The following is a 56547-nucleotide window of genomic DNA, read 5'->3' as shown; positions in this document are numbered from 1 at the left end:
AGCTGCTCGCCCGGGTCCATCGCGAGCGCGGCGACACCACACCCACCCGGCTTGAGAAGGCACCGGACACCGGGACGCCGCGCAGCCCGCTCCCGGCGCGGCTCACCGCCGACGGGGCCCGGTTGCTGACCGGTGGCGCCGATGGCGGGATGCGCCTGTGGGACCTGCCCGGGGGCCGCATGCTGGCCCGGCTGACGGCGCCCGGTGCCGCACCCGTCCACAGCCTCGATCTGAGCGCCGACGCGCGTTTCGCGCTCAGCGCGCACGAGGACAACTCTCTCGGCCACTGGGATCTGACCCGGCGCCGCCGCATGCACACCATCGAGGCGCAGGCCGCCGAGCCGCGCCTGACGCCCGACGGCGCGGTCGCGGTCTGGACCCGCCCCGAGGGCACGATTCGCATGTGGGACACCGAGAGCGGGACGCTCACCGATTCGGCCGAGGGCCACGCCGAGGGCGCCGACCGGCTGGAGCCGAGCCCGCTCGGCCGCTCCGCCCTCAGCAGTGGCTGGGAGCGGACGGGGACGGCGGTGCGGCTGTGGGATCTGCGCACCCTCGACTGCCTCGGCGTCTTCGCCGAGCACCGGCTGTCGGTGACCGCGATGGCCTTCGCCCCCGATGGGCGGACGGCGGCGATCGCGCGCACCGACGGGACCGTCGAGCTCTGGGATCCCTGGCGGCGCACGCTGATCCGGGTCCTGCGCGAGGCGGCCCTGCCGCACCTGGCCTTCGATCCCACCGGGGGCCACCTGCTGACCGGGAGCGAGGCCGGGACCGTCCAGCTGTGGCACCTGCACACCGGGCGGCTGCTGCGCACGTTCACCGGCGTCGCCGAGCAGGTGGGCGGCCTGCATGTGAGCGCCGGGGCCCGCGCGGTCTACGCGGTCTCGGCCAGGCACGGCAAGGACGTGGAGGTGCGCGTCCTGGAGCCGGGGCTGGGGTATCGCAGCCGTCCGGTCCTGAGCCGCCCGCGCGGGCACGTCGAGCTGGCCGCGCTCGACGCCCGCACCCGCGACCTGGTCGCCGACGCCCGTGACGCCATGGCCACCGGCGGCCACGGCGAGGCTCTGGCGCTGCTGCGGCGAGCCCGCGCGATCCCCGGCCACAGCCGCGACCCGCTGGTCCTGGACGCCTGGCGCGACCTCGGGCGCCGGATCACGCGCACCGGGCTGCGCGGCGGCTGGCGCGCCCGATCGCTGACCGGGCCGCGATCGGCGGTCTCGGCGCTCGACGTGTCGCCCGACGGGCGGATCGTGGCCGCCGGTGACCACGACGGTGTCGTCCACGTCTGGAATTGTGTTGATGGCAGCCTCGCGCATCGATGGGAGGCCCACGGGCCGCACCTGGTCGCCGCGGTGCGCGTGAGCCCCGACGGCACCAGGGTCCTGACCGCCGCACGCGGCGCGGTGCGCGTGTGGTGCGCTGAGACCGGCGAGTGCCTGCGGGTGCTGCCCGCCTTCGCCCTGCACGATCTCATCCCCCTCGCGGTCACCGCCGACGGCACTCGCGCCCTCGTCGGCGGCGGTGACGGCCGCATCCACATGTGGGACATGGACTCCCCCACCGGCCCCCGCATCCTGGCCGGGCATGACGGCCCGGTCCGGGACCTCACCGTCGGCGCGGCCGGGCGGCTGGCGGTCTCGGCCGGCGCCGACCGGACCGTGCGGGTCTGGGACCTGGGGAGCGGCGAGTGTGTGAGCGTCCTGGAGGGACACCGCGACGAGGTCCACTCGGTCGGCCTGAGCCCCGACGCCCGCAGTGTGCTCAGCTATGCCGGGCGCTTCGGCGACGAGATCCGCGCCTGGGACCTCGCCTCGAACGGCTTCACCGAGTACGCCACGCCACCCAGGCGCACCCTCGGCGTCCGGCTGGTCGACGCGGGCCGATTCGCCCTCTCCGTCGACCGGCTGTCCACACTGTCCATATGGGACACCGCGAGCCGCGCGATCACCGGCACGGTCACCACCGGGCCCTCCACCGCCTTCGCCACCGACGCCGAAGGCGACATCGCCGTCACCGGCGACACCGACGGCACCGTCCGCATCTGGCACCTCGACTGGGAACTGGGCGATCTGCGGCCCGGGTGATCAGAGCTCGCCGTCACCGCCGTCCAGGACGTGCAGATCCGCAGGCGTGAGCGTGGCGGCCCGCAGCAGCGCCTGGATCAGGTTGTGGTTGAGGGTATTGCCCACCGGCTCCCCCACCCCGTCCTCACGCAGAATGCCCGGGACCGGGTGGGCGCCCTGCGCCAGCCGCTCCCGGACCGTCGCGACCCGATGCGCCACACCACTCGCCGTCCACGACCGCTCCGGAAACGCCCGGCACAGGTCGTCGGCCACCTGATTCCACGACACCGGCTGCGGATAGCGCTCCCCGCGCAGATACCGCTGGGCCAGCGCCGTCAGCACCAGACGCTCCACCGGATTGAGGTCATAGACCTCCGGGGCCTTCGTCTGCGAATGCACGCCGACGGCCGCACCCGAGGCGCCCACACCGACGACGTAGAGCTCGATCAGGTGCGACTTGTTCCGCGAGGAGCCCAGGAACACCGGCGTGTAACCCGGGTCCAGCGGAATCGAGTAGCCCGAGAGCAGCATCGCCTCGCCGGGCAGCTGGATGGGCAGCCGGCCGTCATTGCGCAGCCACCACTCGTGGCCGCCGCAGATGAGCTTGCCGTGCTGGCGGCTGATGTAGGGATCGTTCACGCCCACCGGGACGTGCACGTCCTCGCGCTCGCGTCCGAAGTGGATGGTGAACCTGCGCGGCGGCGAGGTGAATCCCCCACCGGCGGCCAGCGCGAAGATCGTGCCCGGCGGGGCGGGCGGCACCTCATCGGCCAGGCTCCGCATCGTCGACGGCAGGAACCCTTGCCGATAGTCCTCAATCGACATCCGGCGTTCCCTTCCTCGGCCTCGGTTCCCGCCACGCTACGCGGCAGGTGCCGGGACCCGTCCCGGCCGCGTCGTGGTCTCGTGGCGCCACACTGACGACGGGAAGGTCCACATGCCGATCACCGATCACACCTGCGCTCGGGTGGGATGAGTCGTGGCCCGTTTCGCCGACAGCGTCGAGCTGGTCCTGGGCATCGCCCGGCTGGAGGCCCTGGCCGGGCGGACCGGTGAGATCGGGACCGGTCACCTGCTGCTGGGCGTGAGCAAGCTGTGCCGGCCGGACCTCGACGAGCGGCTCCACCAGGTCCTGGAACCCGGAGCGCGCGAGACCGTGAGCGCCGATGCGGCCGCGATCAGGCGGCTCTTCGCCCGCGCCGGAGTCGACCCGGTCGCCTTCCGCCGCAGCCTGCGCGGCGTCCTGACCGGCGACGGCCCGGTGGGCGACGGGCCACCGCACCGAGGCCACGCGGCACGAGAGGCGTTGGCTCGGGCCGCCGCCGTGGCGTCCGGCGAGCCCGTCGGGCCCGGCGACCTGCTGCGGGCGATCCTGGAGTCCCTCACCCCTGAGTGCCGGGCGGTCTTCGCCGACATGGGCGTGCACGACCCGCTCGGCGCGTTCTTCCCCGCCGAGCCGAAGATCGGGCTGGACCAGTGCCTGCGCTACGGCCGCGACCTGACCGCCCTGGCCGAGGCGGGACGCCTGCCCGCGCTCATCGGACGAGCCGAGGAACTGCGCCACCTGGCCCGCACACTGGTCAAGCAGCGCAAGGCCAACGCCGTCCTGGTCGGTCACGCCGGGGTCGGCAAGACCTGCATCGTGGAGGGGCTCGCCGCGCTGCTGGCCACACCGGAGGCGCCCGCGGCCCTGGCCGGAACCCGCGTCATCGAGCTGTCGATGACCGCGCTGCTGGCCGGAACCAAGTACCGCGGCGAGTTCGAGGAACGCGTCAACGCCGTCCTGGCCGAAGCGCGCGCCCATCCCGAGCTGGTGGTGTTCATCGACGAGCTGCACACCGTGCTCGGCGCCACCGCCGACATCCTCAAACCCGCCCTGGCCCGCGGCGAACTGCGCTGCATCGGAGCGACGACACCGGGCGAGTACCGCCGCCACATCGAGGAGGATCCGGCGCTGCGACGCCGCTTCGAGGCGATCTGGATCGAGGAATCGAGCCCGGCCGAGACGGTGACGATCCTGCGGAGACTGTGCCCGGAATTCGAGGCGCACCACGGGGTGCGGATCGGGGCGGACGTGCCGGAGGTCGCCGTCGACCTCGCCGTTCGGTACCTGCCCGACCTGCTGCTGCCCGACAAGGCCATCGACCTGCTCGACCAGGCCTGCGCCGCCGCCCGCGTCCCGGCACTCGACCCGGACCCGGCCGCGAGCGTCCACATCGGATGCGACGAGCTCGCCGCCGCGGTGGCCCGCCGCGTCCGGCTGCCCATCGAGCGCGTCCAGTCCGGCCACGCGGGGCCGCTGCTGGACCTGGCGTCCGGCCTGCGCCGCCGCGTCTTCGGCCAGGACCACGCCATCACCGCGGTCACCGACAAGCTCCATGCTGCGGCTGCGGGCCTGGGCCACCCGAGCCGGCCGCTCGGCGCGTTCCTGCTCGCCGGGCCGCCCGGGACGGGAAAGACCGAGCTCGCCAAGGCCCTCGCCGAGTGCCTCTTCGGCGACGAGCGGCGGCTCATCCGCATCGACATGTCCGAGTACCAGGAACGCCACTCGGTGTCCCGGCTGCTCGGCGCGCCACCCGGATACCTCGGGCACGACCGCGAAGGCCAGCTCAGCGGCCCCCTGCGCGACCACCCGCACAGCGTCGTCCTCTTCGACGAGATCGAGAAGGCCCACCCGGAGGTCCTCGACCTGTTCATGCAGATCCTCGACGAGGGACGGCTGACCGACGCCCGCGGGCACCGCGTCCCCTTCACCGGCGCCATCGTCGTCCTCACCTCCAACCTCGGCTCGCAGACCGCCGGAAAGGCACCGCTCGGCTTCACCACCGCGACCGAGGCGTCCGGGGCGTCACCGGTCCTGGCCGCGCTCCGCGAACACCTGCGGCCGGAACTATTGAGCCGCATCGGATCGCCCGTCGTCTTCTCACCTCTGACCGGTGGTGCGCGCCGCCGGGTGCTCGGCAAGCTCATCGACGAGCTCCGCGAGCGCCTCGCCGACCGGCGGATCACCCTCACCGTCACCGATGACGCCCGCGAGCTGCTGCTCCGCCACGGCGAGGCCACCCCACCCGACGCCCGCGCGCTGGAACGCGCCGTCGACCGGCTCCTCGTCGCGCCACTGAGCCGCGCGCTGCTCACCGGCCGCTTCCCCGACGGCACGCCGATACTGGTCGAGACGTCCGGGGCCACACTGGCCTTGCGCGTCTGCGAGAGTCCCGGCGACGGATAGGACACCGACCCGATGGCCGCCAAGGCAACCGTCACGCTCACCCTCCTCAAAGGACACGGCGTGGGCTCGGTACGCACCTTCGACGAGCGGACCACCTGCGTCCTGGGCCGCTCCAGCGACTGCGACCCCCGCCTGCCCGACGACGACGCCCACCGCACGGTCTCCCGCCACCACTGCCTCATCGACATCAACCCGCCCGAGGCGCGCATCCGCGACTTCGGCAGCCTCAACGGCACCTACGTCAACGGCGTCAAAGTCGGCCAGCGCCAGGCCCACCAGACCCCGCAGGAGGCGGCGGCCCTGTCCTATCCCGAGCACGACCTGTCCGACGGCGACGAGATCCGCGTCGGCGACACCGTCTTCCGCGTCGGCGTCCACGTCCCGCACCCTTTGGGGACCCTGTCGCTGTCGCGATGCGTCCGATGCGACCGCGAGGTCGGCAGCCGACTCGGCGCCGAACCCGCCGACTACATCTGCGCCGCCTGCCAGGACGAGCCGGCCGCCGTCCTCGGCCTCATGCTCGACCTCGCCCAATCCGGACGGCACGACCTGGCACCCATCGCCGGATACACGATGCTGCGCGAACTCGGCCGCGGCGGCATGGGCGCGGTGTATCTGGCCCGCCATGAGGAGAGCGGTCGCGAGGTCGCGCTGAAGCTGATGCTGCCCCGGGTCGCCGCCAGCCGGGAGGCCCGCGCCCGCTTCCTGCGCGAGGCCGAGCTCACCCGCACTCTGCGGCACCCCAACATCGTCGCCCTCCACGAGACCGGAACGGCCGAGGGCGCGTTCTTCTTCACCTCCGAGTACTGCCCCGGCGGCAGCCTCGACCGGCTGCTGGACCGCGCGGGCGGCAGGCTTCCGGTCGATGAGGCCGTCCGTCTGGCCCGCCAGGCCCTCGACGGGCTGGCCCACGCCCACGAGCGCGGCATCGTCCACCGCGATCTGAGCCCCCACAACATCCTGCTCGACCACGCGTCGGACGGAACGACGGTCGCCAAGATCGCCGACTTCGGGCTCGCCAAGGCCTTCGACCAAGCCGGGCTCAGTGGGCTGACCCGGACGGGCACGGCGGCCGGAAAGCCCTGGTACATGCCGCGCCAGCAGGTCCTGAACTTCCGCAACGCCTCACCGGCGGTGGACGTGTGGGCTCTGGCCGCCTGTCTCTACCAGGCGATTTCGGGTGCGCTGCCGCGCGATTTCGCCCGTGGCAGGGATCCTTGGCAGACGGTTCTGCAGTCCAAGCCGGTGCCGATCCGGGATCGTGAGCCGAGCGTGCCGCCCGCGCTGGCCGAGGTCATCGACGAGGCACTGCGGGAGCACTCGGGCAACGTGTACGGAGATGCCGCCGCGATGGGGCGGGCCTTGGCGGCGGTGAGCTAGCGGACGCAGAAACCCCCGGCCGTGACACTGGCCGGGGGCGGGGTGCTCTAGTGCTTGGCGATGGCTAGGAAGCCCTGCCAGTCAGCCTTGCTGACGGTCAGGATCGGGCTCTCGCTCAGCTTCGAGTCGCGGAGCTGGAACCGTCCCTCGTCCGTCCGTGCCTCGACGCACTGGCCCTGGTTGGCGCTGCGAGTGCTCTTCTTCCACGGGGACGTGCCCACCTTCTACCACTCCTCTATCGGTCTCGCCTCTTCGAAAGACGACCGGAACACCCGATCATAGGCTTCGATCGTCGCAGGTTTCACGTCGTATCGACTGCCCTCCAGGCCCTCGGTGTAGACGCAGTCCGGGTCTTCGGGGTCAGCGAACCGAAGGATGGTGAAGGGTCCCCGCAGGGACGGATACGGTCCCTGGTCGTGCGGCAGCACCCGGATGGCGAACGTGGGATGTGCCGCCAGCTCCTTCAGCCGGTCGCGCTGCCCCTGGTCGCAGGCACCCATGAGCGCGGCCTCTCCCATGAGGAGCTTGAACTCCGGTCGCGGGTCGCGGCCGAGGAAGACGTCTTGTCGCTTCATCCTGACGGCGAGCGAGCGGAGGATGACCTCCTCTCCCAGCGAGGGGTCGCGCTCGTGGGCGGCGCGGGCGTACTGCTCGGTTTGAGCCAGCCCTGTGATCAGGTTCGGTTCGTAGATGTGCAGGGAGGAGGCGTACGCCTCCATGTCGATCAGGCCGTGAAAATCACGGATCACCGCGCCGACGAAGTCCTCGCCCCAGGACCTGTCCGCGTTCTTGTACTTCTCGACCATGATCGCGGTCAGCTCAGGCGGTGCCCCGTACAGCTCACACAGCTCTCGAATGGCCGGATAGGTGAGCGACACCCGTGTCCCGGCTTCGAGCCGTTCGAGGGTCTTCGTCGAGCCGAGGATCTTGGTCGCCACGACCTTCCGCAGGCTCATTCCGGCCTGCTGTCTGAGTGAGAAGAGCCTGCGTCCCACCTGGCGCAGAGTCAGGTTCGGTTCGGTCATCCGTCCACTGTGCCCGTGTCACTGCGACACGTCAAACTGACACACGCCGTAATGGTGTGGCGAATCTTGTCTTGCCGCACTACGCCTCGTAGCGTCCGATGTGTACCGGCGCTCCTGGTGGGAGCAGCGGGGGTAGCAGACCGTAGCTAGTGACACCCCCTGCTGTGAGGCACCCGAGGGTGGGGCTCGGGCCGGTGCACAGGGATCTCGGCCCTCGCTGGATGCCACCGCGTTTCAGCCTGGCGGGGGTCGAGCCCTCCAATCGGAATTGGTGGGGAACATGCGCACGGGACTCCTTCTCCGAGCCGCCTTCGTCGGCACCCTCCTTGGCGGCCTCGTCTTCACTGGCTGGATCTACGCCGGGGACGGCCATGGCGTCCTGTGGCTCGGCTGCGGCGCGCTGCTGTCGGCGACGGCCGCCGCCCTGGCCGGCGGCATCGTGCTCGTGTTCCACACCCCCAGCGACAGGAGCGAGCCGTGACGAGTGGCGGGCCATCGACGCACTACGAGATCTCCCGGGCACTGCTGGCACACCGCCCACAACCATCGGGCGAAAAATGCAAGACCTGCGCCAAGACCTGGCCGTGCCAGGACTACCTGTACAGCGACGCCGCACTGAGGCGGCTGGGCCAATGACATCGGTCCACACCCGGGAGCGGACGCCCTACGACGGCATCCACGCCCCCGACGGCCACACGCACGAATGCTGCGTCGCCTGCACCATCAAGAACTCCACGAACCGCTCCAACAACACCGTCTTGTGGCCCTGCCCGGAAGTGAAGGCACTGCGCCGGAAAGCGGGGCTGCGAGAGTGAACGAGCATGTCGACATCAACACGCCCGGCGCGATCGGCTGCTGGCTGATCTGCGAGCGCGTCAAGGACGGACCGCCGAAGGCGGTCGGGCACCGGGGCGACACCACCGGATACGGGGACTGGTGCGTCTCGTGGACCTACACCGGACTGCGGCCGGACAACCGCGCCGAAGCCGAGACGATGGTGCGTGAGCTGGGCGTGCTCTTGCCGTATCTGGAGCACGTGCTGCGGCCGATGGCGCTGACCCTCACCGTGGAGCGCCTGTTCCCCCACATTGACCTGCGGCATCGCGAACTCATGCACCTGGAGGAGCGGCCGAGCATCGGACGCACGCTCACCTCCTTCCTCGTCGCCGAGGATCCCGGCGAGAACGAGAGGCTGCTCCGGCAGTTCACGCGCGCCGAGGACGTGCAGCGCTTCCTGCTCGACCTTGAGGACCGCGGCATCGTCCCGCCTCTGTCGAAGGGCTTGCAGTGGACGGTTGGGCCGCGCCGGGAGCAGGGCGCCGACTTCGACTGGCTGGTGTGGGTTCCCGACCGGGTGGTCCCTCCGAATCCGCTGGAGGTGAAGTCCGATGCCGAGAAGCGCGGTGGAGGCCATTGGCCGGGTCGAAGCCGCCTGCACTAGCGATGCGCTGCGCGACGGTGAGGTGTGGCTCCAGGCCGCGCTCGCACAGTCCCGGCCCGGCCCGGCCACTCTCCGGACCATCCCCGAGCGCGTCACGGATGGTCCGCCGCCGCGGGGATTGGCGTCCCGGCGGCACCCCTGCCGGGGTCCGGTGAGAGGCCCCGGCAGGGCCAACGCTTCGCAGTGACGGCGTCGCTCATGTGGGGTCTTCGGAGTGGGTGAGGCCGGTGAAAGGGATGGGGCAGCGGGGATCGGCCGCACATGCCGCCAGGTCCTCGCACCCGGAGGCGATGGCGGTGCGCAAGGTGGCGGCGATGGTCTCCAGGTCGCTGATGCGGCTCTCGACCTCGGCGAGCTTGAGTTCGGCGCGGGCCTTGAGGCCCGGCGCGTGCGCGTGGCGTCTGCGCCCGAGGTCCAGCAGGTCGGCGACCTCGTCGAGGGTGAATCCCAAGCCTTGCGCGGTCTTGATGATCCGCAGTGTGGCCACGGTGCCAGGTGGGTAGAGGCGGTGCCCGCCGAGGCTGCGGCCGGGTTCTTCGAGCAGCCCGCGGCGTTCGTAGTAGCGCAGGGTCTGCGGGTTCACCCCCGCCGCCTCGGCGACCTCCCCGCTGCGCAGGCCCTCGCTCACGCCGATGCCTTGACGGCTTCAGCCCGCCGCACCAACGCGGCCAGGACGCTCGCGTGCGCGGCTGGGACCTCGATCCCGAGCTCGGCGCCGACCTCGGTGGCGGTGGTGGTGAAGGCGAAGAACGAACAGCACGACGACTCCCGCTCCGCCAGATCGGCCACCCGCTCGGCGAGTCCGGGGCCGCCGGTCAGGACCAGGCGGGCCCGGGTCGGGGCGTCCAGGGCCGCGGTGGCGAGGTGGGCGGCGAAGAGGGCGTCGAACTCCGCCAGCCGCAACGGCTGCTCGGCGGTGGGCAGCGTGCAGGCCCGCGGGACCCAGTCCAGCTCAGGACGGTCATCGATGCTCATGGAAGTGACGGTAACCCCGTACCCGGGTACAGGATGCAACGTCGATCCGATGCCGGATTTACGGCCGCACCGTAACTTTCGCCCCCACCGCTTCCGTACTACTCCCCATAGGCGCGCTCCGGCGCCGCGATCGAGGAAGGGGAACGCGTGACGGCATCGACCACGGTGGACGATCCTTTGCTGTCCTATGAGGAGTTCATGGAGAAGTTGCGCCGCCTGACCATCACGGCCAAGTCGCCCGACCACTCGGTGACGGTGAACTACGGGTACACCGGAACGCGGGTCGAGCTGGGTTCGCGGGGGACCCAAGGGCACACCGAGGAGTCGCTGGCCGGGCAGATCAGCGCGGCCTTGGAGGCCAGCCAGCACGGCTACCAGCGGGCCATCGCGCTGCTGATCGAGCAGGCCCGGGGTGCGAAGGCGCCGGACGAGGAGCCCGAGGCCGGCTCGGTCGGCTCGCGGTACCGGACGTCGGTCGGCGAGATCACCGTCGAGACGGTCTCCCCGCGTGGCCTGGTGAAGGTCGGGCGGCGGGGTGCCACCGCCATCAAGCTGATCATCCGCCCGCGCACGCTGGCGCTGGGGACGGTGTCCGACGAGGAGCTGATGGACGAGGTGAACGCCGCGGTGCGCGGCGGGGAGCAGGAGTACTCGCGCAAGTTCGAGAGCGCGATGGTGAACTCACTGGGAGACGAGGTCCGATGAGCGGAGAACTGGTCGCGCCGACCGAACAGCTGCGAGAAGTCGGTTACCGCCTGCTGCCGGAGGCCGCCGGTGAGGCGGCGAAACTCACCGGCTTCTTCGCGGGCGCGCCCGCGAACGGGCCGGCGAAGGTGGCCGCCGAGCTGGCCGACTTCGCCTACCGGGTCTACGCGGAGAGCGCCGACCGCATCGGCGACGCCGCCATCGCCGTCTGCAAGATCGCCAATGGCTACCAGCTCACCGACGAGTTGAACGCCGGCCAGATGCCGAAGCTTCCGGACGTGGCCTCGCAGCCGACGCCGAACCCCCGCGCGGATCGGACCTGAGGGCGGACATGCACACCTACTCCGATGTCACAGCGGAGATCGGCAAGACCAAGACCGCACTGTACAAGTGCTGGCTGGAGCTGACCAGCACCATCAACGGTCAGCAGAACGCGGCGCCGTCCTGGATGATCGGGCACTTCATCGAGACCGAGTACAACAAGATCGACCTGGCCTTCGGGTGGGTCTTCGAAGTGCCCGAACCGGGCTTCTTCACCGACATGCACAACCGGGCGCATCAGGCCGTCAACTTCGTCCAGAGATCCACCTACGCCTCGGCGGCCGGGATGATCGGCGACAAGGTCGGTCACTGGAAGGGTGCGGCCGCCGCGAACTTCCACGGCCAGTTCATCAAATCGATGGAGAACTCGGTGGATCGGCAGAAGGCGCTGACGGCGGCGGTGGCCAACGCCTACGGCTGCGTCCAGGGCGTCTGCCAGCTGGGCCTGGAATCGGCGATCAACACCGCCAAGGTGGCTCAGCAGGCCTATCAGGCCGCATCGCGCCAGGGCGGCGGGATGAGCTCCGACGGCATCAAGATGTTCTGGAACGTCACCGCCGTCGCCACGGGCATCGCCGCCGCCGCGGTGACCGGAGGCGGGACGCTGGGGATGTGGCTGGAGGGAGCGACGGCCGTCTCGGGCTTCTTCGCCAACCTGGTCGAGGACTCCGCGCCCGAGAAGAAGCTCGCTATCCAAGGGGGAGACCCCATCGCCGTCACCGACAGCTTCGTGACGGCGATGGGGAAGGCCCGCACCAACTACCTGCAAGCCGTGCAGAAGTGGGAGGAGGAGGCGCGGAAGGACATGGCGAAGGCGACCGAGCAGTATCAGGAGCGGCTCCTGCCGCTCCGGCCGACCATCGCCCCGGCCTGACTCCCGTCTGCCGGAACCCCGGCCGGGAGGAGCACGGCTCCTCCCGGCCCAGCCCCACCGGGGCGCTTCTCGTCGATCATCTGCGCACCCCACGGGCCGCCCCCGGGTGCTGCGGGCGAAGCATGGTCGGGCGTGGGCGGTTACACCTGCTGCGGCGCGCGGAGTGCCTCGCCGTCGAGGCCGACCGCCGGGGACGCGGCGCGGCGCGGCCACGTCCAGGCGGAGCGCAGGATGAAGACGTGGATCAGCAGCTCAAGCCCGATGGAGAGAGCGTAGAAGTAGGCGTACTTCCATGGCTCCCCCGCCATGTTGAACACCGTGACGGGGATGTAGAGCGCCGCCACGACGAGGTTGACGACGCGGTTGACACGGGCGGGCAGCGTCATGGAGAGCAGGATCATGAGAGTCGGGACGCTCATGAGCGTGAGCGACGCGGCGACAAAGGTCGGTCCGGCGTCGAACTCGTGGACGGTGCCGCCCCGGAGGGTGTCGATGAACCCGGGCTTGTACAGGGCGAGGTAGTCGACGTAGATGTAGAGGAACATGAGGCTGGCCCATGCCGCCGCGAGCTTGGCCTTCACCGGCATGCGCGGATCCTCCAGCGTGCTCCGGGACGACGGATTCTCCCGCGCGGTCCGGGATCGAGGCGTACTCATCACAGTGCTCCTTGGCTTGATTCGTGGCTGCCTCCACCATCACGGATTCCGGCGGCGGGCACATTGGCCCGCAGAACCTGATCCGGCCTGGCCGATGGCACAGCCGAACTCTTGTACTTTCGGCGAATACGCCGGGCACGCGGGCTGCCTAGGCTGATCAAATGGCCACCAACGCACTCCGCTCGCTATGGGCCGAACCCCGGCCGGCGAATGCCCCGGGCCGGAGCCTGCGCGACTGGGCCCTGGTCGCGGTTCTCATCTGCGGAACCGTGCTGGAGACGGTGTTCCGCGAGGACATGGCGCCGCTGCCGCTGACGCTCATCGCCGCGCTCGCGGTCATCGCCGCCCTTCTGTGGCGACGGACGCACCCGCTCCTGGCGACCATGGCGGCCTTCGGCACGGTGACGGTGGTGGACACGATCCGGGTTCTCACCGGATCGCACGGCACCCTGCCCACGAGCGTCTCGGCCACCCTGGTCATCGCCTACGCCCTGTTCCGGTGGGGCTCGGGCAGGGAGGCCGCAGGAGGCCTCGGCGTCATCCTGGTCTGGCTGGCCGTCATCTGCACCGCCGAACGGAGCAGCGCGGCCGAGACCGTCGCCGGCTACGCGTTCTTCCTGTTCGCCGCCACGCTCGGCGCCGCGATCCGCTATCGCGCGAAGGTCCGCGTCCGCGACATCGACCAGGCCAGGGCCCGCGAGCGCGAGCTGCTCGCCCGTGAACTCCACGACATCGTCGCCCACCACGTCTCGGGCATCGCCATCCAGGCCCAGGCGGGACGTGCCATCGCCGCCTCCCACCCCGAGCGTGTCGTCGAGGCCCTGGCCATCATCGAGGACGCGGCGAGCCGCACCCTCACCGAGCTGCGCGCCATCGTCGGCGTCCTCCGCGCGCCCCAGAACACCGGGCTGGCGCCGCAGCCCGGCGTGGCCGAGGTCGAACGGCTGGCCACCGACGGCCGGACGCGTCCCCGCGTTGGGGTGACGCTGTCCGGCGAGCTCGACGATCTCAGCCCGGCGGTCGGGGCCGCGATCTACCGCCTCGCCCAGGAGTCGGTCACCAACGCCCGGCGCCACGCCCGCCACGCCACCCAGGTCACCGTCGCCGTCACCGGCGACGCCGACCGGGTCCGGCTGACCATCGACGACGACGGCTCCGCCACCGGCGGCCGCGCCCCGGCCGGCTACGGCCTGGTGGGCATGCGGGAACGCGCCTCGCTGCTCGGTGGCACCTTCCACGCGGGCCCCGCCGCCGAGCGCGGCTGGCGGGTGGAGGCGGTCCTCCCCCGCACCGGGACGCCGCGATGAGCATCAGGGTCCTCATCGCCGACGATCAGCCCATCGTGCGCACCGGGCTGACGATGCTGCTCGACGCCCAGCCCGGCATCGAGGTGGTCGGCGCGGCCGCCGACGGGCGCGAGGCGGTCCGCCTGGCGCTCCAGCTGCGCCCCGACGTCGGCCTCTTCGACGTCCGCATGCCGCTGATGGACGGCATCGAGGCCACCCGGCGCCTCGCCGGTCCCGACGTCGCCGATCCCCTGCCGATCGTGGTCATCACGACCTTCGACCTGGACGAGTACGTCCACGGGGCGCTCAAAGCAGGCGCCCGCGGGTTCCTGCTCAAGGACGCCGGACCGGCCCTGCTGACCCAGGCCATCCACGCCGCCGACGACGGAAACGCCCTGATCGCCCCCAGCGTCACCGTCCGTCTGCTCGCTGCCTTCGCCAACACGCAGACCGCACCACCGAGGCAGCCGATAGAGCGGCTCACCGCCCGCGAGGAGGAAGTCCTCGTGCCGGTGGCCCAGGGCCGCACCAACAACGAGATCGCCGGCGAGCTCTACATCACCCCGAGCACCGTCAAGGCCCACGTCGCCAGCCTTATGCGAAAGCTCGGTGCCCGCAACCGCGTCGAGATCGCCATGTGGGCCCACGAGACCGGTCGCGTCTGACGTCGCGAGTCGTCGGTGATGGGCTGGGTGCGCGTGACGCCTCGGCGGGCCGGAGCGCGGTGATGGCGGAGAAGGGAATCCGTCGTGCCATGTCGGCGTGTGCGACTTGACGCTCCGTCGAAGTCGAGCGTCCATGGACCCCCGCAACGCAGCCGCCCCGATAGGTCCTGACAAACCCGGGACGGCTGCAGACAAGAAAGTGGGTCCTTTCGTGTCTCTTCCGATGCTAGCCGTCTCCGCCCTGGCTGGCCTGGCCGTGCTCACCCTGATCGGCCTGGGTGCTGTGGCCGTGTCCGCCATCCACTCCCGCGACCTCACCGTCGCGCAGTTCTGCTCCTGCTGGACCTGCCTGCTGGCCGAGCGACTCGACCTTCACCACGGCCGCCACCGACTCGAAGACCTCCCCTACGACGTCTTCGGGCCACTGTCATGACCACCGAGAACCAGGCCACCACCCGAGAGGCACTACGGCACGCGGGAAGCCTGGCCACCGCACTCCTCCACGCCGTCTCCCGGCACCGGATGCAAGCCGCCACCGGATACCTCGACGCGTTCCTCATGGTCCTGAAGAGCCTCGACGTCCGCCCCACGACCGCGAAGGTGTCGGTGAGCGCGGGTGACTCGGGCCTGTCGGAGCGGGAACTGGAGGTCCTGGCCGGGTTGAGCCAAGGCCACAGCAACGCCCAGATCGCCGCACGCCTGTTCATCTCCGAGGACACCGTCAAAACCCACACCCGACGCCTCTACCGCAAACTCGGCGCCAGCGACCGCGCACACGCGGTCGCGACGGCCTTCCGGGCGGGCCTGCTGACCTGACCGGGATGGGCGGGGCGGTCGTTCTGTTCACTATTTGAGGATGGAATGTGACAAGTCGGTCACGTCGGCTCGTACTCTGGGGTCGTCCACAAGGGACCAACTCATTGGAGGATCTCGTGAGGATCGTCAACGCTTTGGCCGACCGTCTACTCGGTCGGGTCGTCCCACTCGCCACCGCCAGGGCCGACAACTGCTCTTGCTACTGCAACTCCGAGAAGTGCCGCTGGTGCTGTGAACGTCCCAACGGCGACACCACCTGCTACTACAACGGCTGCTAGCGAGTGCCGTTCCGGTAGAGGGCGAGGCATGTGAAACCCGGTACGTCTCGCCCGGCGCCCTCCGCGTTCACGCGGAGGGCGCGTCCGTCGGCAGGGGCGCGGTCAGGTATCGCTGGACCGTCGGCCCGACCATCGCCGCGTTCTCACACCCAGCGCCGTCAGTACAACCGCCGCAACCTCGGCCACAGCGTCGACCACGGCTCCACCGGCCCCGAGCACAGCTCGATCGTGGCGTGCTGTTCCTCGTTGTCCACGTCCTGCCCGTTCTCCACGGTCGCCACGACGCGGCAGTCGGTGAAGTACCCGGTGGTGGGGCGCGAGTCGCGTTGCCGGACGAGCAGGACCGGGCCGGTCGCGGTGTCCGGCGGCGGTCCCCAGTCGGCGTAGCTCATGTGGCCTGAGTACGCGCCGGGCAGGCCGTGGTCGGGGCCGTACTGGTCGATGGCACCAGCCTGGCCGTAGTTCTGGGTGAAGATCACCGCCGTCGGGCGCTGCGCGGGTGGGATCTTCTCCCAGCCCTGCGCTGCGGCCGAGGCCAGTTGCGGCCAGCCGACCTGTTCGCCGAGCTCGGGGTTGACGCCGTTGACGGCGTTGAGGGCCGTGGGCGGCAGGACGGGCAGGGTGGTCAGTGCCGAGGACGCCGCGACGAGCACCGTCGCGAGCACCGGAACCCAGCGGGGACGGCGGCGCAGCCACGCCAGCGTCGGGGTGGCTCCAGCGGCGGTCAGGGCCAGCAGGATCGGCAGGACGTAGTAGCTCTTGCCGCCGCCGATCAGCACCGCCAGGCACATCACCGGGTAGGCCAGCGCCACCGACCGTCCCCAGCGCAGGGCCGGGTCGCGCCAGAGGCGCAGGCCGCCGACGATCCACACCGGCACCAGAAGCGGTGACAGGTACATCAGCTGGAGGGGGATGAACATGACGCGGTTCTCGACGCCGTCGTCGGCGCTGATGCCGCCCGCCACCGCCAGCTGCGGCCAGCCGTGCGCGGCCTGCCACAACAGGTTCGGGGCGGCGATCACCAGGGCCACCGCCGCTGCGGCCAGCAGCCACCAGGTGCGCAGGCGGGCGCGCGGGCCGACGGCCAGGACCGCGGCCAGCAGCACCACCACGAGCAGGCCGATGAGGTACTTGTTCTGGACGCCGATGCCGATGAGGACGCCGGCGGGCAGCAGCCGGCGCGAGTCGCCGGTGCGCAGGACCCGCAGCACGACCCAGATCAGCGACAGCCACAGCAGCAGGTCGAAGGTGCTGGTGCCGACCATGTGCCCGACGGCCAGGACGAACCCCGACAGGCCCGCGGCGATCGCGGCCAGGACCTGGGCTCCCTTGGCGGCACCGAACTCGCGGGCGATGAGCGCGACCACCACGACCGTGAGCACACAGGCCACAGTGGACACCACGCGCAGCCCCATCGGGGTCTCGCCGAACACGAAGACCGAGGCGCGGGCCAGCAGCGGGGTCAGCGGCGGCTGGTCGATGTAGCCCCAGTCGGGGTGCTTCCCGGCGGCCAGGAAGTACAGCTCGTCGCGGTGGAAGCCGTAGCGGCCCGATAAAGCGGTGAGGACGGTGGCGAGCACGGCGGACACGGCCGCGACCGGTCCGGCGGGGAAGGCGGCGAGCGGTGCGGGTGGTGCAGTGGTACCGGCCATCCCGGTCCTTCCCCGTGAGAGCCCTCAATGGACCCCGGACCGGCTCACCCTAACCGGATCCGGCCATCTCGTGGGGGCGGCCGCGGGCTCACCTCCAGCGCCAGCAGACGGTGTAGGAGTACTCGCCGCGCCTGCCGTGCCGCCAGGTGAACCAGCCGTGGCCGTCGCAGAAGGCGGTGTCGTTGTAACGGCCGGTGCGGCCGGTGACGTAGGCGTTGCCGTGGTCGCAGTCGGCGAGCTCGCCCTCGACGGCGGTGCCCGAGCCGGTGACGTAGAGGCAGTTGTTCCGGCGGACGTGGAGGAGCTCGCCGGGTGACTTCATCGACAGGCAGAGGCGCACGTTGAGGTAGTCGGCGCCGGTGACGCGGAAGTACATCGACTCGTCCAGCAGGGCGGGGTATCTGGTGCAGTCGTCGTGGGTGCTGGGGCCGGTGAGGCGTTCCAGGACGGAGAGGGTGCCGATGTCGCAGTCGTAGGCCGACCAGGTGGATCCGGCCTCGGCGTCGCCGTAGACGCAGCCGCCGGGGTCGGTGTTGTAGGCGGTTCCGCCGTAGGTGTGCTGGTAGCGCAGGCAGAGGACGAGGTCGTAGGCGCGGTAGGTGAGGCGCCAGGCGGGTGTGGCGCAGCCGTCGGGGTCGGTGGTGCCGTGGAGGACGTCGGCGACCTTGAAGGTGCCGTTGCCGCAGGTGGTGCGGACGAGCTTGAAGGCGTCCTCGGTGCCGTCGTTGTCGAAGCAGTCGCCGGTTTCGGCCTCCTCGATGTCGTTTCTGGTGGGGGTCGGGCGGGTGGTGGTCCTGGGCGGGTCCTGGGTGTAGGTGTGCTCGGGGGGCGCGACCTGCTCGGTCGGGGTGCGGGTCGGGTCTGCGGTGTGGTCGTCGTCGCCGCCGCTGCCGTCGGCGAGGGAGGGGACGACACCGGCGATGAGCACGGCGAGGACGACGAGCCCCGCGATCAGGGCACCGAAGTACCGCTGCCACCAGGGAGTCCCACCGGTGGTGGTGACCGTCGAGAGTGGAGGGATGCCGGTGTTGACCGTGGCGCGCGGCGGATCGGCGGGCACGGCTCTAGAGGACGGCACGGTCTTCAGCGGTGGGGTGACCGTCGAAGGTGGAGTGGTCTTCGGTGGCCGGGTGACCTTCGGCGGCGGTGTGGATCGCCGAGGTCCCAGGACGACCGTCGGCCCGCTGGGCCAGACCCTCGTGTCGCCCTTGAGGTACCCGCCGATCTCGACGCGCAGGCGCTCGGTCATCGCGGTGACGGCCGGAGGCCAGGACGTCTCCGGGTGATGCCCGATGGTGGCCAGCAGCCCGCCGGGCGTCGGGCGCGCCCTGGGGTTGTGCGCCAGGCAGGCGGCGGCGATCGCGCGCAGGCGCGGCGGCAGCCCGGACAGGTCCGGTGTGGTGTGCACGATGTTGTAGAGGGTCTGCGGGACGCCGCGCCCCTCGAAGGGGTTCACGCCGGTGTAGGCCGTGGTCAGGACGGTGCCCAGCGAGAACACGTCGCTCGACGGCGCGACGTCACCGCTCTCGGCCTGCTCGGGCGACATGTAGCCGGGCGCGCCGATGAGCATCCCGGAGTGGGTGAGCGCCGTCCCGTGGTCCTCCAGGGCTTTCGCGATGCCGAAGTCGACGACCTTGGGGCCGTCGGCGGCCAGGATGATGTTGGCCGGTTTGAGGTCGCGGTGCACCAGGCGGGCCCGGTGGACGGCCTGCAGCGCGCGGGCGAGCCCGGCGGCCAGGCGCAGGACCGCGTGCTCGGGGAGGGGCCCGGCGGCGATGACCTCGTGCAGGGGCGGGCCGAGGACGAACTCGGTGGCCAGCCAGGGATCAGCGGCATCGGGGTCGGCGTCGATGACGGCGGCCACATGCGGTCCCGACACCTCGCGGGCGGCGGCGACCTCCTTGCCGAAGCGCTCACGGAATCCCTCGGCGCGCAGCAGGTGCGGGTGCACCAGCTTGACCGCGACGAGCCCGGACGGTCCGGTCGCCAGGTAGACGCGTCCCATGCCGCCCTCGGCGACGCGGGCGAGCAGGCGGTGCTTCCCGGCGGTGCGCGTCTCGCCGTCGAGAGGGTCCATCCCGTCTCCCCTCGTGGTGGCGCCGGATCAGGTGCCGCCACGGTAGAAGGCCGCGATGGAATTTCGATGGAACGCTACGGCTCACACCGGTCGAGACCGTCGCGGGCGGCCGCGCGGCGCTCGGGGAAGGACCCGTCGACGGTCAGGTCGAGGATCCGCGCGTACTCCGCCCGCGCCTGATCAATGCGTCCCATGGTGTGCAGGGCCGCGCCGAGCCGCTCGCGGATCTCGATCTCGGTCTCCACACTGGACTGTTCGGTGACCAGGCCCAGGGCCCGACGGTGGGCGTCGATCGCCTCATCGAGGCGGCCTAGGCCCTGCTCGGCCGAGCCCAGGCGGGTCAGCGCGAAGGCGAGCAGCGCCTGGTCCCCGGCGCGCTCGGCCAGCCCGGCCGCCCGGCGCGACTGCGCGGCGGCCTCGGCGTGGTGGCCGAGTTCGAGGTGCAGTCCGGCGGTGTAGCAGAGGGACTTGCCGATGACGCGGGGCGCGCCGACGCGCTCGGCGAGGGCGACGGCGTCGTTGAAGCAATCGAGGGCCGCCTGCGTGGCGCCGCGCCCTTGATGGACGGCGCCGAGGTTGCACAGGGCCATGCCGCGCAGCCAGTCGTCGTCGAGGCGCCCGGCCAGGTCGAGGACCTCGGTGAGGTGGGTGACGGCCTCCTCATCGCGCCCCAGCGAGCGGGTGACGGTGCCGAGCGCACCCAACGCGCGGGCCTGCTCGCGCGGCTCACCCGTACTCCTCGCGAGGACCAGGCCGCGGCGCAGCCAGTCTTCGGACTCGCCGTAGCGGCCCTGCATGCCCAGCGCGATGCCCATGCGAATCGGCAGCGCCGGGACCATCCGCGCGTCGGTGGCGCGGCCGACGACGGCCAGCGCGGTCGACAGCACGGTCCGGGCCTCGTGGAACGCGCCGCTCCTGGTGAAGTGGTCGAGGAGGGCCTCGGCGATCCAGCAGACGTGGTCGGGATGGGCGGCCAGCGCCGGATGAGCGATGGCCTCGACGATGACACCGGACATGGTGGACAGCCACGCGTCGGCGGCGTCGATGTCGGCGAAGGCGTCCGGGAGCCCCTCGGGTCCGGTCGGGAAGGCCGCCGGTCCCTCGTCGCTGGCACGGCGGGCGGCGGACAGGTACAGCGACAGCGCCCGGGCCCGCGCGGCCTCGACGCCGGCGGGCTCGGGAAGCCGCCCGGCGTAGGCGGCGACGAGGTCGTGCATGCGGTAGCGCCCACTGGCCGGCTGCCGCAGCAGGTTGGCGTCGACGAGGTTCTCCAGCACGCGCTCGGTCTCCCGTGCCGGGCGCCCGAGCAGGGCCGCGGCGACTAACACATCGAGTTCGGCGGCCGGGAACCAGCCGAAGGCCCCGAACGCGGTCCGCTCCTCTACCGGCAGCTGCCGGTAGGACAGGCCGAGGGCGGCGGCCACGCTGCGGTTCCCGGCACGCAGCTCACCCAGCCGGGAGCGGTCGTCGGCGAGCCGCTCAACGAACTCCGCCACCGTCCACATCGGACGACTCTGGAGCCGGGCGGCGGCCAGCCGCACCGCCAGCGGCAGATGGTCGCACAGCGCCGCCAGGCGGGCCACCGCCTCAGGCTCACTCCCCGAGCGGGCCTCACCGATCACGGCGGTGAGCAACGCGGCGGCATCCCCTGGCGCGAGCGGCTCCAGGCTCACCCGCACCGGCACGTCCAGGCCGAGCAGGCGAGCGCGGCCGCTGACCAGCACGTGACTACCAGGCCCCGAGGGCAGCAGTGGCCGCACCTGCTCGGCGTCGGCGGCGTTGTCCAGCACGAGGACGATGCGCCGCGCGCCACCGGCACTGCGCCACGTGGCGGCCAGTTCGTCGATGTCATCGGGGATCCCGGCGTCATCGGCGCCGATCGCGCGCAGCAGCCTGCGCAGCACCGTCCTCGCATCGGCCGGATCGCGTCCCTCGGTATAGCCGTGCAGGTCGACGAACAGACAGTGGTCGGGCCCGATCGCCTCCCGCAGGGATCGCGCCGCCTGCACCACCAGGGCGGTCTTACCGACACCGGCCACACCGTCCACGGCCCGCACCGTCACCACATCGGGACGCCCCGGCGCGGCCAGCACGGCCAGCTCCCGCTCGCGCCCGACGAGGTCGCCGTGGTCGGCGGGCAGCTCATCGCGCGGCGGCGCCTGCCGCTCCACGGCCGTCAGCAGCTCCCGGTAGGCGCGCTGCGCCTCCCCACCCGGCTCGACACCCAGCTCCTCCGACAGCCGCTGGCGCAGGCGGGTGAAGACGGCCATGGCCTCGGCGCGTCCACCACCGGCGTGCAGAGCCCGCATCAGCAGGACGGCGAGCACCTCGCTGAAGGGCTGCTCCTCGACGAGCTCGGCCAGCTCCTCGGCGGCCTCCACGTGGCGGCCGAGCCCCAGCTGGCACTCCAGCTTCTCCCGCCGCGCCCGCAGCCGCACGTCAGTGAGCCGCGCACGCTGCGCCTCGGCGAACGGGCCGGGCACCCCCGCCAGCGGCTCACCGGCGAACAGCCCGATCGCCTCGCCGTACGCACCAACGGCCGCCTCAAGGTCCCCGGCATCACGCGACGCCCTCGCCTCGGCCAGCCGATGGCGAAACCACGCGGCGTCCACGCGCACCCGATCGGCCAGGAACCGGTACCCGCCGGATTCGGTGACCAGCACCGGCATCGGCACCCGCTGCCGCAACCGGTACACATAGGACGCCAGGTTGCCCAGCCCGGAGGCGGGCGGCTCATCACCCCACACGTCATCGAGAAGCCTGCGCGCGTCGACGATGGTGTCCGGACGCAACACCAGCGCCGCCAGCACCGCCTGCTGCCGCACCGGCCCCAGATCGAGGAGCTCACCGCGAAACCGCGCGCGCAACGGTCCCAGCAGTGACAGTTCCAGCCGCTCGCCCACAGGTCGCCCGCCCATCGCCGTAGGTCCTGCGACCATGCTGCCATCACAGGGGCGATGCGTACAGAACGCTCCTATCGGCAGTCCCTCAAGGCGGCCAGGAACAGGCAGATCAGCACGACCACACCCACGATGGTCAGGAAACCGGGTCCCTCGCGGCGAGCACGGCCCGTCCGGAACTCCACGACCCCGCCGGGGAACACGTCCGGGTGCGCGCGACTGTAGTGCTCCAGCATCGCGTCGGTGCTCGCCGATTCCGCGCCCCAGTCGGTGGCGTAGGAGCATTCACCGCAGCGGTTGCGGAAACTGGCCATGTCGGCCCTCCGTGGTGTCGATGGGGCTACGCCGGCAGTTTCGCCAGGACCGAGCGGGCGAAGTCGGCGGTCAGGTCGCATAGGACGCCGGTAGGCTCGGCCACGCGGCCGTAGACGGCGACCTGCCCGCGCCGGGTCAGCCAGGCGACGACGCAGGCGGTCTCGTCCTTGGTCTGCCGCACGACGGTGTCGGCGGGCAGCCCGGCCAGGTCGGCCGAGGTGGTCTCGGGACCGTCGATGAGCTCGATGACGGCCGAGGCGTAGATGAGCGTGAAGGACAGGCGGGCGTCGGCGCTGAACAACTCCGACTTCCACGTGCAGGTCCGCACGGTGGCCTTGTCATCGGAGTAGCCGTCGGGCGTGCCGGTGGTGGTGAGCCGGTTGGCGCGCCGGACCTGCTCATCGGTCACATCGCAGGGATCCCGGCTCAGGGGAGCCGACGTCGTCGGCGTGATCCCGGGGCCCCCGGCCGCCCCGGGATCTCCCCCGCCGTTGATCAGGCTCACGAGCAGGATCGCCACGAGCACCGCGGCCAGGCCGAGGCCACCGAACAGGCCGCGCCGCCGTGGCGCGGCCGCCGCCTCCGGCACCAGGGTCTCGGCCCCGCCCGTCTCCGACAGCAGCCGGGCCGGCCCGCGCTCGGCGATCATCGCGGTGACACCCTCGGGCAGCGCGAGTGTCGCCTGTGGAGGGACCGACAGTCCCCGCAGGATCTCACCGACGGTGGGCCGGGCCGCCGGATCCTTGGCCAGGCAGGCCGTGACCAGCGGCGCGAGCCGCGGCGGCAGACCCCACAGGTGCGGCTCCCCGTGCACGACCCGGTAGACGATCGCCTCGGTCGGGCCCTCACCGTAGGGGCCGTGCCCGGTGGCGGCGAAAACCAGCAGGCAGCCGAGGGAGAACACGTCGGCGGCCGTCCCGGCGGGCGCACCGGTCACCTGCTCGGGCGCCATGTAGCCGGGCGTGCCGATGACGGTGGTCGACAGGTGCGCGGCGTCCAGCGCGCGAGCGATGCCGAAATCGATGACGCGCGGCCCGTCCTCGGCCAGGATCACGTTGCCGGGCTTGAGATCGCGATGCACCAGTTCCCGCGCGTGAATCGCCGCCAGCCCCTCGGCCAGTCCCGCGCCCAGCACCTCCACCGCCTCCCCCGACAGCGGACCGTACACGTCGACGGCCTCCTGCAGGGACGGCCCGGCGCAGTAGGCGGTGGCCAGCCACGGCGGGTCGGCCTCGGTCGCGGCATCGACGACCTGGGCGGTGTAGAAACCGCCGACCTTGCGGGCGGCGGCGATCTCGGCCGCGAAACGGCGACGGAAGCTCCGATCACCAGCGAGCGCGCCGGAGATGACCTTGACGGCGAGGAGGCGTCCGCCCAGGGAGCGGGCGAGGTAGACCCGGCCCATGCCGCCCTGGCCGAGCAGGCCGATGAGCCGGTAGGGGCCGATGCGCGCCGGGTCGTGCGCGCTGAGGGGCTTCACCATCGCCGTCCCTTACCTCGAATGGTGCGCCCCGGCCCGGCAGCCGGGACGCGATGTGGTCGACGCTAGGGACGGGCGATGGAATCGCGATGGTGCCCGGATGGACGGTCCCTGAGGCGCAGATCACCGCCCAAGCCGGGTGCCAGCGAGCCCGCCGCGACGTAGTGTCCCTCGGCGATGAACCCCTCACCTTTGCGTGCCGGCGGCGCCGCCACCACGATGACCATCGCGTGTGTCATCCCGGTGTTCCTCGTCGGCGGCCTGTCGGTGCAGATCACCGGCGACCTCGGCTTCGGGTCCAGCGGGGTGGGCCTGGCCGTGGCCACATACTTCGGGACCTCCGCGCTGGCCTCGATCCCGGCCGGACGCCTCGTCGAGCGCTACGGCGCGGTCGCGTGCGGGCGCGCCGCCATCGCGCTATCGGCGTCCTCGATGCTGACCATCGCCGCCTTCGCCCGCGGCCTCGCCGCGCTCGTGATCATCCTGGCCGCCGGGGCCGCGGCCAACTCACTGGGACAACTGGCGTCCAACCTCCTGGTCGCCCGCCACGTCCCCGACGGCCGCCAAGGACTGCTGTTCGGACTCAAACAGGCCGCGATCCCCGCCTCCACGCTCATCGCCGGAGCCTGCGTCCCGATCATCGCGCTGACCGTCGGCTGGCGATGGGCGTTCGTCATGGCCGGGATCCTGGCACTGACCACGATGATCCCCCTACGCGGCCTGCCCGCCGCCACACCCGGCCCCAAGCGCCAGGACGCCAAGCGCATGCGCCCCTCGGCTGGCCTGCTCATCACCGGCGCGGCCGCCTTCTGCGCCGCGAGCGCCGCCAGCAACATCACCCCGTTCCTGGTCGCCACCGCCGTCGACCACGGCCTCTCCCCCGCCGCCGCGGGCCTGACCCTGACCATGGGCAGCTTCGTCGGGCTGATCGCCCGCATCGCCGTCGGCTGGTTCACCGACCGGCGACGCGCCGACGGGCTCCTACTGGTCACCGTCATGCTCGCCCTGGGCTCCGGCGGCCTCGCGCTGATCTCGGCGACTCCCCTGTGGACACTGCCCATCGGGGTGATCATCGGCTACGTCTTCGGCTGGTCCTGGGCCGGCGTGCTCACCTACGCGGTGACCACCACCAACCCCGAGGCGCCTGCGGCCGCGTCCGGTGTCATGCAGACCGGCGTCTACCTCGGCGGCATGGCCGGTCCCTTCACCTTCGGCATCATCGCCGAGCACCACGGGTACGCACCGGCCTGGATCGCCTCGGGCGCGATCATGCTGTGCGCGGCGGCGCTGACCGCGGTCGCGCGGGGGCTGCTGGCCCCGGGACGCGACCGCGCCCGCCTGCACACAGGCTGAAGGGCGGCCCGATCCCGGACCGCCCTCCCACACCCGCTACCTCAGCCCATAAGACCCGATCATGGTCTGCTTCGAGGTGCCCCCATCGGAGTCCACAGTGGTCATCCGCGTCGACACCGAACTCGCCCCGGCCGGGTGCACCAGCACCGCCAGGGCCGACTCGCCGTAGCGCGCCAGCGGCACGCTCCGCCAGGTCTTGCCCTCGTCGTAGGACACCTCGAAGGTGAGGGTCTTCGTCGGACCGGCGACCTGGTGCTCCACCATCAGCGACACCAGCTGCGGCAGGGCCGCCGCCGCGTAGCCATCGCGGACGCCGGTGGCGTTGAGGCGGACGAGGCTGATGTCGGCGTCACGCCAGTCCTGCGGGATCGAGTTCTCCCGCCAGTGCAGCTCGACCGACGACGTCGACACCCGCGAGCTCCACGGCACCTGGCGCTTGGTCCAGGCGTTCAGCACGAAGTCACCGGTGGTGTTGGTGCCGCCCGGCAGGGGGTAGTAGTGCCGGCCCGTCGGGTCGAAGACGTCGTCGAAGGCGCGTTCGCCGTTGACGTCGAGGGTCGCGCCGTTGCCGGTCGTGGTGTACGTCAGGTTCCGCATGGCCGCGTCGGGGCCGCCGAAGAGGTTGAGCGCGAGGTACATCCGGCCGTCGGTGCGGGCGACGCCACCGCCGCTGGGGTTGATGGTGGCGCTGAATGGCGCGGCGAACCAGCGGACCGTCTGTCGTTGCCCAGTGGTCGTGGTGATGTCGCGCGCGGCGAGCTCACCGGGACCGAAGGCCTCCCAGACGGTGACCTCGGTGGCCCAGACGCCCGGCGAGTGGTAAGTGACCAGGGGCGCGCCGAGGGTGACGGTCGGGCCGTCGGAGGCCGACCAGCCGAGTTCGGGGTTGACCCGGTGGGCGCTCATCGACAGGTTCCCGGTGCCGGGCAGGGCGGCGTCGGCGACGTGCTCGACGCGGGCCAGGCTCGAAAGCGGGTAGGTGATCTGCCTGGCGCCCGGCAGGCCGTCGGTGGACTGCGTCGCGGTGTAGTAGTAGGCCTGCGGGGTGGTGAACAGCTCTTCGAGGTACCAGTGGACGGGCAGGCCGGAGCCGCCCGGGAGGGTCCGCAGCGTCGACCAGTAGTCGGTGCCGAGCGCCGCGCCGGAGTAGGGCGTGCCGTCACCGCCGAGGACGATGCTCGACTGGACGAGCTGGCGCTGCTCCCCGTCGAGTCCGGTGATGTCGCTGGTGACGGTGCCCGCGCCGCGCAGGTCGATGGGCAGGGTGGCCGGGGCGCGGACGTCGAGACCGAGGTCGGTGAAGGTGACCGCGCCGTTCTCGGTGCCGTCATCGGTGCGGACGCTGACCGCGAACGCGTAGTGGCCGGGCGTCAGAAGCAGATAGCGGCTGCCGTCCTCGCGGGTGATCGACCCGTAGCCGTTCACGCCGGTGTCGCGGTTGATGTACTGGATCTGGAGGCCCAGGACGGTCTCGTTCCCGGACGTGGTGATCGGCAGCTCGACGGCGTACTCCTCGCGGCCCAGTTCCGCTCCGGCGACGGTGCGCAAGCTGCGGGTGGCGTCGGTGGCGGTGACCTCGGCTGTGTAGGCGCCGGGGGTGCGGCCGGGGCCGGGGTCGAAGGACAGCGCGGCGGTGGCGGTGCCGTGCGCGGGCACGGTGAGCGTCGGCGCGGCGAGCGTGAACGCGTCCACACTGGACTTGTCGGGGCCGGACCCGTTCACCGCCAGTGAAAGCGTGACCGGGGTGTCGCCGTCGTTGGTGTAGGTGATCTCGCGGACGGCGGTGTCCTGGTCCTGGGGGTAGCCGAAGAATCCGAAGCTCACCGGGCCGTCGGCGCGCACGTCCTGGGTCAGCGCGCGGGCCACGTCGAGGCGGCCGGAGCCGACCTCGAAGGCGTCGAGGTCGCCGAGGTCCTTGGCCGAGCCGGTCAGCGCGCGCTTGAGGTCGGCGGCCTTCCACTCGGGGTGCCTCTGCTTGAGGATCGCCACCGCGCCGGTCACGTGCGGGGTGGCCATCGACGTCCCGCTCATCGTCAGGTACGGGCCCTCGCCGGGGGCGGCCGAGGCGCGGGCGGCGGTGATGTCGCTGCCGGGGGCGGCCAGGTCGGGCTTGACGGTGTGGGTGATGGCCGGTCCGCGGCTGGAGAACCCCGACAGCTGATCGGTCTTGGTCACGCTGCCCACGGTCAGCGCCGAGGGCGCGATGCCGGGCGTCTCGACGCTGCCGGCCTCGGGACCGGAGTTCCCGGCGGCGACGACGAAGAGAGTGCCGGTCTCGGCGGTGAGCCGCTCCAGGGCCTCCACCACCGGGTCGGGGCCGTCGGTGGCGCCACCGCCGATGCTCATGTTGACCGCGGCCGCGCCGGAGGCCGCCGCCCACTCCATCCCGGCGATCATGTCCGAGTCCATGCAGTAGTCGACGCAGACCTTGCCGATGAGCAGGCTCGCGCCCGGCGCCACGCCTTTGTAGCGGCCGTTGGACGCGGCGCCGGTTCCGGCCACTGTGGACGCCACGTGCGTGCCGTGCCCGTGCAGGTCGGGGGCACCGGGGGTGGTGCCGGTGAAGTCGCGGGCCTCCTTGACGCGCCCGGCCAGGTCGGGGTGGGCGGCGTCGTAGCCGCTGTCGAGGACGGCGACGGTCACGCCCGTCCCGTCGTATCCGGCGGCCCAGGCCGCGGGTGCCCCGACCTGCGGGACGCTCTGGTCCAGCAGCGGCTTCGCCGAGCGACCGTCGAGCCAGACCCGGCTCTTGGTACCCGATCGCAGGCCGCTGGAGGTCAGCCGCGACCAGAAACCGGGCAGGTCATCGGCGTCCACTGTGGATGCCGTGGCGTCGAGGCTGTCCAGGCGGATCCCTGTGGATGCCAGAGATCGCGCGGCGGACTCCCCCGACACGATCAGCGGCAGCGAGCCGGTGTCGGCGTAGGCCAGCAGGGCCTCCACGTCGAACAGCCGCCGGTCCAGGCGGCCGTCGGCCAGCAGCGCCTCGGCGTCCGATGGGATCACGTATCGGCGGCCGCCCTCGGTGGTGACGGCGTGGGAGACGCGCTGGCGCCCGGCACCCCGGACGATGTCGAGGCGCCCTTGGGCGTCGACGCGCACCCGGTCGCCGGTGATGAGGGTGATCTCCCGGCGCGGGCCGCTCACGTCCGCCCCCGCGGCGGCAGCCGGGACGGCCGGGCCGGCCATGGCGGTGGTGGCGGGCAGGCCACTGAGGATCAGCGCGGCGGCGGCGAGCCCGGAGAGGGCCGCTCGTCTGCGTGAATGTCTCAAGGTCGGTCAGCTCCCGAGGGTCGAGTTTCCGCTCCCTCCACAAGGGAGCGGTCCTCTGGAAACTGTCCGAGCGGATGAATGGGTTCCGTTCCCCACCGAACTTTTCGCGGTAAAGCACAAGCCCCCTGTGGACGGACGCGTCCACAGGGGGCTCATACGCCTCAGGGCCGGGGCAGGTGCTCCAGCAGGGCCTCCCGGAAGCGTTCGGGCTGGTCGAGGTGCGGTCCGTGCCCGGCGTCGTCGATGGCGACCTCGCGATAGGCGCCGCCGGCCTTGGCGTAGCCGTCCAGGACCGCGCGGGTCTGGGCGACCATCGGCTGGGGCGGGAACACGTCCTCACCCGGCCAGCCCGGGATCGCGCCGATCTGCCCCAGGTACCCGAAGTCGTAGAGGGAGGTGTCGGAGACGATCACGTCGTCGCTGCCGCGAATCCACAGCACCGGCGGCTTGGGGTCCACATCGGACAGGTCGGCGATGCGGAAATGCGTGGGCGCCATGGTGTTCAGCACGCCCCGCTCGCCCGGTCCCACGCCCGGCCAGGCCTCGACCGTCGCGGCGGTGCCCGGGTAGTGGTCGTCGCCCACGCGGGTCGACAGCATCGATGCGACGTAGACGTCGAGCTCATCGGGGGTGAAGGGCGGCTTGACGTAGTGGGCCAGCAGGACCTGGCGTGGTGACAGCGGTGAGTCCTCGCCACGGTCGCCGTCGCCGAGGCGGGCGACGAAGTCGGGGTTGGCCGTCCCGCCGCCCGAGCCCGCACCCGAGGGGTCGCAGAGTTCGCCGTCGAGGCCGCGGGTGCCGCCGAATCCGAACGGGGACACCGGGTTGACCAGCGTCAGCGAGGCCACGGTGTGGGGTGCGTCCACGAGGTGCTGGAGGCACACGCCGCCGCCCATGCTCCAGCCGACCAGGTGGACCGGAGGCAGGCCGAGGGTCTCGATGAGCGCGGCGAGGTCGTCGGAGTAGTCCGACAGGCCGCGCGTGGCGTCCACCGGCTCCGGGTCGCTGTCACCGAAGCCGCGCAGATCGAGGGCGATGGGCCGATACGCGGCGGGGAGGGCGAGCATCGTCGGCTGCCAGAACAGTGATGACGACACGTTGCCGTGCACGAACAGCACGACCGGTCCGCTATCGCGGCCGTCGACTTCGAGCAGGTTGACCGCCAGGCGGCCGGTGGTGACCTTTCGCGCGGTCACGCCGGGAAGCAGGGTTTCCATGTGTTCTCCTCGCTATCCCAGCCAGGCCGCGACCTGGGCCTCGACACTTGAGTGCCAGCCGAGCTGCAGGTGGTTGGCCGTGGCCACGGTCGCCGTGCCGCTCACCGTCGCGACACCCACTGTGGACAGCGCGCTGGAGATGAACACCACGCCGTCGCTGGGGCCGCGGTTCTCGTTGAAGATGCCCACGACGGTGGGCGCGCCACCGGCGAGCAGGTAGGTCTGCACCGTGGCCGGGACGCCGGCCTGCTGGATGCGCGCGATGAGCGATCCGGCGTCGATGGCGGCCTGGATGCCCGGTCCCTTGGTGTAGAAGCCCTGGCCGCCGTAGTAGGTGGTGTACCAGTCCTGCTGGGTCTGGTCGATGCCGTAGGCGCCGTCGAAGCGGGCGAGCATCTGGCGCTGGCCGGGGTAGTTGTCGAAGCCGCCGGTGGGCACGAAGGAGAATTCCGGGTGGTAGGTGTACTGCCCGTAGCAGGTCATGTAGGTGTGCGGGGCCGGTGAGTTGACCGCGCCGCCGCACTCCGGCCAGATCGACAGGTCGTGGGCGTAGCCGTGGGCGAAGGGGTAGTCGTAGCCGCCGTTGGGGCCGCCGAGGGTGATGAGCTTGCGGACGTCCCCGGCATATGAGCGGCCCCACGTGGGCTTGACCGAGGAGGCGTACATGCGCGCCGACATCATGCCCTTGCTCCAGCCCACCACGTCCACACTGGACACACCGAGGCGGGCCTTGATGATGGCGATGGCGTCGCCGACCTCCTGGGCCTGCATCAGGTTGTCGCCCTCCTTGTGGGCGAAACCGATGGCGAAGACGCGGCGGCCGCTGCCCGACAGGTACTGCATCATCCCGGTGTTCGGGCACGACATCGCGCCGCAGCCGAAGCCGCCGCCCTCACCGGGGTTGGCCCAGGCGCGGTCGGGATTGTCGTTGGCGCCGTGGACGAGCAGGACCGGGACGGTCTTGGGATTGGTGTTCCAGCCGGGCGCGTAGTACATCAGGAACCGCCCGGAGTGCGGCTTGGCGACACCGCCGAAGAAGGTCTTGCGCTGCCCGTCCTGGTCACCGCGACCATCAGGCGGATAGCTCTCCTGGACGAAACCCGGTGTGGTGTCGAGGAAGCGCTCCACGCGCTCCCAGCCGTTGGCGACGCTCGTGTAGGTCGCCTCCTGGGTGAGGTAGGACGGGACGGCCGCCGAGGCGGCGGTGGGGACGGCGAGCAGCCCGGTCACGGCAATGGCTGCCGCCGCGAGTGCGGTGAGGAGTCGTCGGCGAGGGGACGGGGTCATGGCGAGGGGCCCTTCTCAGTCGGCGGCGAGCTCGGCGGCGACCGCTGGGGCGCCGGTCTCGCCGAGCAGGATCGTGTAGTGGTTGGTGCCGGGCAGCGTGCGGACCGGCATGCGCGCCGCGATGGGCGCGGGGTCGGGGTAGAGCGCGGGCGGGGCGCCGAGCATGCCGGCCTCGGCGCGCAGGAAGACCGCGTCGTGGCGCAGCCGCTCCCAGGCGCCGGAGAGCGCGTCCCCGTCGTACATGTCGATGGAGTCGCCGCGGACGGCTTCGGCCGAGACCTTGCTGCGCAGCTGTGGGGCCTCACCGGTGAGGTCGTAGTCCACATAGGCCTCGACGTCGGGTCCCCACTCGGCCAGCGCCGGGTGCTTCCGCCAGAAGTCGCGATAGGCCTCTGTGGACTCAAAGCGCATCGACAGGCGCGTCACGGCGGGCCCGATCACCGCCGCCAGGCGCTCCTCAGGGGTGCCGGGCGGTGCCGGGAGCGGCGGCCCGCCGTCGACGAGGACGAGACGGCTGACGCGTTCGGGGTGCCGGTCGGCCAGGACGAGGGAGACGAAGCCGCCCATGGAGTGCCCGGCCACCGTGACGCGGTCGTGGCCGAGGGCGTCGAGGACGGCCGCCAGGTCGTCGCCGTGGCGGGCCATCCCGTACGGGCCGGGCAGGCGCCCGCTGTCACCGCGTCCACGCAGGTCGGGGGCGATGAGGGTGCCGGTGAAGTGCCCGGCGACGCTCGCCCAGGACAGGTGGGAGGCGGTGACGCCGTGGACGGCCAGGACCACCGGTCCCGGCCCGTTGCTCCATACGCCGACGGCGAGGTCGCCGCCGGGGACGGTCACGTTCACGCGCTGATAGCTCATCGGGCCGTCCATCCGCCGTCGAGGGTCAGGGAGGTGCCGTTGATGAAGGACGCCTGCGGTGAGCAGAGGTAGCCGACGGCGGCGGCCACCTCCGACGGTTCGATCAGGCGCTTGATGGCCGGTTCGGTGAGCATGATCCGCTCGATGACCTCGCTCTCGGGAATCTGGTGCACGCGCGCCTGATCGGCGATCTGGCGCTCCACCAGGGGCGTGCGCACATAGGCCGGGCAGACGGTGTTGGAGGTGACCCCACGCGGCCCGCCCTCCAGTCCGAGCACTTTGGACAGTCCCTCGACGGCGTGCTTGGCGGTGACATAGGCGCTCTTGAACGCCGAGGCCCGCTGTCCGTGCACCGAGGAGATGTGCACGATCCGCCCGAATCCGCGCTCGTACATCCCCGGCAGCAGGCCCCGGATGAGCAGGAACGGCGACTCCACCATCAGCGTCATCATCAGCCGGAACATCTCCGGCGGAAAGTCCTCCACCGGCGCCACATGCTGGATCCCGGCGTTGTTGACGAACACATCGGCGTCCAGCGCCAGTGCCGAGACCGCATCGGTATCGCTCAGGTCGACGACATGCGCGTCCCCACCGAGCTCGTGCGCGATCTTCTCCACCGCCGCGTCACGGTCGAGCAGGACGACACGCGCACCCGCCTCGGCCAAATGCGCCGCACATGCCGCACCGATGCCCGACGCGGCACCGGTGACCACGGCGGTCCGTCCATTGAGGTCGAAGCTCACTGCTCCACTCCCAGGATCCGGGCGACCACCGTCGCCGTCTCGGCCAGCACCCGGTCGGGCACCGGCTTCCCCTCGTTCCACAGCACCCACCGCATCCCCGTCATCTCGCCGAGCCCCATCAGCGCCCACGCCATCGCCTCCGGCTCCCCCGGCGGCAACTGCCCCGCCTCCATCGCCGCCCGCAACCGGACCGTGTAACCCGACACGATCCGGTCGTAGTGCCGCCGAAGGCGGTCCGGCGCCACGATCTCGGCCTGCCGCATGATCCGGTACAGCCCCGGATGCTCCACGACGAAGGCGAAGTAGGCGCCGAAGCCGAGCAGCTCGGCGTCCAGATGACTCACACCTCGCCCGGCCGCCTCGCTCATCGTGCGCCGCACCTGGTGATTGAGGTCGTCGACGAGCTCGTCGAAGAGCTCCTTCTTGCCGGGGAAGTAGATGTAGAACGTGCCCTGCGCGACCCCGGCCTCCTCGGTGATCCGCACGATCGAGGCCTCGTGATAGCCCTGCTCGGCGAAGACCCGCTCGGCGGCGGCCAGAATCCGCCCACGCGTCGCCGCACCCTTCGCCCCCAGCGGGCGACGCCCGTCCGCGGTCGTCTCGGCGCTCATGATCGCCCCTCCGTCAGCTCACGCAGCGCCTCGCGCCACACCTTGCCCGCGCCGGTGCGCGGCAACCGATCCAGCACACGCACACGCGCCGGGACCTTGAACGTCGCCAGCCGCTCACGGCAGTACGCCCGCAGCTCAACCGGGTCCGGCGTGGCGTTTGGAGCCGCCTCCACGAAAGCGATCCCGGCCCGCCCCCACCGCTCATCGGGCACATCGATGATGGCCGCGGCGGCCACGTCCGGATGCGCGGTCAGCACCCGCACCACCTCGGCCGGCGCGACGTTCTCACCACCGGAGACGTACACGTCGTCCAGGCGGCCGAGGATCCGGTACCAGCCGCGCTCATCGCGCTCGGCCAGATCACCCGTCCGCAGCGGACCCGTGCGGGCCGGGCGGCCCCAGTACCCGGCGGACACGCCGTCACCGGTGACGACCAGCTCGCCGCGCCCGGGTCCGGTCACCGGCTCGCCGTCGTCTTCGAGACTCGCCTGGACGCCCGGGTAGGGCAGGCCGCACCAGCCCGCCGATTCGTCCACATCGGACGGCGGCACGCACAGCACGTTCGGCCCGGCCTCGGTCAGCCCGTACCCCTGACACAGCGGCACTCCCCGCGCCAGCCACGCGTCCAGCACCCGCGGCGGCAGCTCCTCACCACCCGAGATCGCCAGCCGCAGCGACCCCAGGTCCGCACCGGCGAACCCGTCCGCGTCGGCCATCGCGCGGTACTGCGTGGGGACGCCCATGACGACGGTGACGCCGTGCTCGGCGATCGCATCGAGGGCGTCCTGCGGGCCGAAGTCGGGCAGCACGACCAGGCTGGCGCCGCGCTCCAGCGCCAGCAGCGGCAGCACCGTCCATCCGGCGACATGGAACTGCGGGAGAAGCTGCAGGACGACGTCGCGCGTGGTGATCGCCGCGATGCCGTCCAGCGCCTTGTTGGTGGCCGCGCAGTTGCGCGCCGAGAGCGCCACCCCGCGCGGATGCCCGGTGGACCCGGACGTGTAGGTCAGCAGCACCGGCCGGTCGGCATCGGTGGCCGCCTCGGGCTCCGCGGCCGCCGGACCCGGCGTCATCGCCCGGCGCTCCGGCCGGTGCGTGGAGTGGAGCGCCGCCGCATCGGCGAGCGCGGCGTGCTCGGGATCGGCCAGCAGGACGGCCGGGCGGGCGTCGTCCAGCTGGCCTGCGAGCTCACGCGCACGCAGCCGATGCGACAGCGGGGTGAGGACCAGCCCGGAGCGCGCGCAGGCGTGGAACAGCGCGATCTGCTCGGCGCCCGTGCGGCACAACGTCGCCACCCGCGCACCGGCCGGCAAGCCGGCGAGGCTGCGCGACCACTCCGCCGCGCGGGCGTCGAGCTCGGCGCGGCTCCACCGGATCGGGCCGCAGACGACGGCCGCGCGTCCTGCCTCCGGTGTGCTCATCGGGCGTCCTCGTACTCGGCGGATATGAGAAGTGAATCAGGTGTCATATTGCTCGCCGGAGGGGCGGTGGTCAAGAGGTCGAGGTCGATCGGGCGCGCCGCCCACCGGGTCGGCACCGCCCCTCCCGCGTGACCATCGCGCCGACCGAGGCATCCCGGTGAGGCGGCTACCCGCGGAGAAGCTTGGCGTCGAAACCGGCCTCAACAAGCACGTCGAAGGCAGCCTGAACGTCCTGCGGGACGGCTTGCGCCACGGCGAACCCCGCGTCCGGGTACCGCAGGATCCGCTCGAAATCGCCGACCATCGACTCGATGACCTCACGCGGCCCTACATCGCCACGAGCCCGCATGACCTCGATGTAATCGCCCAACCCGCACTCGGCCGAGGCGCACCACGCGGTGACCTGCGGCCACTGGGCGGCACACGTCGCCCAGGCCCGCCGCTCCATATAGGGCATGCAGATCAAGGTCACCTCGGCGGGCACGATCCCCCGAACCGCCAGCAGCTCACGCGAGAAGACGATGTTCTGGCCCGTATTGGTCGCCCGGTCCTCGATCAGAATCGGCTCAGCCGGCACACCGAGCTCGACCAGACGCGCGGCGAACGCCTCGGCCTCTCCACGCGGAAACAACTCCCTCGTCCCGGGACTGGTCGCACCGGTCACCACCAACGCCGAGACCCTGCCCGCGTGATACAGCGAGGCGGCGGTGTCGGCAACGCCGATATCGTGGCAGCCGAGCACGATCCCCACTTCGGTCACCTTCACCGGATGCCGAAGCCGGTGGTAGTCCCACACGATCACGGCCGCGTCGTACACACCCCCGGCCAGGCCGAATCGGCTCATCAACCCCCCACAGTGCCTTAGCCGACGTACGGCGCGCCACCGGCGAGACCATGCGCGATCCGCACTCTCGCCGCTTCATGGACGTCGAGGCCGTCGAGCTCGGCGGGCGTGAACCACGCCGCCTCGGTGGCATCGTCGTCCGGTGCGAGCTCGCCGCCCACCGCGACGGCACGGCCGACGATCACGAACTCCTGGCGCACCTCACCGTCCCGGAAGGCGACAACGTGCCCCGGGTCGGAGTACACACCGACCAGTCCCGTCACCTCGACGTCGAGGCCGGTCTCCTCCCGAGCCTCGCGCACCATGGCGCCCCGAATCGACTCGCCGAGTTCCTGGCCGCCACCGGGCAGGCTCCAGCGTCCATTGTCGGACCGGCGAATCAGCAGGACGCGGTCGCGCTCGTCCCGGACGAACACGGCGACCGCCGGAACGAGGCTATTCGCCGCCGGAGCGTTCGGGTCGTTGTGGAAGTCGCGGCGTCGCGGAGTCGTCACCCGCCCACATTATCGGCCGGTTCCGGCTACATGCGTCCTCACATCCGGCCCGCGTAGGAGCCGTCCATCCCGCGGGCCCTATCGTGGCCATCTACGGCGCTGCGAATCAGTGTGCGAGCGCCCGCCGCAGTCCACGCCGGAACCGCCGTGATGCCCCGGCCAGACCGCCCAGCACGGACACTTCTCCCGCCGGGAGTTCGATCCGGCGGGCCAGTGCCAGCGCGACCGCGTAAGGACGCTCACCTCGGCCAAGCAGGTCGGCGGTCGCGGCCAGCACGATGAGCAGCGCCTCGCGGTCCGCGTTCGGATGCCGGGCGATCAGCCCCAGCAGACAGGCACCGTTCCATCCGGCGGCAGGCCGCCGGGCCAGCGAGCGCAGCAGCTCAGTGGAAAGGTCTGGTCGCTCAGCCAGGGCCCGCCAGACGAACGGGAAGTCGGCGGCGGCGAGGCGGGCCAGTTCCTCCGGTGGGGTGCCGGGAGCACGGGCCAGCTCAAGGTAGTCCTTCGGGCCGTGCAGAGTGCGCATGGAAGTGATCATCCCGCAGCCATCACGTCCAGCTTCGAAGCGGTGCGACCCTGGCGTCGCATGTCTCTGGGACAGACGGTGGACTGGAGCGCGCCACCAGCGCGGGGGGCGTCGTCTGGCCCCGACGCCCCGCTGGACCATCTTGGACGGTCCAGGTGATCGTGTGCGGCCTAGTCGAGGCCGGTGAGGTCGGTGCCGGAGTCGATGAGCTTGGGCTTGAGCGGCATGAAGATGCTGGACATGCCGCTCTTCTTGGCCTCACCGCGTACCAGGGTCACATTCTGGTAGGCCCTGTTCAGGCACTCGATGAACCGGTCCTCCACGCGCTCCAGGCCGGACGAGAGCTTCACCAGGGCCTCGGACATGTTCTTCACCACGCCGCCGGTGGTGTCGGCTCCCAGGGGGATGTCTCCGTCCTCGGGGGTGAACTTGTCGCCGACGGCGAAACCGCCTTTGACCACCTCGATTCCGGTGTTGATCACGGCTCCGGCGACCAAGGACATGCCGCCGGTGACGGGAGTGAGCGCGACCCCGGCCACCGAGATGACGGCACCCGTGATGGCCAGAGCCAGGCCGATGTCGGAGCCCTTGCAGTCTCCGCAGGCCTCCAGCGCGGTGATCGTCTGTTTGGCGAGTTTGTAGGCGTCGCTGCGGGCCGCGCCGTAGAGCTCGTGGATGTTCTCCATGTTCTTGACCAGCGCCTCGGCCAGCGACAGCTGATTCGCCGGGATGGAGCGTTCACCCGTCATGGGAGTGAGGAAGTTGTTGACGAAGTTGGTGGCGAGCGCGCCGTCCCAGCCGCCGTCGCCGAGCTGCTCCTTGGCCGTGTCGAGCATGCCCGTTCCGCCCGAGTGGAGTGCCTGCCACGACTTTCTCATCGACTCGGTCAGTGTCTCCAGCTGATCGAGATCGGGCTTGGTGAACGGCTCGAAAGCGGCCGGGATCCAGTCGTAGATGTGCGAGGCCTCGACCGAGTACCTCCACCCGTGCAGCAGGCGAGGGTCATACTTCTTCGTGTTCGGATGCCGCTCGTGCATCTCCTCCTCCCAGGACTCGCTCTCCTCGATCATCTTCTTCTTGGCGAGCGGGGGGATCTTTCTCGCTTCGGCCATGATCTGGTCGGCCGTGGGGTAGTCCGACATCGCGGTCACTTCCCTTCGACGGGCGAGACGTAGCCGCCGGGCCGCAGCGGGCTTCCCGGCGCGTAGTCACCGGTGGGCGGGTTCTGGCTGGGGTCGCTGGTGTCACGCTTGTCGGGGTTGTTCAGGTAGTTGTTCCGGAAGTCGGCCGCGGCGGCCGCGTCCTGCTTCCCGTACTCCGCGATCGCCTTGTTCAGCGCGGTCTGCGCGTCGAGGAGGTATTGCGCCGTGTCGGCGATGATCCATTGGAACTCGTTGCGGAGCGGCCCGAAGGCCGCCAGGACCCTGCCGCCGTCGAGGTGGCCCGAGGCGTTCTCACCTCGGCCGAAGGCGCCGATCTCGCCGTTGGACGTGCCGGCCACGCCCGCGTTCACGTCGGTGTACACCTTCGCCGCTCGCGGCAGGTACACGTTCGCCACCTGCCACAGCTTGAAGAGGTCACCACCGGTCACCTGTTCTCCCACTGAGTGCTCCTTCCATTTTGGATCCGGCGATCATAGGATGATCCTGTCATGGGATGACTGTCGCCGATAGAGTCCTCCAAAGTAGACGGTCATGTCCAGCCCGAGGGGCCTTGCGGCCTCACACGAAAACGGGGAAGAAGATGACCACCCTCAGCGAACGCCTGGAGAGCCTGGCGATACGGGTGACCTCACCCGACAACCGCATCCGCGCCACACTGCGGGCGGGACGCTCCATCGAGTGCGAGTTCCGTCCCGGCGCCTACGACGAGTACCGCCAGGGCGATCTCGAACATCAGCTCGGCCGCCTGGCGACCTTGGCTTGGACCGGCTATCAGCGCGGATACCAGCTGGCGGTGGCCGAGGCCACTGGCACCCGGCCCTCCGGCGAGCAGCAGAGCTGGGACCCCAACCGGCGCCGCTACCGCGAGGCCCTCGACGCCTCACAGCACGAGGGCATCTCCCCCGAGCGCTGGATCCGCGTCCGCTGCACCGGCATGAGCCACTGGACGGTCGACCTGCGCACCGGCTACCACGCGGCCCTCCCCGAGCCCCGCTTCCTCACCGAGCTCTCCAGCGCCGCCGGCGAGATCATCCGCGACAGGCGTCTACGCGCCGCGCGGCTCAAGGACGAGCACTACGGCCTCGACATCCCCGCCGAGCTGCGGGCACGGTTCGCGCGGGCCCGCTAAGGCACCGCCGGTGAGAGAACCCGGCTCCCTCACCGGCGGAACCCCCTGGGCGCAGGCAGGGGCCGAGATTTCGCCCTCGATCACCCATGGCGATACCCTGTCCGCTCCCGCCCAAGGAGCACGTTTTGCGCATCCGGCTCATCGGCCCCGTCGAGATCCACGCCGAGGACCGCGTCATCGCCGTCGCCGCGCCCAAGCGGGCCTGCGTCCTGGCCGCGCTGGCCGAGCGGCCCGGCGAGCCCGTCGCACAGACCGACCTGCTCACCCGGGTGTGGGGCGACGGGCTCCCGGATTCCGCCTTGGGGACGCTGTACAGCTACATCACCCGCCTGCGCGCCGATCTGGCCGCAGCCGGGCTGGGCATCGCCCGCGCCGGAGTGCACGGGTACGTCCTGGAGGCCGCGCCCGAGGACGTCGACCTGCACGCCGTGCGTGCGCTGGCCGCCCGCGCGACCGGGCTGGACGCCGTCCGCGCGCTGCCGCTGTGGCGGGAGGCCTGCGAGCGGGCCGAGGGTGAGCTCATCGCGGGTGTGCCCGGGGAGTGGGCCGATCGGCTCCGGACCGCCTTTCGCGGTGAGCGGCTGAATCTGCGCTGCGAGCGATACGCCTCCGAGCTCGCTGCCGGCAACCACGCGCTGGTGCTGCCCGAACTGGAGGCACTCGCCGCCGAGGAGCCGTTCGCCGAGGTGGTGGCCGAGCTGCTGATGCTGGCGCTGTACCGATGCGGGCGCGCCGCCGACGCGCTGCGGGTCTTCGAGGCCACGCGGGTGCGGCTGCGGGACGCGCTCGGCGCCGATCCCTCGCCGGGGCTGCGCGAGGCGCACCGGCGCGTCCTCGGCCAGGATCCCGTGCTGGACGCGTCGGGGCAGCGCGCGCCGAACACCCTCCCGGCGGCGGTGCGCGGCTTCACCGGCCGCGATGCCGAACTGTCCGCTCTGGACAGTGTGGACAGCGGTCTCGTGGTGGTGTCGGGAACGGCGGGCAGCGGCAAGACCGCCCTCGCGGTCCACTGGGGACACTCGCGTGTGGACTTCCCCGGCGGACGCCACTACGTCAACCTTCTCGGGTACGGGGTCGGCGAGCCGGTCTCCCCTGGTGAGGCGCTCCAGCGGCTGCTGACGGCCATGGGCCGCGACGCGTCCCGGATACCGGCCGACACCGAGGCCGCCACATCCCTGTTCCGCGAGCTCACCTCCCGCGAGCGGACCCTGGTCGTGCTGGACAACGCGCGCCACGCCGCGCAGGTGCGCCCGCTCCTGCCCGGCGACGGGAGCCTGGCGGTGGTCACCAGCCGCGACCGGCTGCCCGGGCTGGTCGCCCTCGACGGCGCCGTCCCGGTCACCGTCGGCACCCTCAGCCCCCGGGAATCGCGACGGTTGCTGCGTAGCGTCCTCGGCTGCGATGACGTCCCGGAACTGGCGCGGCTGGCCGAGCTGTGCGGGCACCTGCCGCTGGCCCTGCGGATCGCCGCGGCCAACGTCCTGACCGGCGAGCTCGGGCTCGCCGCATACGTGGCCGAGCTGGAATCCGGCGACCGTCTCGACGGCCTGGCCGTCGAGGAGGATCCGGCCGCGGCGGTCGCCACCGCGCTCGGGCACTCCGTGACCGCCCTGGACACCGGCGCACGTGAGCTCTACCTGCGGCTGGGCGTCCTGCCCGGCGAGGACTTCGGGCGTGGTCTGCTGGAGGACGTCGGTGGCAAGGCCGCCATCGAGCGCCTCGTCGCCGCGCACCTGCTGGAGGAGTACCAGGAGAACCGCTACCGGATGCACGACCTGGTGCGCCTCTACGCCCGGCGCGCCTCGGCGGCGATGAGCGCCCACGACCGCTTCGGTGCCGTGGAGTCCTTCGTGGACTGGCATCACCGCCACGTCCACGTCTCCGACTCCCTCGACGAGGTCAATGTCATCGCCGCCGCGAGCGACATCGGCGACCACCCTTTCCCGTGGCGGATGCTGACTCGCCTCGGGCACGCCTTCAACCACTACCGCCACATCGACGCCGGCCGCGAGGCCGTGGCCGCCGCCCGCCGCCGCGCCGTCGCCGAAAACGACGACGCCGGCTCGTTCCTCATGCTGAACCTGCTCGGCCTCGCCGCCCGCACCGAAGGCGATACCGAGGCGCTGCTGGCGATCCGGCAGAAGCTCTACTCCAACCGTGCCGGGCGCAGGCCGCAGATCATCGCCATGGTCACCGGCAACCTCGGCATGGCCTACCACGACGCCGACTTCCGCCGGGCGGCCGAACTCCTCGCCGAGGCCACCGGCATCGCCCTGACCGAGCGCAACGCCGTCCAGGCGGTCAACTTCGGCTCCTCGGCCTCGGTGACCCTCATCCGCCTCGGCCGCTTCACCGAGGGCGAACACTGGCTGGACACAGTGGAGGCTGAACTGGACGGCGACCTCAATGCCGACCAGCGCGCCGAGCTGCGCATGTTCCGCGCCACCGGACTGCGCTACCGGCGCCGCCACGCCGACGCGCTACGGGCCGTCGAGGACGGCCTGGCGATCGCCGCCGGAACCGAGGTCAGCCAGCGGATGCAGGTGCACCTGCGCGCCAACCGCGCGGCGGCCTTGTCGGGCCTCGGCCGCTTCGATGACGCGCTCGCGGCCGCCGAGGAGGCCATCGCGCTCGCCGAGGACCACGGGATGCGCCTCCAGGACCTCCACCGGCACCGCGCCGCCGCCCACGCCGGACTCGGCGACCATCACGCCGCGCTGCGGGCCCTCGCCCTGGCAGACGAGCACGGCACGCACAGCCGCTACCCCACCAACATGGCCGCGCTCGGGCTGCTGGAGGCGTCCATTCGAGGCGCGATGGGCGACCACGCCGCCGCGCTGCCGCTGGCGGCCAGGGCCGCCGAGGTCTACGGCTCTGTCCACTGCCCATTGTGGCGGGCCGATGCGTTGCAGGTGCTCGCGGCGGCCCAGCGTGGTGCCGGGGACGCCGAGGCGTCCGGGCGCTCGGAGCGCGAGGCGGCGGCACTGGTCGCCGGGTTCGACGACCCGGGATATCTGCTGCTGCCGCGTGGGTGGGTCGTCAACTAGGTCCGGTCGCGCGGCGCTCTCGGCGGATGCCTACGCCTCCGCGCACAGTTCTCTCCCCAGCGCCTGGAGGACCCAGCGCGCCCAACTGTCGGGCGGCCACCCGCGGTCCACGGTGAAGACCAGGAACAGCTCGGGACTGAGCAGACCGTAGAGAATGTCGGCGGCCTCCTCGGCGATCAGGCCCCGGCGCGCGTCGGGCTTGGTGACCAGGCTTTCGGCGATGGCGAGTTGGACCGTGTAGCGAGGATCGGTGCCCTGTGGCCACATCGTCGCGATCTCGGGGTCCGTCGCCGCCGCGGCGGCCAGGACCTTGGTGATCGGCGCGACGCGTTCGAGGATGTCCCGGCTCGCTCCGACGTGGACGGCCAGTTGCTCCGCGGCGGTCGGCGCGGCCAGCGCGTCGTGGAACCAGGGGCGTTCCATGGTGGCGAGGGGCTCGTCGTCACCGGCGATGGAGACGTCGACGACCTCTTTGAGCAGCGCGCGCTTGTTGCCGAAGGTGAAGTAGATCGTCTGGACCGCCACTCCGGCCCGGTCGGCGACGTCTTGTAGTGCGGTCGCGCCGTACCCGTTCTCCTGGAACAGCTCCCGCGCGGCCCGGAGCATCCTGCCGCGGGTCAGCCGCGCCTTCTCCGCTCGTTTTCCCGTGCCCTTGCCGATCGTCATCGTTGTAGCGTACAACTAGAGCTCATCACTAGTGACCAACTCTAGAGAAGAGCTACAGCGTGATTTCGCACCCTTCGAGGAGAGATCCGGCATGAACACCCCGGCCATCGACATCACCAACCTCTCCAAGACATACGGACCGACCGGCGCCCCCGCCGTCGACGACGTCTCCCTGGCCATCCAGCCCGGCACCGTATTCGGGTTCCTGGGCCCCAACGGCGCGGGAAAGACCACGACCATCAAGATCGCCGCCGGACTGCTCACCGCCACGAGCGGCGGCGTCCGCCTCAACGGCTTCGACGTGCGCACGCGGCGGGCGGCGGCGATGTCGCAGCTCGGCGCGGTCCTGGAGGGCTCCCGGAACGTGTACTGGACCCTCTCGGCCTGGCAGAACCTCGTCTACTTCGGACGGCTGAAGGGGATGCGCAAGGCCGCGGCCCGATCCAGGGCCGCCGACCTGCTCACCGAACTGGACCTGTGGGACCGCCGCCACGAAAAGGTCGGGGGCTTCTCCCGGGGCATGCAGCAGAAGGTCGCCATCGCGGCGGCCCTCGTCGCCGATCCGCCGGTCGTCCTGCTGGACGAGCCCACGCTCGGCCTCGACGTCGCGGCCACTCGAACCGTGAAGAACTGGATCGCCACGCTCTCCGCCGATCAGGGCAAGACCATCCTGCTCACCACCCACCAGCTCGACATGGTCGAAGAACTCTGCGACCGCGTCGCCGTCATCCGCGACGGACGCGTGATCGCCGACCAGCCCACCACGGAACTGCTCTCCCGGTTCCGGCGACGCGACACCTACGAGATCCGTGTGGAAGGCGGCCCGGACCAGCTGCCGCTCCTTCCCGGCGGCTTCACCGCCGTCCGCGATGGCGACGGCACCACCATCACCGGTGACGTCGCCGATCCGCAGCAGGTGTACGCGCTGGTGGACCGGCTACGCGAGCGGCGAGTCGTCCTTCGTTCCCTCACCCAGGTGCAGCCCGGTCTCGAAGACGTCTTCATGACCCTCATGAAGGAGCCCCGGCATGTCTGACATCGCCGCCGCGTCCTGGCGGGAAGCCCTTCCCGGCAAAACCCCGGCCATCCTCGCCGCCGAGATCCGCAAGGGCCTCGCCACCCAGCTCGCCCATCCCCTCGGACACGTCATCAGCCTGGTGGTCGGCATGACGATGTACCTCGGACTGCAATTCGTGCTGGGCCAGGGCGAACTGCGCGCGGACCTGCTTCCCCCAACGCTGGTGGCCATCGGGGCCTACTGGTTCCTCCAGTACTCGGCGCTGGTCATGGTCTCCGACCTGGTCGAGGAGAAGCGCAGCGGGACCTTCGCCCAGTCGCTGATGTCGCCCGCCCCGCCGTGGACCTTGATGACCGGACGCCTGCTCACCGCGTCGATCTTCGGCCTGACGGTCGCGGCCGCCGCCTCGGTGGTGCCCGCCGTCGTGGCCGGCGTGTCGATCCCATGGGAGCCCGCCGCGATCGTGCCGTACCTCCTGCTGCTGGCCAACGTCCTGGCGTTCACCTACGCACTCGCGGCCATCGCCATCCGCTCCGCCATGGTCGGCGCCCTGCAATCCCTCTTCACCGCGCTGATCCTGCTGCTCAACGGCGCCTTCCTGCCACTGTCGCTCTACCCCGGCTGGCTGGCGACCGTCGCCCGGTTCCTGCCGACCACCCTGGGCATCGAGGCCGTCAACAAGGCCCTGTTCGGCAAGCTCACCCTCGCGCAGCTCTGGACGACCGGCGCCCTGCCATGGCTGATCGCGCACACCGCCGCCCTCACCGTCCTCGGCGGCGTCCTCTTCGTCCGCAACCATCGCCGGGCCGTCCGCGACGGTCACCTCGGCCAGTACCAGTAGGAGAGGCGATGTCCACCATCACGCCGCGCGCCGGCTCCGTCGCCAACGAGATCGGCAAGGGCCTGCTCGACCTGGTCACCGGCTGGCGGGAAATGGTGATCCAGATGATCACGTTCCCGGTGTTCTACCTGCTCATCGTGCTGTTCATCGGACGAGGGCAACTCCGCGCCGACCTGCTGGCGCCCGTCCTCATCGGCATGGTCGCCCTGACCTTCATCCACGAACAGGTCAACCGCGTCTTCTGGAGCTACCAGGGCGACATCCAGTCGGGCGTACTGGAGCAGACCTACCTGACGCCCCTGCCATCGGCGCTGCGGATCCTCGGGCGTCAGGTCTCCGCCGCAGTCGCGGCACTGCCGACCGCACTGAGCGTCCTGGCGACCGGGTACGTCGCGATCGCGCTCAACGGCGGTCGGCTCGCCTTCGACGTCCGCATCCTCGTACCCGTCACGGCGATCGCCGTCGGCACCGGCGGCCTGGCACTCATCCTCTGTGGACTCACCCTCGTCTACAAGCGCATCGCGATCATCACGCAGGTATCGGTCGCCGTCTACGCCATCGCGGGCGGAACACTCGTGCCGCTGACGAGCATGCCCGGCTGGACGGCGACCCTGTCGCGCCTGTTCGTCCCCATCGCCCCGGGCATCGAGGCCATGCGCAACATCCTGCTGACCGGCCCGCACTCCGGCTGGGGCCCGGCCTGGCTGCTACTCCAACCGGTCCTGCTCCTCGGCATCGGCGTCGCCGTGTTCACCGCGCTGGAACGCCTCGCCCGCAAACGCGGCACCCTCGGCCGCTACTGACCCTTTCACACATCGACCACCGAACCACGAAAGAGAGCCACCCCTGATGAACACCCTCCTCTGGTCCGTCCAGGCGATCCTCGCGGCACTGTTCGCCCTCGCCGGAACCATCACCGCCGTACTCACCAAACCGCGACTGACCTCGATGCTGCCCTGGGTGGACGACTTCTCCCCCGCCACCGTGCGATTGATCGGCATCGCCGAACTCCTCGGCGCCCTCGGGCTGATCCTGCCCGCGATCACCGGCATCGCCACACCACTGGTCCCACTCGCGGCACTGGGACTGGCCGCGCTGATGGTGGCGGCGGCCGTCGTCCACGCGCGCAGGCGCGAGCCGTCCGCCATCGTCGTCAACGCGGTGCTGTTCGCCGCCGCCGTCCTGATCGCCTGGGGCCGCTTCGGTCCCTACGCGCTCTGATCGCAGCGACCGTCCACTGAGGGTGTGGGATCCGGAGCGGATCCCACACCCCACCGGGTCGCCGGCTCCCGAGCGGACTATTCGGCGCTGCTCGAAAGGATCGCGACGCAGCGAGAGCGTGGTTGATCATGGCTTGGTGCTCGTGCGTCCGCCCGCCGCCCAGGGGCGAACGAGCACCGACTTGCCCATATCGCTCCAGGCCACGATCCGAGGTCATTGCCCGGAGTGGCTTCGAAAGGATCCTCACGCTGTGAGATACACGTTCGCCAGACTGGCCGGCGTCGCGGCCATCCTGCTGGCCACGATCGTCTTCGCCACACCCGCCCAGGCGGGAGTGGCGGTCGGGCAATACGGCGGTGGCTGCCTCAACGCTCGCACCGACAGCCCCAAGACCTACACCGAATGGCTCTCGCCGAACTGGTGCCTGTACGAGGGCGACAAGATCGAGGCGAACAAGCCGACGACCAACTGCCCCACGGCCTACTGTGTCTACTGGCTGGTCTACCAGTCCGACGGCAACCTGGTGGAGTACGTGATGCACAGCGACCGCTGGAAGGAAGTATCCGGCGGATACGGCATCGTGGACGTGAAGTGGGCGTCCAACACCGGCTACCACGGTGCCGGGTTCACCCGCATGCAGGGCGACGGAAACCTCGTCATCTACGGCAATGACGGGCAGGCGAAGTGGTCTTCTGACACCGGGTGTCATGGCACCTCCGCCCTCAAAATGCAGACCGACGGCAATCTGGTGATCTATCGCGTGAGCGATTGGGCACCCACATGGGAACACGGTCTGAGCCTGTCGCCGTGGTGCAATCCCGACATCTACTAGGACGCCATCGGCGGATCATCGTGCGGCCCGGGGGAAGAGGCCGCTTGAGGGGATCACACGGTTAAATGGTCGCGGTCTCGTCGTAGTGACGGCGAGGCCGCGCCATGGTTCCGGCACGGCATCACGCCAGGCGCAACTTGGTAGTCAGCCCGCCGCGTGAACGTCTCAGGCCGTGGTCGTCGGGCTCGGTGCCGACGCCGCTCGGAGACTCCTTCTGCTCTGCCCCTTTTTGCGCGCCCCGGCGGCGTGCTGGTGAGCCCGGGCGATCCGGCGCGTCGCACGCGGGAGGTACGGTCGGCCGCAAATCCCTTTGAGCAGAAGGAACGCGGCATGGGTTACGGCGTGATGGCATACTCCGTCGACATCGACGGGCTGGTGGCGCTCTGCAGCAGCGGTGACGACCGGATGCGGCGGGTGATCAGCGGGAAGGCCCGGGAGTCCATCTACCGGACCAACGACGAGCTGGGCTGGTCCAATGAGCGCGGCGAGCCTTCGGTCTTCATGGCGATCAACCATCTCGTCCTCGGTCAGGAAATGACGCTTCCGGGCGTGATGTACGGATACGCCTTCAAGTACATCGTCGAGTTCTCGGGCCGCTTCCTCGACAATGGCCTGTTCTACCCGTGCTCCTCGGAGTACATGACGGACACCGTTGATGTGGAGTTGGCCGAGCTCGGCGCCACCGTCAGGATGAACGACCTGATCTACGGCGGAGCCCCGGTGTCGTTCCCCACTCCCGAAGACTTCCCGCTGATCGGCTACTGGTCGGCGCAGCAGGTCGCCGAGAGCGTCGAGCCGGTGCGGGCGGGTACCGGCGAGCACACGAAGGCCATCGGCACGTGGCTCGACCAGTCGGCCGCGCAGGGCCGGGGGATCGTCGGCTTCTATCACTGAGGCCGGGGAGGTGGGGAGCCCGTGCAAGGGAAGCGTTTCGTCTGGTGGACGGTGACCGTGGCGGCCACGGCGCTTGATCATCCACGACCTTGATCGACTTTCGCAACAGGCCCTAGCGCCGCTCCGGGTCCCCCTCCGGCAGGAACGTCGACGCCGTCTCGGCCAACCGAGGCGCCCCGATCGCGTCGGCCCAGCGCGCCACCTCGCGCGCCAGCGCCCGGGAGCCGGGTTCGTCGCCCATGTCACGGGCCAGCAGCACCAGCAGGATCAGGTTCGACAGGGTTCCGGCCACCGCTCCCCCACGTGCGCCGACGCTGACCGCGCGGCGCCAGTGGGTCAGGGCCAGGTCGTGGTCGCCGGTGGTGTGGGCGTGGTCGCCGAGGTGGCGGAGGGCTTCGCGGGTGAGGAGGTCGTCGTGGCCGTCGCCGGCTTCGAGGGCGGCGGTGAATGCGGGGAAGGCGGCTTCGGGTTCGCCGAAGAGGTTGTCGGCGATGAGGCCCAGGTAGTGGTGGACCCAGCCGCGGCGGACGCCGTCGGGCGCGGTGTCGCGCAGGTCGCTCGCGCGGTGGCGGAGTTCGGTGAGGGCCGCGGGGTCCTTGCCTTCGGGGCCGGGGGTGAAGTGGCCGCCGGGGAGGATGAGGGTGGCGTAGTCGTGGCGCAGGCGGAGGAAGGCGAGGTCCCAGGTGGCGTCGGGGTCGAGGGCGGCGGCCATGGCCTCGGCGCGGGCGAGGCGGGCGGGGACGCCGGTGAAGTCGGTGAACCAGGCGCGCTGCATTTCGACGTCGGCGGCGGCGAGGGCGATGTGGGCGCGGTCGGCCGGGTCGGTGGCCCGCACGCCGTCGAGTAGGGCGAGGGCCGTGGTGGCGCGTCCGGCCTGGGAGAGTTCGCGGGCGGCGGTGACGAGTTCGTGCGTGGGGACGGTGATCGACGTGCCGCTGCGGTCCAGAATCTCGGTCATGCGGCGAAGGTAGTCTGGCCAAAAACTATCCACAAGGAAACTACTTCGGAGGTCGCGGTGGCCGATTCCGTCGATGAGCACGTCGCCGTCTGGTCGCGCGAGCTCGACTGGCTGGACCCGGTCAAGGAGGCGATCTTCCTGCGGATATCCATCCTCGCCCGGTACAACACGCAGTCGCGCCGGTCCACGTTGGATGATGGCGGGCTGGCCAACCGGCAGTTCAAGATCCTGCTGCGGCTGCGCGGGCTGGGTGCCCCGTACACCACCAGTCCCTCGCATCTCGCCGAGCTCGTCGGGCTGACGCGGGGTGCGCTGTCGGCGCGGCTGGCGCCGCTGGAGGAGGGCGGGCTCATCGAGCGCACGATGGACGCCGGGGACCGGCGGCGGGTACACGTGCGGCTCACCGACGCCGGGCACGCGGCCTTCGAGAAGCAGGTCGGGGCCGAGGAGAACGATGAGGCGCTGCTGCTGTCGGGGCTGAGCGAGGGCGAGCGGCGGACGCTGGCCGACCTGCTGCGCAAGATGGTCGAGGTCGCCGAGGCGCGCGGGCCGCTGGACGACACCAGCTGCCTGTAGCCGGGCCAATCCGGCGCCCGCCCGGGTCCGAATCCCCGTTGTGAGCAGGCCCGAGACGGTCCGCCCTCAGCCGTCGCTACGAAATCGCCCACTCGAATAGTTTCAGCGTTTTTCTTCGCGAAACGGACTCATTCCGCGCCTCCCGCGCCGATCATGAAGGTGACTCAAGGGGGGAGGTGGGCGACATGTGCTGGTGGCATGACGGCCTGAACGTCTGGATCCACATCACGGCCTGGCTGGGCATCTGGTGAGCGCACGCGGCGGCGCCGGACGGCGAGTCCGGCGCCCCGCCCGCACACGTCCCGGGCTCGTCCGGCATCCTTCGGTACCGCGTTTTCCGTTATCCCGCCGACGGTCGTGGGTCTCCGGATGGTGAGCGGAGCTTCGAGGACTGGACAGGGCATGAGACACCGCGAGGACCCCCTCGCCGACGCGGCGACCGTGATGGCGGCGCGCACCGGCGATCGGCGTGCGCGGGAGCGGCTCGTGGCGGCCTATCTGCCGCTGGTCTATAACGTCGTCGGGCGGGCGGTCAACGGGCATCCCGACGCCGACGACATCGTCCAGGAGACCATGCTCAAGGCCCTCGACGGGCTGCCCGGGTTGCGTGATCCGGAGCGGTTTCGCTCCTGGCTGCTGGCGATCGCGCTCAATGAGGTGCGGCGGCGGTGGGCACGGCGCGGGCCCGATCCCGATGACCTGACCGCCGTCCCGGACCCGGGCGGCGATTTCGTCTCCCTCGCCATCCTTCGGCTGGGGCTGTCGGGGCAGCGACGGGAGACCGCCGAGGCCACGCGCTGGCTCGATGAGGACGACCGGGAGCTGCTGGCGCTGTGGTGGCAGGAGAGCGCCGGGCGCATCACTCGCGCCGAGCTGGCCGCCGTCCTGGAGGTGCCCGAGGCGCACGCGGCGGTGCGGGTGCAGCGGATGAAGGAGCGGCTGGACCTCTCCCGCCACATCGTCCGCGCCCTGGCCGCCGGGCGCTGCCCCGGCCTGTCGGACGTCACCGCGGGCTGGGACGGACGCCCCTCGCCCCTGTGGCGCAAGCGCATCGGCCGCCACCTGCGCGACTGCGCGCGCTGCCAGCGGGCCCGCGACGGCCTGGCACCGGCCGAAGGGCTCCTGGTGGGCATGGCGATGATCGCGCCACCGCCCATCGACACCACGCTCACGGGCGCGACTCCCCTCCCCCGGCCCTGGCTGAAGCCCGCGATCGCCGGTGGCGCGGCGATCGGGGTCGCCGCGCTCGCGCTGCTGCTGTGGCCCGGGGGTGATGCGGATCCGCAGTCGCCGCCGGTGGCCGCCGCCTCGTCCTCGTCCGCTTCCGCAGCGCCCGAGCCCTCGCGATCGACGGTCAACGAGGGCGGACGCCCATCACCCGCGGAGGTCTCACCCGGGGCGGCGCTGGTCGAGGCGGTCAACGCCGAGCGGCGGCGGGCGGGCTGCGATGACCTGGCCTTCGATGAGCGGCTGGCGTCGGCTGCGCTCAAGCACGCGCAGGACATGGCCGACCACGGGTTCTTCGACCACACCGGCAGCGACGGCTCCAGCACCGGCGACCGCATCACCGCCACAGGCTACTCGTGGCGGTCATGGGCGGAGAACATCTACCGCGGCTCGGACGATCCGGGCAAGGTCACCGGCGCGTGGATGAACAGCGACGGGCACCGCAAGAACATGCTCGCCTGCGGCAGCACGGAGGCGGGCGCAGCGGCCGTCGACGCTCCACAGGGGACGCTATGGGTGCTGGTGCTGGCCACCCCGGCATAGGCGCGCCCTGCGATCCCGCCGAAGACGGGCCACGATCACGAGGCCACTCCCGATAATGGGCGTACCGCCGCGGCCGGCGTCGGGGACCCGTCGACAGGTGAGGTGACATGGCGATGCCGGAATCGGAGAAGGCCCGCCGGGCGTGGGTGGACGGCGTCTACTGGACGCTGATGGTCCTGGAGGACTCCGAGCTGCCCGCCGGTGGGCCCAAGCTCGACTACTCCGCCGAATCACTCAAGGCCGTCGAGGCGCTGCTGCTCGACCGGGTGGACACGCCCACCGCGCTGCTCGCACCGGGAAACCAGGCGCTCATCCGCGGAGTCACCGCCTACCTCGGAGAAACGCTCATGCGGCTCGCTGGAGGCCGCTGGGAATGGGACGGGGAGGAAGCCCTCGTCGGCGCCGACCCCGCGACCGGCCTCGAACCCGTATCACCGGAGGACGTCGTCCTAGAGGCCGTCCGGGTGCGCGACGGACGGCGTCTCGCCGCGGTTCACTCCGCCTGGGCCGACGCGGTCGCCGACACCTCAAGGACCGATCCGCGGTGGAAACCGGTCAAGGAACCGACCGGCGCCGACAGCCCCGATCCCGGCTCGACCGCCCTCACCCGCTGGCTCGCCCGCCAGGAGGCCGGCTTCCCGCACTGGGCACGGACCTACGCCCCCGATGATCTCTGGGACTGGTCCCGGGACTCCCTGCCGAGACTGGAGGAAGTCGCTCGCCGGATCGCGGCGAGCGCCGGCGAACTGAACGCCCCCGGCAACCGGGAGTTCCGTGATGGTGCCGCCTGGTACCTCGGGGAGGTCCTGCGCCGGGGCGCCGGCGGTCGATGGAACTTCAATGACCGGCGGCGTTCGGCGAACAACCACCCGTACCTGGAACACCTCGGCCCGAACGACCACAAGTCCTGGCCCGTCGTCGCCCTCGGCCTCTGCCTGGAGGACCCTGGGTACCTGCTCGACCACTACGACACCGTCGTGTGAGCGGCACACACCCGGCGCGGCCATGGACGGACCGTCCATCATCGACAGGGTGTGATCGAGTTGCTCAGCACACTACGCAGAACCTCGGCGGCGGGCCTGGCCCTGGCACTGCTGCTCACCTTCCTCGGCTTCGCCGGACCACCGGCCCACGCCGACCCCGCGATCCCGGACGTCCCCTACGAGATCGGCACCGGCAAGGCCCCGGTCGCCAAGCCTCCCGTGCCGCTGCCCTTCGATTCGGTCGAGTACCTGCTCACCGAACTCGGCTGGGAGCGCGGCGCCGAGCCCGGCGACGACGTGGTCACCTGGGGAGACCGGCGCTTCACCGAGCAGGACCTCATGGTGCTCGCCCAGAACGAGTCGAACAAGACCAAGTCGCCCGAGCTCAAGAACGACCGGGGGAAGTACAAGGTCGGCACGGTAGAGCACGCCGTCACCCGCTGGTTCGAGTACTACACCCAGAATGAGGACTTCTCGCCGACCTGGGACGGCCTCGACGCCGGTGAGCGGGCCGCGGCCTTCCGCGAATGGCTCGAAGACTACGTCCGGATGCAGGACAACCACACGATCGGCGGAGTCGGCGAGGCGCTCGTCGACGATCGCAGGCAGCTCTCGGCGAAGGGCTATCGCCACGACGCCCGCTTCAACGCCGACAGCAAGCAGCGCTTCGACTTCTACCTCCCCGAAGGCGATGAGCGGTTCCCGGACGTCGTCAAGGTCATCGAGGAGGTCAAGAAGGGCCGCTACTCGCTCAAACAGTTCCGCGCGTACCTGGAATGGGCCATCGAACTCGGCGCCGACGAGGTCAATGTGACCTTCCTGTACGAGCTGACGAAGGGGAAGATCAAGAACCTGCAGAACCTGAACGCCGAGTACGCGCCGAGAACCGCGGCCAACATCGCCAGGGCCGCCGCCGGGCAGCCGATCCAGCCGCTCCTGCGCCTCTTCTCCTACCCGATCACACCCGACCCGCGCCGCCACAGCGCCGCGCCTCCCCCACCGGGCGGCCCGGCACCGGGCACCGGAACCACGGCACCGCCACCGCCGCCGGGATCCCTGACCGGCCCCGGGCAGGTACCCGCCGGCGACCCCGGCACCGAAACGCTCACCGCCTCACCCGACTCCCCCGAGGACGCCGCGCGTGAGGAGAGCATCGCCGACCAGCTCGCCCGGACCGAGGACCTCCCCGACGGCGAGTCCGCCGAGATGACCGGCGACCGGCTCGGCGGCGTCGACTTCTCCACCCTGGAACTGCGCTACGTGGCCGATACCTACGACGACGGCTACGGAACCGGTGTCGATTACGCCTATCAGGTCGATCCCGCACCCGGTGAGGAGGTCTCCTTCGGGGGCGCCGACGCGGCGAAACTCGCCGCCGACGCCTTCTTCACCTGGCTCGTGCTGCCACCGGCGAGCTTCACCGTGAACCTCAATCCCGACGAACCCGACCGGATCGTCGAGGAGAGGCTCGGTCGAACCGACGCCGGTCGCGTCCTGCTGGAGGCCGACCTGCAGATGAAGAAGTCCGTCGCGACGCTGATCCACCCCGATGGCCGGCTCGGCGGCGAGTTCTGGGACTCCCTGCACGGCGAGACCAAATGCATCTCCATGCGGCAGTGGATCGTGCCGAAACCGGCCGTGGTCAAGGAGAAGGGGAACGCGCTGTTCATCCTGGACGCGCCCCTGGAGGTGAAGATGGAGACCGAGTACCTCAAGACCAAAGGCGTCGGCGGAAGCGCCGGATGCGAGGGGCAGTCGACGTCCGACACCGAGTACAACGAGGGCGTCTACCGGCGCCTGATCCTGCCCGAGCTGGAGAAGACGGTCAACGACGGTGAGGCCTACGCCGACCTGCGCCGCGTCTACGCCAGCCGGGTGGCCGCCGAGTGGTACCGCGACCGCAGCCGCACCAAGACCACCGCCTACAGCGGCATCATCGACTCCGGGGACGCGAGCGCGTGGCCGCTTCGGGTGAAGTGGTCGCCGCGGGACACCTTCGACCGCTACGTCGACTCCTACAAGAACGGTGAGTTCCGCGTGGAGCGCACCACGCGTCAAGGCCGCTACCTGGTCACCAACGTCTACGTGTACGGCGGGGTGAACTTCGCCGACGTCCCGAGCACCTCGCTCAGCGACGCCGAGTTCGCCGCCGAGCACCCGGACCTGGACGCGGCGGTCGTGGACGCGCGGCTCGGCGTCAGCGCCGAGGAGGGCACCGGCGTGATGTTCCTCGGCGGGCGCTCGACCGCGCGGCCGCTGTGGGATCCGCTCCCGCCACCACCGTCCCCATTGGACAACCCCATGTTCTACATCCTGACCGCACTGCCCGTGGTCGCCTGGCTCGTGCTCGGCGCATTCCTGTGGCGGCGGCGCCCACGCCCGCCCGCGGTCGCGCAGGGCCCGATCTCGGCCGGGAGGGTCACGCCATGACCACTCCGCTCCCCGCGGCCTGGGCCGGGTTGATGCCCCGGCCTCCGATGACGGTGGCGCTGGCCTCGTGGCTCTGCTCCGGTACCGCCGCGCTGTGGCTGGCCGCGCTCGTCGCGACCGTGTTCGCCGCCCCCGAGTACACCCGCGCGGTGAGCGCCGCCGAGCAGAATCCCGACGCCGGGGCTGCGGTCACGCTCCTCGTCATGGTCTTCGCCGTCATGGCCGTCCCGGCGATGGCCGCCTCGGTCCTGCTGGCGGTCCTCACCGCACGCGGCCACGCGACCGCCCGTGTCCTCACCTGGGTTCAGGGCGCCGCGGCGGCCTGCGTCGCCGGACTCGTGCCGCTGACCGGGATCTTCACCGCGATCGGGTGGCACCGGTGGCTCATGGACGCCGTGGCGGTACTGACGCTCGGCCTGGTCGCCGCGACGCTGATCCTGCTGTCGCTTCAGCGGTCGAGTGCGTACTTCCGCCGGGCCCGCGCCGCCCGCCAGGCCCTGGCCCGGGTCGCCTACCTGGCGCGATACGCGGTCCCGTACCGGGCCCCGGTGGCACATCACCCGATCCCGCCCGGACCCCATCCGCCGCCGCGAAGGAACGGCTAGACCCTTTCGGGGCCCGGCGCGTGCGCCGGGCCCTATCGCGGTACCGCCGCGTACACCGCCCTGGCGAAATCGGCGGCCAGGTCACAGTTGTAGTCCTTGTCGGCCGACCCCTCCGCGAGCACCACGGCCTGCCCGTAGGAGGTGGGCCATGAAATCGCGCAGGTGGTGCCCTTGGTGTCATGGGTGACGACGGCCGTGGGGAGCCCGGACAGGTCCGCCGAACCCTCCGCGCCGCCGGGGATCATCGCGACATCGGGCGTGGCGTAGGCGAGAGTGTAGAAGTAGTCCGCACCGTATCCCGTCTGCCACTTGCACGTCCGCACCCTGGTGGCGCCGCTCTGATATCCACCGGGGACCCCGGTGTCCACCAACTGGCCGGCGCGGACGAGTTCGTTGCTGATCACGTCGCAGGGGTCGGCCGCGAAGGCCGTGGAGCCGGTGCTCGGACCGGAGGCCGATGGGACGCCCGGCGGCGTGAAGTGGGCGGCCTCGCCGCCGTTCAGCGCGGCCAGGGCGATTCCGGCCGTGATGGCGGCGGTGATCGCCGTCAGGCTCACGGCCCTCAACAGCGTCCGGCGCCGGCGGCGTGCCTCCGGGTCCTCGGCGATGGGATCACCGGCACTGTCGTGCAGCTCCTGGGCCGCCTTTTTACGCTCGCCGACCATCGCGGCGATGTCGGGTGGGAGCCATGCGGCGACCGCGGAGGAGGACTCCAGTTGCCGGAGGACGTCGGCGACGGCGGGCCGGTCGGCGGGCTTCTTGGCCAGGCAGGCCTCGATCACGGGTGTGAGCGCGGGCGGCAGGCCGGTGAGGTCGGGTTCTTTGTGGATGGCCCGGAAGAGGATCGCCTGGGACACGCCCTCGCCGTGCGGGCTGCGTCCGGTGGCGGCGAAGGCGACCACGCAGCCGAGCGAGTAGACGTCCGACGCGGGGCCGGTATGGCGGCCGCGGGCCTGTTCGGGGGACACGAAACCGGGTGTGCCGACGGCCGTGGCCGTGTTGTCAACGGCGTCGAGGGCCCGGGCGATTCCGAAGTCGATCAGCCGCGCGCCGTCCTCGGCGAGGATCACGTTGCCGGGCTGAAGGTCGTGGTGGACCAGCCGGCAGGCGTGGATGGCGGCCAGGCCCTCGGCGAGGCAGGCGCCGAGACGGCGGGTGGTCTCGAATGGCAGTGCACCGTGGACCGACACCGCCTCCCAGAGCGATGGCCCGGGGATATAGGCGGTGACCAGCCATGGCCGCTCGGCGTCGAGGTCGGCGTCGACGACCTGCGCGGTGTAGAAGCCGCCCACCCGCCGGGCGGCCTCGACCTCGGCCTCGAAGCGGCGGCGGAACCGTACATCGCCCGCCAGGGCCGCGCCGACGACCTTCACCGCCACCGGCCGCCCGCCACGGGAGCGGCCGAGGAAGACCTCTCCCATCCCGCCGCGCCCGAGGCGGCCGACGAGCCGGTACGGGCCGACCTGCCGCGGGTCCTGCCGCTCCAGGGGCGCCGTCACGCGATCGTCCACAGCTGGACGACGGGGAACAGCTTCGCGGAGTCGGTGGCGCAGGCGAGGGTCTTGCCGTCCGGGCTGAACGCCAGCGCGCCCTCGACGCTGCGGCCCATCTCCATGACGGCGATCTCCTTGGCGGTGGCGGTGCTC

54 protein-coding genes and 2 pseudogenes (2 of these 56 cut by a window edge) are annotated in these 56547 nt (G+C 71.2%); 28 read left to right on the top strand and 28 right to left on the bottom strand.

The genetic code is table 11. The features are described from left to right. Positions 1–2087: the 3' portion of a protein kinase domain-containing protein gene (locus QSK10_RS14615; protein ID WP_285663336.1), read on the top strand. 1132 nt of this gene lie to the left of the window's left edge; the window shows 2087 of its 3219 coding nt (coding positions 1133–3219); its start codon lies off the left edge, out of view; its stop codon occupies positions 2085–2087. Here QSK10_RS14615 and QSK10_RS14610 read toward each other — a convergent pair whose 3' ends face one another. Then, a complete protein-coding gene (locus tag QSK10_RS14610; RefSeq protein WP_285663335.1) occupies positions 2088–2891 on the bottom strand; it encodes an FHA domain-containing protein in 804 nt (267 codons plus the stop codon). 154 nt (positions 2892–3045) lie between these two features. Here QSK10_RS14610 and QSK10_RS14605 point away from each other — a divergent pair, with 154 nt between their 5' ends. Both QSK10_RS14605 and QSK10_RS14600 read left to right on the top strand, forming a co-directional pair. Further along, positions 3046–5295, top strand: coding sequence for an AAA family ATPase (locus QSK10_RS14605; protein ID WP_285663332.1), 2250 nt, complete (start codon positions 3046–3048; stop codon positions 5293–5295). A gap of 12 nt (positions 5296–5307) precedes the next feature. Beyond that, entirely contained in the window at positions 5308–6675 is a 1368-nt protein-coding gene (locus tag QSK10_RS14600; protein ID WP_285663331.1) for a protein kinase domain-containing protein, read from the top strand. A gap of 47 nt (positions 6676–6722) precedes the next feature. Here QSK10_RS14600 and QSK10_RS14595 read toward each other — a convergent pair whose 3' ends face one another. Then, positions 6723–6896, bottom strand: coding sequence for a DUF397 domain-containing protein (locus tag QSK10_RS14595; protein WP_285663330.1), 174 nt, complete (start codon positions 6894–6896; stop codon positions 6723–6725). 3 nt (positions 6897–6899) lie between these two features. Next, the gene (locus tag QSK10_RS14590; protein ID WP_285663329.1) at positions 6900–7700 is read right to left on the bottom strand and encodes a helix-turn-helix domain-containing protein; all 801 of its coding nucleotides are present in this window, start codon (positions 7698–7700) and stop codon (positions 6900–6902) included. A 280-nt stretch (positions 7701–7980) separates the two neighbouring features. Between QSK10_RS14590 and QSK10_RS14585 the strand changes: the two genes are divergently transcribed. The 3 genes from QSK10_RS14585 to QSK10_RS14575 all read left to right on the top strand — a co-directional run bounded on the left by QSK10_RS14585 (position 7981) and on the right by QSK10_RS14575 (position 9141). Further along, positions 7981–8181, top strand: a complete 201-nt coding sequence (locus QSK10_RS14585) for a hypothetical protein (protein ID WP_285663328.1) — start codon at positions 7981–7983, stop codon at positions 8179–8181. 151 nt (positions 8182–8332) lie between these two features. Further along, entirely contained in the window at positions 8333–8515 is a 183-nt protein-coding gene (locus tag QSK10_RS14580) for a hypothetical protein (protein ID WP_285663327.1), read from the top strand. Beyond that, entirely contained in the window at positions 8512–9141 is a 630-nt protein-coding gene (locus QSK10_RS14575) for a hypothetical protein (protein ID WP_285663325.1), read from the top strand. Before QSK10_RS14580 ends, QSK10_RS14575 begins: the two co-directional genes overlap by 4 nt. A gap of 196 nt (positions 9142–9337) precedes the next feature. On the opposite strand, the gene QSK10_RS14570 is transcribed toward QSK10_RS14575, so the two are convergent. Both QSK10_RS14570 and QSK10_RS14565 read right to left on the bottom strand, forming a co-directional pair. Beyond that, positions 9338–9769, bottom strand: coding sequence for a MerR family transcriptional regulator (locus QSK10_RS14570; protein WP_285663324.1), 432 nt, complete (start codon positions 9767–9769; stop codon positions 9338–9340). Next, on the bottom strand, positions 9766–10116 hold the full coding sequence (locus QSK10_RS14565; protein WP_285663323.1) for a hypothetical protein: 351 nt from the start codon (positions 10114–10116) through the stop codon (positions 9766–9768). Before QSK10_RS14565 ends, QSK10_RS14570 begins: the two co-directional genes overlap by 4 nt. 147 nt (positions 10117–10263) lie before the next feature. Between QSK10_RS14565 and QSK10_RS14560 the strand changes: the two genes are divergently transcribed. The 3 genes from QSK10_RS14560 to QSK10_RS14550 are packed head-to-tail and all read left to right on the top strand — an operon-like array spanning position 10264 to position 12016. Then, positions 10264–10821, top strand: a complete 558-nt coding sequence (locus tag QSK10_RS14560; RefSeq protein WP_285663322.1) for a hypothetical protein — start codon at positions 10264–10266, stop codon at positions 10819–10821. Beyond that, positions 10818–11144: a hypothetical protein gene (locus tag QSK10_RS14555; RefSeq protein ID WP_285663321.1), complete on the top strand. Its 327-nt coding sequence runs from the start codon at positions 10818–10820 to the stop codon at positions 11142–11144. The genes QSK10_RS14560 and QSK10_RS14555 overlap by 4 nt, the downstream gene beginning before the upstream one ends. An 8-nt stretch (positions 11145–11152) precedes the next feature. Then, positions 11153–12016, top strand: coding sequence for a hypothetical protein (locus QSK10_RS14550; protein ID WP_285663320.1), 864 nt, complete (start codon positions 11153–11155; stop codon positions 12014–12016). Between the two features lie 140 nt (positions 12017–12156). Here QSK10_RS14550 and QSK10_RS14545 read toward each other — a convergent pair whose 3' ends face one another. Beyond that, positions 12157–12672: a DUF6326 family protein gene (locus QSK10_RS14545; RefSeq protein ID WP_285663319.1), complete on the bottom strand. Its 516-nt coding sequence runs from the start codon at positions 12670–12672 to the stop codon at positions 12157–12159. A gap of 161 nt (positions 12673–12833) precedes the next feature. On the opposite strand from QSK10_RS14545, the gene QSK10_RS14540 reads away from it, so the two are divergent. The 5 genes and pseudogenes from QSK10_RS14540 (at position 12834) to QSK10_RS14520 (ending at position 15717) form a co-directional block, all read left to right on the top strand. After that, positions 12834–13979: a sensor histidine kinase gene (locus QSK10_RS14540; RefSeq protein WP_285663318.1), complete on the top strand. Its 1146-nt coding sequence runs from the start codon at positions 12834–12836 to the stop codon at positions 13977–13979. Continuing rightward, a complete protein-coding gene (locus QSK10_RS14535) occupies positions 13976–14623 on the top strand; it encodes a response regulator (RefSeq protein WP_285663317.1) in 648 nt (215 codons plus the stop codon). Before QSK10_RS14540 ends, QSK10_RS14535 begins: the two co-directional genes overlap by 4 nt. 223 nt (positions 14624–14846) lie before the next feature. Beyond that, a complete protein-coding gene (locus tag QSK10_RS14530; RefSeq protein ID WP_285663316.1) occupies positions 14847–15056 on the top strand; it encodes a hypothetical protein in 210 nt (69 codons plus the stop codon). Positions 15057–15247: 191 nt separating this feature from the next. Next, a pseudogene (locus tag QSK10_RS14525) lies at positions 15248–15439 on the top strand (response regulator transcription factor); the annotation flags it as partial. Between the two features lie 116 nt (positions 15440–15555). Next, positions 15556–15717 (top strand): hypothetical protein, encoded by a 162-nt coding sequence (locus QSK10_RS14520; protein ID WP_285663315.1) that lies wholly within the window; start codon positions 15556–15558, stop codon positions 15715–15717. A gap of 158 nt (positions 15718–15875) precedes the next feature. On the opposite strand, the gene QSK10_RS14515 is transcribed toward QSK10_RS14520, so the two are convergent. From QSK10_RS14515 to QSK10_RS14495, 5 genes are all read right to left on the bottom strand, one after another. Next, a complete protein-coding gene (locus QSK10_RS14515; RefSeq protein ID WP_285663314.1) occupies positions 15876–17369 on the bottom strand; it encodes an ArnT family glycosyltransferase in 1494 nt (497 codons plus the stop codon). Positions 17370–17457: 88 nt separating this feature from the next. Beyond that, complete coding sequence (locus tag QSK10_RS14510; protein ID WP_285663313.1) at positions 17458–19446, bottom strand: serine/threonine protein kinase; 1989 nt, start codon at positions 19444–19446, stop codon at positions 17458–17460. 74 nt (positions 19447–19520) lie between these two features. Continuing rightward, positions 19521–22385, bottom strand: a complete 2865-nt coding sequence (locus tag QSK10_RS14505) for an AfsR/SARP family transcriptional regulator (protein WP_285663312.1) — start codon at positions 22383–22385, stop codon at positions 19521–19523. A 35-nt stretch (positions 22386–22420) separates the two neighbouring features. Next, a complete protein-coding gene (locus QSK10_RS14500) occupies positions 22421–22660 on the bottom strand; it encodes a hypothetical protein (RefSeq protein ID WP_285663311.1) in 240 nt (79 codons plus the stop codon). 26 nt (positions 22661–22686) lie between these two features. Continuing rightward, the gene (locus QSK10_RS14495; RefSeq protein WP_285663310.1) at positions 22687–24144 is read right to left on the bottom strand and encodes a serine/threonine-protein kinase; all 1458 of its coding nucleotides are present in this window, start codon (positions 24142–24144) and stop codon (positions 22687–22689) included. A 174-nt stretch (positions 24145–24318) separates the two neighbouring features. On the opposite strand from QSK10_RS14495, the gene QSK10_RS14490 reads away from it, so the two are divergent. Further along, the gene (locus QSK10_RS14490) at positions 24319–25494 is read left to right on the top strand and encodes an MFS transporter (protein WP_285663309.1); all 1176 of its coding nucleotides are present in this window, start codon (positions 24319–24321) and stop codon (positions 25492–25494) included. A 36-nt stretch (positions 25495–25530) separates the two neighbouring features. On the opposite strand, the gene QSK10_RS14485 is transcribed toward QSK10_RS14490, so the two are convergent. The 12 genes from QSK10_RS14485 to QSK10_RS14430 all read right to left on the bottom strand — a co-directional run bounded on the left by QSK10_RS14485 (position 25531) and on the right by QSK10_RS14430 (position 38371). Then, positions 25531–28767: a S8 family peptidase gene (locus tag QSK10_RS14485; protein WP_285663308.1), complete on the bottom strand. Its 3237-nt coding sequence runs from the start codon at positions 28765–28767 to the stop codon at positions 25531–25533. Between the two features lie 161 nt (positions 28768–28928). Beyond that, positions 28929–29984 carry an alpha/beta fold hydrolase gene (locus tag QSK10_RS14480; protein ID WP_285663307.1) on the bottom strand — a complete coding sequence of 352 codons (1056 nt, stop codon included), beginning with the start codon at positions 29982–29984 and terminating at the stop codon, positions 28929–28931. A gap of 12 nt (positions 29985–29996) precedes the next feature. Then, positions 29997–31214, bottom strand: a complete 1218-nt coding sequence (locus QSK10_RS14475) for an esterase/lipase family protein (RefSeq protein ID WP_285663306.1) — start codon at positions 31212–31214, stop codon at positions 29997–29999. Between the two features lie 72 nt (positions 31215–31286). Beyond that, positions 31287–32129: an alpha/beta hydrolase gene (locus QSK10_RS14470; RefSeq protein WP_285663305.1), complete on the bottom strand. Its 843-nt coding sequence runs from the start codon at positions 32127–32129 to the stop codon at positions 31287–31289. Beyond that, positions 32126–32872 (bottom strand): 3-hydroxybutyrate dehydrogenase, encoded by a 747-nt coding sequence (locus QSK10_RS14465; RefSeq protein WP_285663304.1) that lies wholly within the window; start codon positions 32870–32872, stop codon positions 32126–32128. The genes QSK10_RS14470 and QSK10_RS14465 overlap by 4 nt, the downstream gene beginning before the upstream one ends. After that, positions 32869–33483, bottom strand: a complete 615-nt coding sequence (locus tag QSK10_RS14460) for a TetR/AcrR family transcriptional regulator (protein WP_285663303.1) — start codon at positions 33481–33483, stop codon at positions 32869–32871. The genes QSK10_RS14465 and QSK10_RS14460 overlap by 4 nt, the downstream gene beginning before the upstream one ends. Further along, complete coding sequence (locus QSK10_RS14455) at positions 33480–34904, bottom strand: class I adenylate-forming enzyme family protein (RefSeq protein WP_285663302.1); 1425 nt, start codon at positions 34902–34904, stop codon at positions 33480–33482. Before QSK10_RS14455 ends, QSK10_RS14460 begins: the two co-directional genes overlap by 4 nt. A gap of 166 nt (positions 34905–35070) precedes the next feature. Continuing rightward, positions 35071–35748: a YdcF family protein gene (locus QSK10_RS14450; protein ID WP_285663301.1), complete on the bottom strand. Its 678-nt coding sequence runs from the start codon at positions 35746–35748 to the stop codon at positions 35071–35073. A 17-nt stretch (positions 35749–35765) separates the two neighbouring features. After that, on the bottom strand, positions 35766–36242 hold the full coding sequence (locus QSK10_RS14445; RefSeq protein WP_285663300.1) for an NUDIX domain-containing protein: 477 nt from the start codon (positions 36240–36242) through the stop codon (positions 35766–35768). Positions 36243–36348: 106 nt separating this feature from the next. Next, positions 36349–36768: a hypothetical protein gene (locus QSK10_RS14440; RefSeq protein WP_285663299.1), complete on the bottom strand. Its 420-nt coding sequence runs from the start codon at positions 36766–36768 to the stop codon at positions 36349–36351. Between the two features lie 170 nt (positions 36769–36938). Continuing rightward, on the bottom strand, positions 36939–37910 hold the full coding sequence (locus QSK10_RS14435) for a hypothetical protein (protein WP_285663298.1): 972 nt from the start codon (positions 37908–37910) through the stop codon (positions 36939–36941). A 5-nt stretch (positions 37911–37915) separates the two neighbouring features. Continuing rightward, positions 37916–38371: a hypothetical protein gene (locus QSK10_RS14430; RefSeq protein ID WP_285663297.1), complete on the bottom strand. Its 456-nt coding sequence runs from the start codon at positions 38369–38371 to the stop codon at positions 37916–37918. 140 nt (positions 38372–38511) lie between these two features. Between QSK10_RS14430 and QSK10_RS14425 the strand changes: the two genes are divergently transcribed. Together QSK10_RS14425 and QSK10_RS14420 are read left to right on the top strand one after the other, a co-directional pair. Beyond that, complete coding sequence (locus QSK10_RS14425) at positions 38512–39060, top strand: hypothetical protein (RefSeq protein WP_285663296.1); 549 nt, start codon at positions 38512–38514, stop codon at positions 39058–39060. A gap of 125 nt (positions 39061–39185) precedes the next feature. Continuing rightward, positions 39186–42107 carry an AfsR/SARP family transcriptional regulator gene (locus tag QSK10_RS14420; RefSeq protein WP_285663295.1) on the top strand — a complete coding sequence of 974 codons (2922 nt, stop codon included), beginning with the start codon at positions 39186–39188 and terminating at the stop codon, positions 42105–42107. 30 nt (positions 42108–42137) lie between these two features. Here the strand turns inward: QSK10_RS14420 and QSK10_RS14415 are convergent, their stop codons facing one another. Then, positions 42138–42773 carry a TetR/AcrR family transcriptional regulator gene (locus tag QSK10_RS14415; protein ID WP_285663294.1) on the bottom strand — a complete coding sequence of 212 codons (636 nt, stop codon included), beginning with the start codon at positions 42771–42773 and terminating at the stop codon, positions 42138–42140. A 91-nt stretch (positions 42774–42864) separates the two neighbouring features. On the opposite strand from QSK10_RS14415, the gene QSK10_RS14410 reads away from it, so the two are divergent. From QSK10_RS14410 to QSK10_RS14390, 5 genes are all read left to right on the top strand, one after another. Next, positions 42865–43809 (top strand): ABC transporter ATP-binding protein, encoded by a 945-nt coding sequence (locus QSK10_RS14410; protein WP_285663293.1) that lies wholly within the window; start codon positions 42865–42867, stop codon positions 43807–43809. Further along, complete coding sequence (locus tag QSK10_RS14405) at positions 43802–44632, top strand: ABC transporter permease (protein WP_285663292.1); 831 nt, start codon at positions 43802–43804, stop codon at positions 44630–44632. The genes QSK10_RS14410 and QSK10_RS14405 overlap by 8 nt, the downstream gene beginning before the upstream one ends. An 8-nt stretch (positions 44633–44640) precedes the next feature. After that, positions 44641–45435, top strand: a complete 795-nt coding sequence (locus QSK10_RS14400) for an ABC-2 transporter permease (RefSeq protein ID WP_285663291.1) — start codon at positions 44641–44643, stop codon at positions 45433–45435. Positions 45436–45481: 46 nt separating this feature from the next. Beyond that, positions 45482–45853 carry a DoxX family protein gene (locus QSK10_RS14395; RefSeq protein WP_285663290.1) on the top strand — a complete coding sequence of 124 codons (372 nt, stop codon included), beginning with the start codon at positions 45482–45484 and terminating at the stop codon, positions 45851–45853. A 250-nt stretch (positions 45854–46103) separates the two neighbouring features. Next, positions 46104–46685: a hypothetical protein gene (locus QSK10_RS14390; RefSeq protein ID WP_285663289.1), complete on the top strand. Its 582-nt coding sequence runs from the start codon at positions 46104–46106 to the stop codon at positions 46683–46685. A gap of 124 nt (positions 46686–46809) precedes the next feature. Here the strand turns inward: QSK10_RS14390 and QSK10_RS14385 are convergent. Further along, positions 46810–46949, bottom strand: a pseudogene (locus QSK10_RS14385) (IS5 family transposase); the annotation flags it as partial. Positions 46950–47015: 66 nt separating this feature from the next. Between QSK10_RS14385 and QSK10_RS14380 the strand changes: the two are divergent. Continuing rightward, entirely contained in the window at positions 47016–47579 is a 564-nt protein-coding gene (locus QSK10_RS14380; protein WP_285664489.1) for a DUF7691 family protein, read from the top strand. A 112-nt stretch (positions 47580–47691) separates the two neighbouring features. Here QSK10_RS14380 and QSK10_RS14375 read toward each other — a convergent pair whose 3' ends face one another. Then, positions 47692–48537, bottom strand: coding sequence for a tetratricopeptide repeat protein (locus QSK10_RS14375; protein ID WP_285663288.1), 846 nt, complete (start codon positions 48535–48537; stop codon positions 47692–47694). Positions 48538–48594: 57 nt separating this feature from the next. Here QSK10_RS14375 and QSK10_RS14370 point away from each other — a divergent pair, with 57 nt between their 5' ends. The 5 genes from QSK10_RS14370 (at position 48595) to QSK10_RS14350 (ending at position 54901) form a co-directional block, all read left to right on the top strand. After that, complete coding sequence (locus QSK10_RS14370; RefSeq protein ID WP_285663287.1) at positions 48595–49113, top strand: MarR family winged helix-turn-helix transcriptional regulator; 519 nt, start codon at positions 48595–48597, stop codon at positions 49111–49113. A 402-nt stretch (positions 49114–49515) separates the two neighbouring features. After that, positions 49516–50883 carry a sigma-70 family RNA polymerase sigma factor gene (locus QSK10_RS14365; RefSeq protein WP_285663286.1) on the top strand — a complete coding sequence of 456 codons (1368 nt, stop codon included), beginning with the start codon at positions 49516–49518 and terminating at the stop codon, positions 50881–50883. Between the two features lie 107 nt (positions 50884–50990). Continuing rightward, positions 50991–51866: a hypothetical protein gene (locus QSK10_RS14360; protein ID WP_285663285.1), complete on the top strand. Its 876-nt coding sequence runs from the start codon at positions 50991–50993 to the stop codon at positions 51864–51866. Positions 51867–51917: 51 nt separating this feature from the next. Next, positions 51918–54296: a hypothetical protein gene (locus tag QSK10_RS14355; RefSeq protein WP_285663284.1), complete on the top strand. Its 2379-nt coding sequence runs from the start codon at positions 51918–51920 to the stop codon at positions 54294–54296. Next, on the top strand, positions 54293–54901 hold the full coding sequence (locus QSK10_RS14350; RefSeq protein ID WP_285663283.1) for a hypothetical protein: 609 nt from the start codon (positions 54293–54295) through the stop codon (positions 54899–54901). Before QSK10_RS14355 ends, QSK10_RS14350 begins: the two co-directional genes overlap by 4 nt. 32 nt (positions 54902–54933) lie before the next feature. Here QSK10_RS14350 and QSK10_RS14345 read toward each other — a convergent pair whose 3' ends face one another. Together QSK10_RS14345 and QSK10_RS14340 are read right to left on the bottom strand one after the other, a co-directional pair. Beyond that, the gene (locus QSK10_RS14345; protein ID WP_285663282.1) at positions 54934–56400 is read right to left on the bottom strand and encodes a serine/threonine-protein kinase; all 1467 of its coding nucleotides are present in this window, start codon (positions 56398–56400) and stop codon (positions 54934–54936) included. Continuing rightward, positions 56397–56547 carry the 3' portion of a serine/threonine-protein kinase gene (locus QSK10_RS14340; RefSeq protein WP_285663281.1) on the bottom strand. 1874 nt of this gene lie beyond the right edge of the window, so the window shows 151 of its 2025 coding nt (coding positions 1875–2025); the start codon falls outside the window, past its right edge; it ends in the stop codon at positions 56397–56399. The genes QSK10_RS14345 and QSK10_RS14340 overlap by 4 nt, the downstream gene beginning before the upstream one ends.

The sequence above is a fragment of the Actinorhabdospora filicis genome (assembly GCF_030269765.1).
In the GTDB taxonomy this organism is placed as follows: domain Bacteria; phylum Actinomycetota; class Actinomycetes; order Mycobacteriales; family Micromonosporaceae; genus Actinorhabdospora; species Actinorhabdospora filicis.
This window is presented reverse-complemented; position numbering and strand designations above follow the sequence as displayed.

Excerpts from the sequence above, each read along its gene's own strand:
- QSK10_RS14610 (WP_285663335.1), bottom strand. The coding sequence starts at position 2,891 with ATGTCGATTGAGGACTATCGGCAAGGGTTCCTGCCGTCGACGATGCGG.
- QSK10_RS14600 (WP_285663331.1), top strand. The coding sequence starts at position 5,308 with ATGGCCGCCAAGGCAACCGTCACGCTCACCCTCCTCAAAGGACACGGC.
- QSK10_RS14590 (WP_285663329.1), bottom strand. The coding sequence starts at position 7,700 with ATGACCGAACCGAACCTGACTCTGCGCCAGGTGGGACGCAGGCTCTTC.
- QSK10_RS14585 (WP_285663328.1), top strand. The coding sequence starts at position 7,981 with ATGCGCACGGGACTCCTTCTCCGAGCCGCCTTCGTCGGCACCCTCCTT.
- QSK10_RS14580 (WP_285663327.1), top strand. The coding sequence starts at position 8,333 with ATGACATCGGTCCACACCCGGGAGCGGACGCCCTACGACGGCATCCAC.
- QSK10_RS14565 (WP_285663323.1), bottom strand. The coding sequence starts at position 10,116 with ATGAGCATCGATGACCGTCCTGAGCTGGACTGGGTCCCGCGGGCCTGC.
- QSK10_RS14555 (WP_285663321.1), top strand. The coding sequence starts at position 10,818 with ATGAGCGGAGAACTGGTCGCGCCGACCGAACAGCTGCGAGAAGTCGGT.
- QSK10_RS14550 (WP_285663320.1), top strand. The coding sequence starts at position 11,153 with ATGCACACCTACTCCGATGTCACAGCGGAGATCGGCAAGACCAAGACC.
- QSK10_RS14545 (WP_285663319.1), bottom strand. The coding sequence starts at position 12,672 with ATGAGTACGCCTCGATCCCGGACCGCGCGGGAGAATCCGTCGTCCCGG.
- QSK10_RS14540 (WP_285663318.1), top strand. The coding sequence starts at position 12,834 with ATGGCCACCAACGCACTCCGCTCGCTATGGGCCGAACCCCGGCCGGCG.
- QSK10_RS14535 (WP_285663317.1), top strand. The coding sequence starts at position 13,976 with ATGAGCATCAGGGTCCTCATCGCCGACGATCAGCCCATCGTGCGCACC.
- QSK10_RS14530 (WP_285663316.1), top strand. The coding sequence starts at position 14,847 with ATGCTAGCCGTCTCCGCCCTGGCTGGCCTGGCCGTGCTCACCCTGATC.
- QSK10_RS14515 (WP_285663314.1), bottom strand. The coding sequence starts at position 17,369 with ATGGCCGGTACCACTGCACCACCCGCACCGCTCGCCGCCTTCCCCGCC.
- QSK10_RS14510 (WP_285663313.1), bottom strand. The coding sequence starts at position 19,446 with ATGGACCCTCTCGACGGCGAGACGCGCACCGCCGGGAAGCACCGCCTG.
- QSK10_RS14505 (WP_285663312.1), bottom strand. The coding sequence starts at position 22,385 with ATGGTCGCAGGACCTACGGCGATGGGCGGGCGACCTGTGGGCGAGCGG.
- QSK10_RS14500 (WP_285663311.1), bottom strand. The coding sequence starts at position 22,660 with ATGGCCAGTTTCCGCAACCGCTGCGGTGAATGCTCCTACGCCACCGAC.
- QSK10_RS14495 (WP_285663310.1), bottom strand. The coding sequence starts at position 24,144 with ATGGTGAAGCCCCTCAGCGCGCACGACCCGGCGCGCATCGGCCCCTAC.
- QSK10_RS14490 (WP_285663309.1), top strand. The coding sequence starts at position 24,319 with ATGAACCCCTCACCTTTGCGTGCCGGCGGCGCCGCCACCACGATGACC.
- QSK10_RS14480 (WP_285663307.1), bottom strand. The coding sequence starts at position 29,984 with ATGGAAACCCTGCTTCCCGGCGTGACCGCGCGAAAGGTCACCACCGGC.
- QSK10_RS14470 (WP_285663305.1), bottom strand. The coding sequence starts at position 32,129 with ATGAGCTATCAGCGCGTGAACGTGACCGTCCCCGGCGGCGACCTCGCC.
- QSK10_RS14460 (WP_285663303.1), bottom strand. The coding sequence starts at position 33,483 with ATGAGCGCCGAGACGACCGCGGACGGGCGTCGCCCGCTGGGGGCGAAG.
- QSK10_RS14455 (WP_285663302.1), bottom strand. The coding sequence starts at position 34,904 with ATGAGCACACCGGAGGCAGGACGCGCGGCCGTCGTCTGCGGCCCGATC.
- QSK10_RS14450 (WP_285663301.1), bottom strand. The coding sequence starts at position 35,748 with ATGAGCCGATTCGGCCTGGCCGGGGGTGTGTACGACGCGGCCGTGATC.
- QSK10_RS14440 (WP_285663299.1), bottom strand. The coding sequence starts at position 36,768 with ATGCGCACTCTGCACGGCCCGAAGGACTACCTTGAGCTGGCCCGTGCT.
- QSK10_RS14435 (WP_285663298.1), bottom strand. The coding sequence starts at position 37,910 with ATGTCGGACTACCCCACGGCCGACCAGATCATGGCCGAAGCGAGAAAG.
- QSK10_RS14425 (WP_285663296.1), top strand. The coding sequence starts at position 38,512 with ATGACCACCCTCAGCGAACGCCTGGAGAGCCTGGCGATACGGGTGACC.
- QSK10_RS14415 (WP_285663294.1), bottom strand. The coding sequence starts at position 42,773 with ATGACGATCGGCAAGGGCACGGGAAAACGAGCGGAGAAGGCGCGGCTG.
- QSK10_RS14410 (WP_285663293.1), top strand. The coding sequence starts at position 42,865 with ATGAACACCCCGGCCATCGACATCACCAACCTCTCCAAGACATACGGA.
- QSK10_RS14405 (WP_285663292.1), top strand. The coding sequence starts at position 43,802 with ATGTCTGACATCGCCGCCGCGTCCTGGCGGGAAGCCCTTCCCGGCAAA.
- QSK10_RS14400 (WP_285663291.1), top strand. The coding sequence starts at position 44,641 with ATGTCCACCATCACGCCGCGCGCCGGCTCCGTCGCCAACGAGATCGGC.
- QSK10_RS14395 (WP_285663290.1), top strand. The coding sequence starts at position 45,482 with ATGAACACCCTCCTCTGGTCCGTCCAGGCGATCCTCGCGGCACTGTTC.
- QSK10_RS14380 (WP_285664489.1), top strand. The coding sequence starts at position 47,016 with ATGGGTTACGGCGTGATGGCATACTCCGTCGACATCGACGGGCTGGTG.
- QSK10_RS14375 (WP_285663288.1), bottom strand. The coding sequence starts at position 48,537 with ATGACCGAGATTCTGGACCGCAGCGGCACGTCGATCACCGTCCCCACG.
- QSK10_RS14365 (WP_285663286.1), top strand. The coding sequence starts at position 49,516 with ATGAGACACCGCGAGGACCCCCTCGCCGACGCGGCGACCGTGATGGCG.
- QSK10_RS14360 (WP_285663285.1), top strand. The coding sequence starts at position 50,991 with ATGGCGATGCCGGAATCGGAGAAGGCCCGCCGGGCGTGGGTGGACGGC.
- QSK10_RS14350 (WP_285663283.1), top strand. The coding sequence starts at position 54,293 with ATGACCACTCCGCTCCCCGCGGCCTGGGCCGGGTTGATGCCCCGGCCT.